This window comes from Rhizobium sp. SVR5-9E, assembly GCF_056755095.1.
In genome coordinates this window covers 1-57413 of sequence record NZ_JBNDHS010000028.1, presented here as the reverse complement: position 1 = coordinate 57413, position 57413 = coordinate 1, and the positions used below count along the sequence as shown (strand labels likewise).

The window sequence follows — 57413 nt, the reverse complement described above, 5'->3', positions numbered from 1 at the left end:
CCTCTGCCAGCGAACCGCAAGCCTTAGCCGCAGGCTCAAAGGGAACCGCGGGGGCCGACGCCTGGGCATCCGCGTCCGCTCTCAGATGGACAAGCTATAGAAGCGCTTGCGACAGGCCGGACGTCGCTCGGAAAGCCTTGAAGGCGGCGAGTGCGCGTAGCGAGCGGCCATCGTCGATCGCGGCGAGATCGAGAATCACGGCATTTGCAATCGTCATGGGCACGACGAGTGATTGAGACTCCCCGGCTTCGCCGCGCGAAACCGAAATCTGACGATAAGGCGCGGGATCGATGCGCGCGCCGCGCAAGTCTGTCAGCGCCAGCGTTTTCGTGCCTCGCCGGGCGGCAATTTCCCGGACCTGGTGAATGAGCGGCGACGCTCTGCGGAAGGCGAGCAGCCACAGCACGTCGTCCGCCGAAAGCGCCGTCAGCGCCTCGGGAAATTGATGCATCTGGCTGCCGACGTCGACGGCGTCATATCCGGAGCGGTTGAGCCGCAGCGCGATAAGCGAGGATAGGGCCGCGGAATGGCCGCGCCCGAACACGTAAACCCGGCGGCAATCGCGCAGGCTTTCCGAGAATGCACGAATGTCGGTGTCGGAGACGCTGTTGCGGACCTGTTGAAGCGCCGCGATCTCGCTGTCGAGCACCGAAGCTAAAACCCCGCCTTCCTCCGCCCGGACGAGGCGGGCTGCCATGCGGGCTGCCGGACTTTCAAAGTCGCCTCCTCCTTCCATGAGATTGGCCTGAAGGAAGCTTCTGAATTCGGGATAGCCCTTGAACCCGAGTCGTCGCGCTAGGCGCACGGCTGAGGCCGGGTGCACGCCCGCGCGGAAGGAAACCGCCTTGCCGTTCTCCATCGCTGCACGCAGCGGATCTTGCATCAGCACATCCAGGAGACGTGTATCTGCCTCCGTGAGCCTTGCTGAATTGCGGCTGATGAGATCGACGAGAAGTTGCGGAATTTCGTTCTGCGTGCCCATCGATTCCCTGCCGATTGTTGCCGCTAAGGCTTTAGCGCCCCGCTGCCGCTATTTCAATTCGCCGGTCTTGGGGCGCAAGATCGACGCGGCTCCCGTTCTGGTTATCGAAAAACACCGCCCGGTTCAGGTTGTAGGTCACCCAGAGGTCGCTGGCATTGCGCGGCACATCCTCACGTGCGCTTGTCAGCGTGAGGCGGCCGGCCGGGCTGTCACAATGCAGGATGATGTCGGAGCCGGTCATTTCCGACAGCATAATCCGCACGGGAAGGGCGGGTTCATGCGGCTTTTCGGCCCGAATGGACATCGATTCAGGCCGCAAGCCGATGGCCAGTCCTTGTCTGCCCTGCCAGCCGGGCAATTGTTCGACAGGAATGAAATTCATGGCGGGAACACCGAGAAAACCGGCGACGAACCGATTTTGCGGCTGGTCGTAGATTGCTTCCGGGGTGTCGAACTGCAGCAGATCGCCGTCTTTCATGACGGCGATCCGGTCGGCAAGAGACAGCGCCTCGGTTTGGTCATGGGTGACGTAGACGATCGTGGCGCCGAGCTGCCGGTGCAGTTCCTTGATCTCCGTGCGCATGGCGACGCGCAGCGCGTTGTCGAGGTTCGACAGCGGCTCATCCATCAGGAAGGTCGAGCTGTTCCGCGCCATGGCTCGCCCCATTGCCACGCGTTGGCGCTGGCCGCCGGAAAGCGCTCCCGGCTTGCGGTCGAGATAGGATTCGAGCTGCAAGGTCTTCGCCACGCTTTCGGCGCGCGCGTTGCGCTCAGCCTTCGGCATGCCACGCAACTCCAGGCCAAAGGCAATGTTCTGGCGCACCGTCATGTGCGGATAGAGGGCGTAGTTCTGGAAGATCATCGCGATGTCGCGATCCTGGGGAGCAAGATCGTTGGCCCGTCTGCCGCCGATCTCGATATCGCCCTGTTCGCAGCGCTCGAGGCCGGCAATCAGCCGCAGCAGGGTGGATTTGCCGCAGCCGGAGGGGCCGACGATGACGATGAATTCGCCGGGCCTGATATCCATCGAGACGCCGTGCAGGATTTCAGGACCGCCGGGATAGGACTTGCGGATGTCGCGCAGGATGATTCCGCTCATCGATTGTCTTCTCCCCGTTGGCGGCCACGCAGGGTGATCGCAAGGCTCGGCCGGTCCGTTGTGAAGACTTTCACGCCAAGGGCCAGCACCTTTTCGATCTGTTCGGTGGTATGCGCGGCCCAGCAGCCAAAATCGAGACCCGCCCCGCGGACCATCGCCATCAGAGCCGCATCGGCCGTATCCACATGCACGCCGATTTCCGGAATGTTGTGGGTACGCGCCACCTCGATCACGGCGGCCGGTCCGAGTTGGCGCAGCACCGGCGGGCTGACGAGCCAGAGTATCGGCCGGTCGCTCGCCGCGGCGAGCGCATCCAGAGAGTCGACCAGGAAAGAGGAGAAGGTCGTCCTTTCCAGCATGCCGTGACGCGCGAGCAGTTCGACTACATGCGGCACGAAATCGGGGTAAGGCCGGCCATCGATGCCGGGCTTGATCTCGCAGCGGAAGTCGACCTTGCTGTCGGCGTAGATGGCGCAGAGTTCCGACAGCGATATCGGGTGGCCGCCGGCACCGTAGTTGATGACCGCAGCGCGGACCTCGGCCTCGCTCATCGCAGCAATCGCGCCGCTGCGGTCGGTGGTACCGTCGAGCGTGGCGTCGTGATGCACCATGATCGCGCCGTCGGCTGTCGGGTGAACATCGAATTCCACTTCTTCCAGCGCCATTTTCGCCGTGGCGCCGAAGCCCTGCGGCGTGCTGTCGCCGAATTCCAGAGTGCCGCCGCGATGTGAAGCGATGCGTGTCATATGCTTGTCCCTTTTCATGAATTACTTGACCGCGCCCATCGTGATGCCGCGTACGAGATGGCGCTCGACCAGCAAGAAGCCGAGGAGCACGGGCAGGATCGTGATCGTCGAGGCAGCCATCACGAGCGGCCAGTCGACCAGCCCTTCGCCGGAATTGATGTGGTAAAGCCGGGCGAGACCGATCTGCAGTGTGTAAAGGTCGTCCTTGCCGACAGCGACCAGCGGCCAGATGTAGTTGTTCCATTCGGTGATGAAGATGTAGAGACCCATCGAGAAGATCGCCGGCCGCGCGATCGGCACGATCACCCGCCAGAGCACCTGCAAGGGCGTTGCCCCATCCATATAAGCGGCCTCGTCCAGCGCCTTCGGGATGCCCTTGATGTATTGACGCAGGAAAAAGGCGGCAAAGCCGTTCGATATCGCCGGCAGGATGAGACCGGCATAAGTATCGAGCAGGCCGGCCTTTGCCAGCGTCAGGTAGTTGGGGATCAGGCTGATGTGGCTCGGGATCATTAGCGTTGCGACGGTCGCGCCAAACAGCAGGTTGCCGCCGCGGAACCGGTAGCGTGCGAAAGCGAAGGCGGCCATGGTCGCGACCGTGATGCCGAGCAGCGTCACGAGACCCGAGACGATGATGCTGTTCAGAAGATAGCGGGCGAAATTATATTCCGCGATCGCGCGGACATAGTTGTCGAGCGTGAATTCGTAGTTGCCGGTATAATAGGCCTGCGCGGTCTCGAAGGACATCCAGATGGAGTAAAGCACGGGCGACAGGAAGAGGAGCCCGGCAAGGAGCGCCAGGCCCGTCACGATTGGGCTTTCAAGCTTCATAATGCACCCTCCGGCCGATAACGACGGACTTGATCAGTGCCAGCACGATCAGGAAGATGAAGAGCAGGACCGCAAGCGCCGAGCCCCTGCCGATATCGAAGAGGGTGAAACCCACGCGGTAGAGGAGGTTGACGAGCATGTCGGTTGCGCCAGCCGGGCCGCCATGGGTCATGATGTCGACGATGGTGAAGACCTGGAAGGCCTCGATCACCGAAATCACCAGCAGGAAGTAGGTGGTCGGCATGACGAGCGGCACGGTCACCCGCCGGAAGACGTGGAAGCGCCGGCCGCCATCGACGGCGGCGGCATCGTAGAGCTCCTGCGGCACCGCCTGCAGGCCGGCGACATAGATGACGATGTCGTAGCCGAGCTGCTTCCAGGTATTGACGACGATCAGCACCCATAGGGCGAGGTGTGGATCCTGCAGCCACTGCACCTTGCCGAGGCCGAGTGAGGTGAGGGCGGCGTTCACCATGCCGTAATCGGTCGCGAAGAGCCAGGAGAAGACGACGGCGATCGAGACGGTGGAGGTGACCGACGGAAGGAACAGGGCCCCGCGCAACAACCGCACCGGCAATGTTTCGCGGACGAGATAGCTTGCGATCATAAGTGCCAGCCCGAGCCTGATAGGCACGGAAATCAGCGCGAAGAGTGCCGTGACCTTCAGCGAGTTCCAGAAGTCGCGGGAATCCAGCAGCAGGCGGTAGTTCTCGAAGCCGACGAAAGGCATGGTCGGGGAGAGGAAATCCCAGTGGCGGAAGCTGAGGTTCACGCTCGTGATCACCGGGACATAGGTGAAGACCGTGATGAAGATTATCAACGGTGCGACGAGCAGATAGGGTGTGAGGGTGCGGATCATGGGACCAGATCGGTTGCGACGACGGGCCGTCCAAGGCCCGCCGTCTTGCCGGGAGAGGCTTAGTTGCTGGAACGCTTGGCTTCCTCGCGGGTCTGCGCGGCGAAGTCCTTCATCGTTTCCGTGACGTCGCGCTGGCCTAGTGCCATTGCTTCCCACATCTTGTACTCGGTCGAGCGCATCCAGGTGACGACCGGCGGACGGGCGCGGCCATGAGCAAAATCGAGCTGCTTGACGGCAACGTCGATACCCGGCTGGGTGGCAAGCGCTTGAGCGGCAACCGGCTGCGCTGCGCTCTTCTTGTTGATCGGCAGGTAGCCGGTGGCGGCGAACCAGATGGCATTGGCTTCCGGCGAAGCGGCGTAGCTGATGAACTTGTAGGCGGCGTCCTGGACCTCCTTCGGGGAGGACGACAGGATGCCGATGCCGGCGCCGCCGATCGGAACGGAGCAGACCTTGTTGCAGGGCATTGGGCGGACTTCGAGCTTGTCGCCGAGCGCCTTCTTCGCGCCGCCGTAATCGCCGGTCGAGTTCAGCAACATGCCGACCTTGCCGGCATAGAAAGCGTCACGGCCGACATCTTCGTCGGTAACGCCATCAGGAGAGGCGACCTTCTGCTCGTGGACCAGCGAAGCCATCCACTGATAGGCCTCGATCGTGTTAGGAGAGTCGAGAAGGATGTCATTGGTCTTGGAGTCGATCAGCTCGCTGTCGTTAGACATCACGAGGCCCCAGCGGGCGAACTGGCCCGGAGCGGCGATGCCGGTGATGCCTTCGGAGCCGAGCTTTTCGGTGATCGTCTTGGAAACGGCGAGGATATCGTCGAAGGTCTTGAGCGGCGGCTCCTGGGTAAAGCCGGCGCGGTCGAGGATATCCTTGTTGTAGTACAGGACGGGCGTCGAGGAGTTGAACGGCACAATGTAGTTCTTGCCATTATAGACGCCGACTTCGCGGGCGTAGTCATATAGGTCGCCCTTCAGCGGGTCTGCGTCGAAATAGGGCGTGAGGTCGGTCAGTGCGCCGCGGTCGGCGAAGAGCCCGTAGCGGGTGACTTCCATGATCACGGCATCGGGGGCGCGGTTGGCCGGAATGGCCGCCTGCAGCTTGGCAACGATATCGTTGTAATCGCCGACATATTCGGTTTCGACATGGATATCGGGATTGGCCGCTTCGAAATTGGTAATGATCTTGTTCAGCGCCTCGCCGGAGGATTTGCTGAAGCTGTGCCAAAACTTGACCGTCGTCTCGGCATGAGCCGAGCCGCCCATGGCAAAAAGGGAAAGGACGCTCGCCGCGACCGCACGTTGCAATTTCCGTGACATTAATCTCTCCTTTGCAAAAAAAATTGCATTCGTTTCCGCGACGTTTAGCGAGAGGTCGAGACAGTTTCTTGAAGGCTGTGCGAAGTTTTGATGACGCGGAGTGCGTCCAACATATCGAGCGGTCCGGAATTAAGGCCGCGGCCGGGGATCGATGAGGCTTGTCTGGCGCAATACGGCCGGAATCATGGAGGATGGCATCGGCTCAGGCGGCTTCCGATTCAGGAATATCGACGAGCAGCTTTTGTACGGCGTGGGTGGTGCCCCACCGTCCGTGGTCCTGCTGCTCTCGAAATATCCTCCTTGGCGCCGCCGGCGGAATAACTTTGGCGATGTCAGCGCCGGGCGGTTTCCCGGTAAGGAGCATGCATTCCAGGGCAGGGGCCAGGGCAGCCGATCAGGCCGCTATCCCTGCCGCAAACATCGGACCGCCCTTATGGGCCGGAAAGCCGTATCCGTTGATCATCACGAGATCGATGTCGCTTGCGCGTATTGCAATGCCTTCCGCTAGAAGAGCCTGGCCCTCGTCGGCCATCGCCCTCAGAAGCCTTGTCATAATCTCGTCCGCTGTGAGCGAACGTGGCTTGATTCCTTTCCTCGTCCGCTCTGCCACGACGAGGGCGGTTACGTCAGGATCGACTGTCCGTTTTCCATCGGGATAGGCATACCAGCCGCGGCCACACTTCTGTCCGAAGCGTCCGGCCTCGCAGAGGCGGTCGGCGATATCGACATAGCGGGTGGCCGGATCACGGGTGGCGGCCTGGCGCTTGCGCCGCGCCCAGGCGATCTCCAGCCCCGCCATGTCGTAGACGGCAAAGAGACCCATTGGGAACCCATAGGCTTCCATCGCCTGGTCGATCTCGTGCGGCAAGGCGCCGTCCTCAACCATGAATTCTGCCTCGCGCCGATAGGCGGAAAAGACCCGGTTGCCGATAAAGCCTTCCGTTACGCCGCAGACGATGGCGAGCTTTCCGAGACGTTTTGCAAAGGCCATCGCCGTCACAAGGACCTCGCTCTCGGTGCGTGCGCAATTGATCACTTCGACCAGTCGCATGATGTTTGCGGGCGAGAAGAAATGCAGCCCGACGACACGCTCGGGATGGCGCGTCGCGGCGGCGATGGCGTCAGGATCGAGATAGCTCGTGTTTGTGGCGAGGATCGCGTCGGTCCGCACGACGTCGTCGAGACGGCGGAAAAGGTCGGTCTTGACGTCGAAATCATCGAACACCGCCTCGATGACGAGATCGGCATCCCGAAGCGCGTCGAGGTCCGAAGCGACGGTAAGCCGGCGCAGCCGCTCCTCCCGGCCAGCGGCGTCGAGCCGACCGGTTTGTACCGCCTTGTCAAGAAGCCCCGCTATGCGCTCGTGCCCCTTGGCGGCGCCTTCCTCACTCTGTTCCACGCCAATGACCTGGTAGCCGGCATTCAGCGCCGAGACGGCGATACCGGAACCCATCAGCCCAGTGCCGACCACGCCGACGCATCGAATGTCTCGCGGCGTAACCTTTTCCAGCCCCTCGACTTTTCCGGCGGCCCGCTCGGCAAAGAAGACGTGCCGTAGCGCTGCCGCCTCCTGTGAATCACGCAGGCGAAGGAACGTCCTCCGCTCTTCGGCAAGACCGTCCGCGAATGGCAGCGTCATGGCGGCCTTCACTAGCCGCAAGGCCTCGACGGGTGCGGCCTGACCGCGCGCCTTGGCAAGAATTTTCGCACAAGCAGCATCGATGTCGGCATCGCTGATCGTCTTGATAACAAGCGCACCGGTTCTGCGAAGCTCGCCGCCTGCCATGGCGTCAACGAGGGCGCTCGCGTCTGCAACCAGAGCCTCGGCAGCGATGCGGTCGATCAAGCCGATGCCGAGCGCTTCGCTCGCCTTCAGCGAACGACCGGTACCGATCATCTCGACAGCGGCGACAAAGCCAACGAGCCGCGGCAGGCGTTGCGTGCCGCCGGCACCTGGGACAATGCCGAGCTTGACCTCTGGCAGGCCGAAGCTCGCGGCGGACGCGGCAACACGACCATGGCAGGCTAGCGTCAGCTCGCAGCCGCCCCCGAGCGCGGCGCCGTTGACCGCCGCCACCACTGGCTTGCCGAACTGCTCGATGCGCAGATAGACATCCGGCAGAAACGGAGCTTCGGGGGGCTTGCCGAATTCCTTGATATCGGCCCCGCCGATGAACACCTTGCCGGTGCCGGAAATGACGATGCCGCGAACGGCGTCCTCAGCCGCCGCATAATCCAGCGCCGCCATCAGACCGGAGCGGACGCTGGGAGATGTCGCGTTGACCGGCGGATTGTCGATCAGCACCAGCAGAACGCCATCCCTCATCGTCGCCGAGATGGTGTCAGAGAAGATCAGCGTGCCCATGGCAAGATCCTATTCCGGGATGATGGCAGTAGCCTGGATCTCGACCTTGGCGCGATCCTCGACGAGCGCGACCACTTGGACGGCGGCCATGGCTGGGAAATGCCTGCCGATCGTTTCCCGATAAGCCTGACCGATACCCTTCAGGTTGCCGAGATACTCCGCCTTGTCGGTGAAGTACCAGGTCATCGAAGTGATATGCTGCGGCTTGGCGCCGCCCTCGGCGAGCACGGCTACGACGTTCTTCAGTGTCTGGCGCACCTGCTCGACGAAGTCGTCCGTTTCGAACTCGCAGCGCTCGTTCCAGCCGATCTGCCCGCCGACGAAAACCATGCGGCCCGTCGCTGCCATGCCGTTGGCGTATCCAATCGGCTTCACCCAGCCTTCAGGCTGCAGGATCGTGTGCATCAGTCGTCTCCAGATGATGTGTCAATGCGGCGCGGATGTCGACCGGCCATGCGAGTGATTGGTGGGTATCGAGCGAAGTGGCGACGACGCGCTGGCGCGCGGTCCAAAGCACTCTGCCGTTTGCTGATATCGTATGCTCGAGATCGAGCGAGGAGCGGCCGATACCGCGAACCGCAACGTCGAATTCGAGTTTATCGCCCTGGAAGCCAGGATATGAGAAGGTCGCGTCCAGCCGCACGGTGGGGACACCGATCCGGCGGTCCTCGATCAGGGTCTTCCAGGGAAAGCCGAGCGATGCGAAGTAGTCCTCCAGAACACCGACGAGGATGTTGAGGTAGGATGGGAAATAGGCGATCCCCGAGGGATCGCAGTCTCCGAAGCGCAGCGGCTTTGTCGTTCGAAACCCCACAGCTTGCCTCAATTCGCGAATGCGGCGATGCCGGTAATGGCGCGGCCGAGAATGAGAGCGTGGATGTCGTGGGTGCCCTCGTAGGTGTTGACCACTTCGAGGTTGACGAGGTGGCGGGCAACGCCGAACTCGTCGGAGATGCCGTTGCCGCCGAGCATGTCGCGGGCGGCGCGGGCGATCTCGAGCGCCTTGCCGCAGGAGTTGCGCTTGAGGATCGAGGTCAGCTCCACCGGTGGATGGCCTTCTTCCTTCATGCGGCCGAGCCTCAGGCAGCCCTGCAGGCCGAGCGTAATCTCGGTTGCCATGTCGGCAAGCTTCTTCTGGATCAGCTGGTTGGCGGCCAGCGGCCGGTTGAACTGCTTGCGGTCGAGCACATATTGCCGCGCCGTCGCATAGCATGCTTCGGCCGCCCCCAGCGCCCCCCAGGCAATGCCGAAGCGGGCAGAGTTGAGGCAGGTGAACGGGCCCTTGAGGCCGCTGACGTTGGGCAGCAGGTTCTCTTCCGGCACGAAAACATTATCCATCACCACTTCGCCGGTGATTGAGGCGCGCAGCCCCACCTTGCCGTGGATGGCGGGGGCCGACAGTCCCTTCCAGCCCTTTTCCAGGATGAAGCCGCGGATCACGCCGTCCTCGGTCTTGGCCCAGACGACGAAGACGTCGGCGATCGGCGCGTTGGAAATCCAGGTCTTGACGCCGGTGAGGCTGTAGCCGCCGTCGGCCTTCCGTGCCCGCGTCGCCATCGAGCCCGGATCGGAGCCGTGGTCCGGCTCGGTGAGGCCGAAGCAGCCGATCCATTCGCCGGTGGCGAGCTTGGGCAGGTATTTCTGCTTCTGCGCCTCCGAACCGAAGGCGTCAATCGGCACCATGACGAGGGAGGATTGCACGCTCATCATCGAGCGGTAGCCGCTATCGACGCGCTCCACTTCGCGGGCGATCAGGCCGTAGGCGACATAGCCGAGACCCGCGCCGCCATATTCCGGGTCAATCGTCGGGCCGAGCAACCCGAGCTCGCCCATTTCGCGGAAGATATCAGGGTCGGTCTTCTCGTGGCGGAAGGCTTCGAGAACACGGGGTGCGAGCTTTTCCTGCGCATAGGCGTGTGCCGTATTCTGCACCATGCGCTCCTCGTCGGTCAGCTGCTCGACCAGCCGGAACGGGTCGGCCCAGTCGAAGATCTCGCGGGTATTAGACATCAATAGCTCCCATTATTTGGCTTTCAGGAGTTCGCGCGCGATGATGAGTTTCTGCACCTCAGTCGCGCCCTCATAAATGCGCAGCGCGCGTATCTCCCGGTAGAGTTTCTCGGTGATTTCGCCCGACCGCACGCCGCGACCGCCGAACAGCTGGACGGCACGGTCGATGACAACCTGTGCCGTTTCCGTCGCGGTCATCTTTGCCATGGCCGCTTCCTGCGTTGTCGGCAATTGCTGGACGTCCCGCCGCCATGCCGCCCTGTAGGTTAGCAGCGCCGCCGCATCGATCCCCGTCGCCATGTCGCCGAGGGCCGCCTGTGTCAGCTGGAGATCGGCCAATTTTGCACCGAACATCGGTCGCGCCCTTGCATGCGCAAGCGCCTCGTCAAGGGCACGCCGGGCAAAGCCCAAGGCGGCGGCTGCGACCGAAGCCCGGAAGATATCAAGGGTACGCATGGCGATCTTGAAGCCTTCGCCCGGATTGCCAAGCCGCCGCGATGCGGGGATGCGGCAGTTCTCGAAGCAGATCGTTGCCAGCGGATGCGGCGCAATCACGTCGATGCGTTCGGCGATCGAGAAGCCGGGGTCATCGGCAAAGACGACGAAGGCTGAAATGCCGCGCGTGCCCGGCGCCTCGCCTGTTCGAGCGAAGACGGTATAGACATCGGCGATACCACCGTTGGAGATCCAGGTCTTTTCGCCGTCGAGAATGTAATGGTCGCCGTCTGCGCGAGCCGCGCAGGCCATGGCCGCGACATCCGATCCGGCGTCTTTTTCAGACAGTGCAAAGGCAGCGAGCCATTCGCCGCTGCGCACTTTCGGCATGACGGCGGCGCGAAGCGCGGCCGAGCCGCTGAGGCCGATCGCACCGGTCCCGAGCCCCTGCATCGCAAAGGCGAAGTCGGCCAGCCCGTCGTGCCAGGCAAGGGTTTCGCGCGTCAGGCATACCAGCCGAGAATCGATCAACGGCTCGGTCTCGGAAACGCCCGTTGCTACGCTCAGGACCCCTGCATCGCCCAATGCCCGGGCGAGCTTGCGGCATGCGGCATCGACATCGGCGTGATCGATCGCCGGCATCACATCCGACCCAGCGAATGCGTCCAGCCGGGCTAGGAATTCGCGATGCCTGCCTTCGAAGAAAGGCCAGTCGAGATGATCCCGGGATGGACCGGTCAATGTCGCGGCGGTGCTCATCGCCTAGTTTCCCTGGAACTCTGGCTTGCGCTTGGCGGCGAAGGCTTCAAAGGCGCGGCGAAAATCCTGCGTCGCCATGCAGATGGCCTGTGCCTGCGCCTCGGACTCGATCATCTCGTCGATGCCCATGGCCCATTCCTGGTTCAGCATGGTCTTGGTCATGCCATGAGCAAACCACGGGCCATCGGCCAGCGAGAGGGCGAGTTTGTGCGCCTCGCCGTCCAGATCGCTGCTCTGATGAAGCGCATTGTAGAAGCCCCAGGCGTTGCCTTCGGCGGCCGTCATGGAGCGGCCGGTGTACAGCAATTCGGCGGCGCGTCCCTGGCCGATGATACGCGGGAGAATCCCGCAGGCGCCCATGTCTGCCCCCGCAAGCCCCACGCGCGTGAAGAGGAACGCGGTCTTGGCTTCAGGGGTCGCTAGCCTGAGATCGGATGCCATGGCGAGAATTGCGCCAGCCCCGGCGCAGATGCCGTCGACCGCGGCGACGATCGGCTGCGGGCATTTCCGCATCGCCTTGACGAGATCGCCTGTCATGCGCGTGAAGGCAAGGAGTTCAGGCATTGCCATGCGCGTCAGCGGCTCGATGATCTCGAACACGTCACCGCCAGATGAGAAATTGCCGCCGGCCCCGGAAAGCACGATCGCCCGCACGTCCGACGCATAGGCGAGATCGCGGAACAGGTCGCGCAACTCGGCATAGCTGTCGAAGGTCAGCGGATTTTTTCGCTCGGGCCGATTCAGCGTAATCGTCGCAACGCGGCCGTTCTCACTCACCTCCCAGAGGAAATACCGGGCCTGATAATCCTTGAAGGAGCGCAGATGTCCCTGCATCGTCATGTCCTTGTCGTTCATCCCGCCAAAACCTCCCCGCCGGCCACCGCAATGGCCTGCCCGTTGATCGATGCGCTGCCGGGTGCCGCCAGCCATAGCACTGCATCCGCAACCTCTTCGGGCTTGACGAGCCTGCCTTGCGGATTGGATTTCGTGAATTCAGCGAGCGCCTGTTCGGCGCTGCGTCCCGTCTTTGCGACGATCGTCTCGATCGATCGCGCGATGATCGGCGTGTCGGTGAAGCCCGGGCAGACCGCATTGACGGTAATCCCGGTCCTTGCCAGTTCCAGCGCCAGCGACCGGGTCAAGCCAACGACGCCGTGCTTGGCCGCGACATAAGCGGAGACATATCCGTATCCTGTCAGCCCCGCGGTCGAAGCGATATTGATGATGCGCGCACCAGTGCCCCGCGCCTTGAGATCCGGCAGAACTGCTTGGGTCACGAGGAAGACGCCGGTCAGATCGACGGCGAGAACCTGGTTCCACATGTCGAGGCTGGTCTTTTCGAAGGCTGCGCTCGGTGCTTCGCCGGCATTGTTGACCAAGATGTCGACAGGGCCGAATGTTGTCCGCGCGCTCGCCAAACCTTTCGCGATCGCTTCTGCACTTGTCACATCGAAAGCATCGACGAGATGAACGCCCTTGGTCCCGATCTCTTCGGCGAGAGCCTGCAGCGGCTCGCGCCTTCGACCGGCGAGCGTCACACGTGCCCCCTCCAAAACCAGGGCACGGGCGATCTCCGCTCCGATACCGGAACCGGCGCCGGTGACGAGGGCATGACGGCCCGAAAGTTTTCCGGAAGTGGTCATCATGCCTTGCCTATTTGCCGGGCGCTGCGGTTGCGGCGCGGGCGAGGTTGGCCTCGTATTGATACTTGCCGGACTGATATTGCTTCGGCCACGGTATCGCGGTCAGGCCGATCTTCGCCGCTTCATGCAACGACCATGCGGGGTCGGCAAGATGCGGGCGGGCAACGGCGCACAGGTCGGCGCGACCGGCGGCGATGATGGAGTTGGCGTGATCGGCCTCCGAGATTGCGCCGACGGCGATCGTCGGGATGCCGATCTCATTGCGAATCTTGTCGGAGAACGGGGTCTGGAAGAGGCGGCCGTAGACCGGCTGCTCTTCCTTGGACACCTGACCCGACGAACAATCGATCAGATCGGCGCCCGCATCCTTGAACATCTGCGCGAAGATCGCCGCATCCTCCGGCGTGTTGCCGCCGTCCGTCCAGTCATGACAGGAAAGGCGCACCGACATCGGCTTGTCCTCGGGCCAGACGAGGCGCATTGCGCGAAAGACCTCCAGCGGGTAGCGAGCGCGATTTTCGTGGCTGCCGCCATACTCGTCGTCGCGCAGGTTGGTGACCGGCGAGAGGAAGCTCGACAACAGATAGCCGTGGGCGCAATGCAGCTCGAGCCAGTCGGCGCCCGTCGTAGCCGCGAGTTCCGCCGCACGGACATGATCTGCCTTGACGCGATCCATATCGGCGCGATCCATCGCCTTCGGGACTTGGCTGTTCTTGAGATAAGGCACGGCGGAGGCCGAGATCAGCGGCCAGCCGCCGTCGCTGACGGGCTGGTCGATGCCGTCCCAGGCAAGCTTGGTCGAACCCTTGCGACCGGCGTGGCCGATCTGGATTCCGACCTTGGCGGGGCTGTTGGTGTGTATGAAATCGACCAGCCGGCACCATTGCGCGGCCTGCTCTTCGTTCCAGAGGCCGAGGCAACCGGGCGTGATGCGGGCGTCGGGTGAGACGCAGGTCATTTCCGCGAACACCAGGCCGGCACCGCCTAGCGCCCGAGAGCCGAGATGGACGATATGAAAGTCGTTCAGCAACCCATCCTGTGCCGAGTACATGGCCATCGGCGAGACAACGATGCGATTGACCAGCGTGGTTCCTCGCAGCTGATAGGGCGTGAACATGGGCGGCAGGCACCTGTCATTTCCGACAGCGATGCCCGATTTCTTCGCAAACCAGCGCTCGTAGCCTTCGAGCCAGGTCTTGTCGCGGAGGCGCAGGTTCTCGTGGCTGATGCGCTGCGAGCGGGTCAGCATGGAATACATGAACTGCTCCGGCTCAAGCGTATCGGCGTAGCGGCGCCCCACGACCTCGAACCACTCCATGGCGTTGCGCGCCGCATTCTGGATGCGCGCCACGTCGACGCGGCGGATCTCCTCGTAGGTTTCGAGGACCGCCGGGATCTGCTCGTTGCTGTGACCGTGAATCTGGAACTGTCTCGTCAGCTCGATCGCGTCGTCGATCGCAAGCTTGGTGCCGGAGCCGATAGCGAAATGCGCGGTATGGGCCGCATCGCCCATCAGCACGACATGCGAGTTGCCGTTGAAATGGCTCCACTTGTCGCAGATCAGGCGGTTGAAGTTCAGCCAGGCAGAGCCCCGCAGATGGCGCGAATTCGTCATTAGCGAAGCGCCTTCCAGCACCTCGGAGAACAGGTTCTCGCAAAACGCGATGGAGCTGTCCTGATCCATCTTGTCGAGACCGTGCGCCAGATAGGCCTCTTCGGTCGTCTCGATGATGAAGGTCGAGGTCTTGTCGTCGAACTTGTAGATATGCGCCTGGAACCAGCCGTGGTCCGTCTTGCGGAAGTCGAAGGTGAAGGCGTCGTAGAGCTTGTCGGTGCCGAGCCAGATGTAGCGGTTCGGCCGCGTGATCATGTCGGGCTGGAACACTTCCGGATAGTGATTGCGGACTTTCGAATTCAGCCCGTCGGAACCGATCACCAGATCGGCATCCGGGAAGTCGAGATCGGAGCTGACGTCGGTTTCGAAGATCAGCTCGACGCCGAGTTCCTCGCAGCGCTTCTGGAGGATGTTGAGCAGCTTCTTGCGGCCGATGCCGACGAAGCCGTGGCCCGACGTGCGCTGGCGGGTGTTCTTGAACCAGACCTCGATATCGTCCCAGTGATTGAAGGCGTCCTGGATTTCAGCCGCGCTTTCCGGATCCCATTCCTGCATCGCAGCCATGGTCGCATCGGAGAAGACGACGCCCCAGCCGAAGGTGTCGTAGGGGCGGTTGCGCTCGACGACGCGGATGGAATGCTCCGGATGAAGCTTCTTCATCAAAAGCCCGAAATAGAGCCCCGCGGGGCCTCCCCCGATACAGACGATGCGCATCTTCATTCCTTCCCACTCACGCCGTGTCGTGTGAGTTATTTGAAGTTTAAAATATATCGACGCAGAGCGAGGCGTCAAGCTTTAAATCCACGAAGTTCCTGCAGGCTGTGGGCTCGTGCCTACTGTTGCAGGGCAAGAGACATCCGCGTCGCTGCTGATTGCCGCCACCCACCGCCGCTCGAATCCCTGACTTGCCGAACCGTTACACCTCGGCGACCCGGTCCAGCCAGCCGGGCTCGATGCGCGGCAGAGGAATGGCGTCCAGCAAGGCGCGGGTGTAGGCGTTCTCCGGTGCCGAGAAGACGCGATCGCAGGATCCTTGCTCGACCACGCGACCGTCGCGCATCACATAGACCCTGTCACAGACCGCGCGGATCACCGACAGATCGTGGCTGATGAAGGCCATGGACAGGCCGAGATCCCGCGAGAGCTCCTTCATCAGGTTGAGGACCTGTGCCTGCGTCGAGACATCAAGCCCCGAAACGATTTCGTCGGCCAGCACGAAGTCCGGTTCAAGCAGTGCAGCGCGGGCAATGCCGACGCGCTGGCGCTGGCCGCCCGACAGCTCATGCGGATTGCGATCAAGGCAGGCGGTCGGCAACATGAAGCGCTCGAAGATCGTGGCGACCCGCCGTTCGGCGGCTTTCGCGTCGTCTGCCAGACGGTGCAGCAGCAGTGGCTCGACGAGAATGCGCCGGATCGTGTGGCGCGGATTGAGTGATGCCATCGGATCCTGAAAGATCATCTGCATGCGGCTGCGCAGCGGCCGAAGCGCAGCATCGGGCATCCGGGTGATGTCGATCCCGTCGAAATGTATGGTGCCGGCCGAGACATCGATGAGCCGGAGCATGGCACGTCCGAGCGTCGTCTTGCCTGAGCCGGATTCACCAACGATGCCGATCGTTTCACCGCGCCGGACGGCGATGTCTACGCCATGCAGCACCTTGTGGCCCCCGCCGGGTTTGCCCAGAAGCCCGCGGGTCGCGCCATAGGTGACTTCGATATCGGATGCCGTCAGCAGCTCGTCAGACATGGGGCCTCGCCTCTGTTCCGATTTCCCGCCGCAGCTGGTCGAATACAGCCTGCGGAACAGGCGTCAGCCCGGCGTCCGGCCGATCGTAGCGCGGGCTCGCCGCAAGAAGAGCCTTCGTATAGGCATGAACCGGGCGGTCGAGCACATCGGCCGTCGACCCTGCCTCGATGACCTTGCCAGCATAAAGCAGGGTCACATGATCGCAGATTTGCGCGACGACGCCGAGGTCGTGGGTCACGAAGATGACAGCCGTCCCGTGCTTGTCCTGCATTCCGCGGATCAGACGCAGGATCTGCTTCTGCACGGTCACATCGAGTGCCGTCGTCGGTTCGTCGGCAACGACGAGCTTAGGTTCGAGCGCAAAGGCGGCGGCAATCAGCACGCGCTGGCGCATGCCACCGGAAAGCTCATGCGGATAGGCCTTGAGTACACGCTCGGGATCGCTGATATGCACCTCCTCCAGGAGCGCAATCGCGCGTTCATGCGCTTGCCGCCCAGACATCCCCCGCGCCATTCTGAGGCCGTCGGTCAGCTGCGCCTCAATACGCCGGCCCGGATTGAGCGCTGTTTGCGGATCCTGCGGAATGAGCGCGATCTCGCTTCCCATGATCCGCCGCAAGGCCTTTGGAGTAAGGGTCAACAGATCGCGACCCTCGAACAGAACGGAGCCGCCAGTGACACGAACGGTGCGCGGCAGGATGCCGAGCAAGGCCTTTGCAATGGTGGATTTGCCGGCGCCGCTTTCGCCGACGAGACCCAGCACTTCGCCGCGCGTCAGAGCCAGGGATACGTCCCTGAGGATGGGAGCACCATCGTCGCGATCGGAAACAGCCGTCAGCCCGGTTATGGAGAGGAGAGGACCGGTGCTCATCGGCGCATCACCGGATCGAGGGCTCGGCGCAGGCCGTCGCCCAATTGATTGAACGCAAGGACCGTGGCGAACAATGCGATCAGAGGCGCGACCATGACCCACCAGCCCTGATAGATCATCTGCCGGCCGGCTGCGATCATGCCACCCCAGGTCGGTGTGTCCGAAGAGACGGAAAGACCGACGAAGGACAGGATTGCCTCGACGATCACCGCAATGCCCATTTCCAGGCTGACGAGCGCGATAAGGACAGGCGCGACATTGGGCAATATCTCGGAGAAGAGGATGCGAGCACGCGGAAAGCCGATGGTTTGCGCGGCGGTCACATAGTCCATCTGCGCCTGAGCTTTCGTCTCGGATCGGACAACGCGACAGAACCGCGTCCAATCGATGATGACGATGGCGGCAATGACCGAGTGAACGCCGGCGCCGAAAACAGCGACGAGAAGGATTGACAGCAGGACCGGCGGGAACGCCATCCATATGTCGACGAGGCGCGAAATGACCCGGTCCGCCCAGCCGCCGTACCAGCCGGCGACAAGGCCGAGAAAGGTACCGATCAGGGCGGCGAGCGTTGCTGCGACGAAGGCAACGAGCAGCGCGATGCGGGTGCCGAAGATCAGGCGCGAGAGCACGTCGCGGCCGAGATCGTCGGTGCCGAGATAATAACCGGGCTCGGCCCCGTCGACCCAGGCGGGCGGCAAAGTGCCGAGCATCAGATCCTGTTCGAGCGGATCTTTTGGCGCGATCCAGGGCGAGAAGATTGCAAGGGTGATGAGAATGAGGATGAAGGCGCCGCCAAGGACAACTTTTGGCTGAGCCAGAAGAGCGCGGAGCCGCCGCTGGGCTGCCGTCGGATGGACAGGGTGGGACACGATATCAACCATGGCGCAGCCTCGGATTGAACGCGGCGACGAGCAGATCGACAAGCAGGTTGACCAGAATGAACAGCACCCCGAACACCAGCACCAGCCCTTGGATCAAGGGCAGGTCGCGGTTGATGACGGCGTCAATCGCCATGTTGCCGATGCCGGGATAGGAGAAGATGCGCTCGACGATGACGGTGCCGCCGATGAGAAAGGTGAATTGGACGCCGGTCAATGCAATGGTCGGGCCGATTGCATTGCGCAGCGCCTCCTGCAGCACAAGACGAAGCTCCGATATGCCTTTCAGCCGTGCGAGCAGGATGTAGTCCTGGACCATCGCTTCAGACAATGCCGCCTTGAGGACGCGAGCGATGATCGCGGCAAGCGGCAGCCCAAGCGCCAGAACCGGCATCACCATGTGCGCGACGACATCGCCGAACACGGCAAACCGCAGCCGGACCAGGCTTTCTATGAGATAGAACGGTGTCGCGAACTGCATGTCGATCGTCGGGTCGATGCGGCCGGAAAGCGGAAACAGCGGATAGAAGACGCCGAGCACCAGGACGAGTGCCAAGGCCCAGACGAAGTCCGGAACGGCCAGAAAGAGACTGTTCAGAGCGTCGATGATTGGTTCAAGTGGGCTGTGCCGCAGCAAGGTGCCGACGACCGCTATCGCTACCCCCAATCCGACCGCCACGAAGAGGGCCGCAATGGCGAGCTCAACCGTTGCCGGCAGGCGCTCGCCAAGCAGGTCGAGAACGCTGCGTTTGAGGGATATCGAGGTGCCGAAGTCACCAGCCAGCATGGCCTTCAGCCACAGGCCGAACTGTACCGGCAGACTCGCATCCAGGCCGTAATGTGCGCGTAAGGCGGCAACATCCGCGTCGCTCGCACCCGGCGAAATCATCATGGCGATCGGATCCCCAGGGACGACACGCAACAGGACGAACACGATCAGGGCGACGCCGAACAAAGTGACGGCGGCCATGACGACGCGATTGAAGATAGAAAGCGCTATCATCAGCTCATATTTCTCGCAGGACGTCGAGTTGCCGCCAAGTTGCGGCAGCAGCGCCTGCAAAGGATGCCATTTCGGAATGCGGACGGGCTTTTCAACCCGCCCGGAGCCGGATTCATCATCCGGTTGGAAGCAGGTTTACGCCTTGGCGACCAGTATCGGCTGCAAGGCGCCCGAAACGTTCGGGGTCACCTTGAGGCTCGACTTGTAAACGATCGGCTGGGCGTATTGCAGAAGCGGGATCACGTAGCCCTCTTCGGCAATATACTTGCTGACGGCCTTCCACCCCGCAATTCGCTTTGCCTCGTCCTTTTCGCCCCAGAGCGGTCCGATCATGTTGTCTAGATCGTCGGTGTTCCAGACCGAGTGCGGCGAGGGGCCAAACATTGCAAAGCCCGTCGATGTGGTCGGATCGCCGATCGCGTTGCCCCAGTTGTAGAAGGCGGCCGGCGCCAGAGTGTCGGCAGCGCGCAGCTCGTAGTGCTTGGCGATTTCGTAAACCTCGATATCCGCCTCGATGCCGACCTTGCGCCACATGCCGACGATCGCCTGGATCATCTCGTAATCCTTGGGCTTGAAGCCTCGCGTCGTCTGGATCTTGAACTTGGCCGGCTTTGCCGACGAGTAACCGGACGCGGCGAGCAGCTTCTTCGCCTTCTCAGCATCGAAGCCGACGACGATCGACGGATCAAAGGCGTCGTACTCCGGTGCCTCCAGCGTGTCGATCGGCACGCCGTAGCCGCGCAGCAGGCGGCCAACGATCGCCTTCTTGTCGATCGCGTGATGAGCGGCCAGACGCACGTTCTTATCCAGCATCACGTCGATATTGTTGATGAAGATCATGCCGATATCGGAGATCGGTGCTGCGACGCCGGCAAGTCCAGACTTCTTCTTCAGGCGATCGAAATCCTCGTAGGGAATTTCGAGCGTGAGGTCGGAAGATCCGGATTCGATTTCAGCAACGCGGCTTGTCGTATCGGGCACGAACTTGAAGACGACCGTGTCGAAGGCCGGCTTGTCGCCGAAGTAGTTCGGGTTTGCCTTGAGGCGCAGGAAGGCGTTGCCCTCATAGGCATCGACCATGTAGGGGCCGGTGCCGATCGGCTTCTTCTCGAAGCCTTCGGCCCCGACCTTCTCATAATAGGCTTTGGGCAGGACGTAGCCGGTAAGAAACGCCATCCACTTGAAGTAGGTCGGCTCGAAGCGCAGCACATCACCGGTGATGCGCTTGCCGTCAATCTTGTAGTTGCCGGCCGTCGACCAGATGAAGGAGATCGGATTGCCACCTTTTTGGTCAGCCGCACGCGTCAGCGACCAGACGATGTCTTCCGGCGTAAACGGCGAGCCGTCGTGCCAGGTAACGCCTTCGCGGACATCCATCCAGACCTTGGTCTTGTCCTCGTTCCAGCCCCAGTCCGTCAGCAGGCCAGGTTGAAACTTCAGGTCCGGCCCTTGGCCGATATATTGGTCGAAGACCGACCGATAAATGGCCTGGATGCTCGGATTGACCGCCGATGGGCCGGTCGTGGGATCGAAGGATGGCAGATTGACGTTGAAGGCTATCGTCAGCGTGCCGTTTTCGGCAGCAGAGACGATATTTCGACCTGCGAGAATCCCAGTAATGAAAGTTGCTGCGCCGAGGCTCAATGCCTCGCGCCGAGTAAGTGTCGTCATAGTTTTCCGTTCCCCTGTTAGCGGAAGGAGGCTTTGCACCGGCCTCGGCTGCCGCTGGCAATTTATTATCGGAATGTTTCAACCTTAAAATAAGTAACGCGAACCGGCAAGCACTTTGCTGAAGCTTGAACAACCTCCCAATCATATGCCGCAGCATATATTTACGAGCGCTACTCATTGGGCGCGTCGGCGCGATCCTACAAAGGTATCAGCTAGGCAAGCATTTGCTGATTGACAGTGTTGCGTCAGCCGAAATATGCTTTTGCAAATGAATATAAAAGTAGTCCGCATGGACGAAGGGGAATGCCATGGCCGAACGCTCGTTTGCGCGTGAAGTCGAGGATCTGAAGCGGGGGGAAGGCGAAATCTTCCGCGGCGAAGGTATCCTCGCAATTACCAAAGCCCTCCTGCAATCCGGTGTATCCTATGTCGGCGGCTATCAGGGATCGCCCATCTCGCATTTGATGGACGTGCTTGCCGATGCCAAGGACGTGATGGAGGATCTGGGCGTTCATTTTGAGACCTCGGCGTCTGAAGCGGCCGCCGCCGCCATGCTTTCCGCTTCGGTGATGTATCCCCTGCGCGGAGCGGTCACCTGGAAGTCGACGGCCGGAACGAACGTCGCCTCGGATGCGCTTTCCAACCTCTCCTCCGGCGGCGTGACGGGCGGCGCTCTCATCATCATCGGCGAGGACTATGGCGAAGGCTCCTCGATCATGCAGGAGCGCAGCCATGCATATGCGATGAAGTCGCAGCTGTGGCTCCTCAATCCGCGGCCGAATCTGCCCTCGATCGTGGACGCCGTGGAAACCGGCTTCGAGCTGTCGGAAGCCTCCAATACGCCCGTCATGCTGCAGGTCGGCATTCGCAGCTGTCACATGCATGGGCAGTTCGAGGCGAAGAACAACAAGCGCCCCGAATTCACGCTGAAGCAGGCGCTCGAAAATCCGGTGCGCGACGTCAACCGCATCGTTCTGCCGCCGGCCTCCTTCCTGCACGAGAAGGAGAAGCTGGAGAAGCGCTGGCCTGCCGCCGTCGAGTTCATCAAGAGCCGTAAGCTCAATGAATATTTCGGCCCGTCGGAAGGCGAGGTCGGTATCATCCTGCTTGGCGGCGCGTACAATGGCGTCATGCGCGCGCTACAGCAGCTCGGCCTTGCCGACGTCTACGGCAATTCCTCCATCCCGCTCTATGTCCTGAACGTCGCCTATCCGCTGATCGACGACCAGGTGGCCGAGTTCTGCGCGGGCAAGAAGGCGGTGCTGATGGTCGAGGAGGGGGCGCCCGAATATATCGAGCAGTCGCTCAACACCATCCTGCGCCGCCGCGACATCCAGACCAAGGTCTCGGGCAAGGACGTGCTGCCGATGGGCGGCGAGTATACGGCGCCGGTGCTGGTCAAGGGCATTAAGACGTTTATCGAGATGCACCAGCGCCTCCTGCTCGGCAACCAGCCGCCGATACCCGATCCGACGCCTGTTCTCAACGATCCGAAGGTCAAGGCGCTTGCCGAAGTCGTGCCGCCGCGGCCGGCGGGCTTTTGCACCGGCTGTCCGGAGCGGCCGATCTTCGCGGCCATGAAGCTGGTCGAAAAGGAGCTGGGCGAACACCACGTTTCGGCCGACATCGGCTGTCATCTGTTCTCGATCCTGCCTCCCTTTAATATCGGCGGTACGACGATGGGCTATGGGCTCGGTCCAGCTTCCGCTTCCGCCTTCAATGTGGAATCGGACAAGCGCTCCATTTCGGTCATGGGCGACGGCGGCTTCTGGCACAATGGTCTGGCGACGTCGGTCGGCAACGCCGTCTTCAACAAGCAGGACGGCGTCATCCTCGTCGTCGACAATTACTATTCCGCGGCGACCGGCGGGCAGGACATCATGTCGTCGCGTGCGCTGAACCCGCGGCGCAAGACCAGCAATTCCATCGTCAACGCGGTGAAGGGGATTGGTGCGACCTGGGTGCGCCAGATTGATCGTACCTATGACGTTGCGAAGATGCGGGACACGCTGCGCGAGGCGCTGACGACGAAGGAGCCGGGCCCGAAGATCATCGTCGCTTCGTCGGAATGCATGCTCAACAAGCAGCGCCGCGTGAAGCCGCAATTCGCCAAGGCGGTGAAGGACGGCAAGCGCATGGTCAAGGAGCGCTTCGGCGTCGACGAGGATGTGTGTACCGGCGATCACGCCTGTATCCGGCTTTCCGGTTGTCCGTCGCTGTCGGTCAAGCATACCGACGATCCGCTGAAGGACGATCCGGTCGCGGCGGTCGACAACACATGCGTCGGCTGCGGCAATTGCGGTGAGGTGGCGGAAGCGGCCGTCCTCTGTCCGTCGTTCTATCGCGCCGACGTCATTCATAACCCGACGGGCTGGGATCGTTTCGTTGCCCGCATGCGCAGCCGCGCCATCGGCTGGCTGCAGGCGCGCCGCCAGGCAAGCCGCATCGTCTTTGCCGATTGAGGAGCGCGACCATGAACGAGCAAGCGAGCCTCAACGAGCGCCTTTCAACCGACAAGCCGATTTCCGTCGCTATCCTCGCCATGGGCGGGCAGGGCGGCGGCGTGCTTGCCGACTGGATCGTGGCGCTTGCGGAAGAGCAGGGTTGGATGGCGCAGACGACGTCAGTCCCCGGCGTGGCTCAGCGCACCGGCGCCACCATCTACTATCTGGAAATGCTGCCGGCCCGCGACGGGCACGCACCGATCTTCTCGCTGATGCCGACGCCTGGTGATGTCGACATCGTGCTTGCCGCCGAACTGATGGAAGCCGGCCGTTCGGTGCTGCGCGGGCTCGTCACTCCGGACAAGACGACGTTGATCGCCTCCACCCATAGATCGTTTGCGGTCGGCGAGAAGGAAAAGCCCGGCGATGGCACGGCCAATCCTGTTGTCGTCACCGATGCCACCGATTTCGCCGCCAAGCGCATCATCGCCTTCGATATGGAGACGCTGGCGACCAGCAACGGCAGCGTGATTTCGGCCTCGATGTTCGGTGCGCTCGCCGGGTCCGGCGCATTGCCCTTCGGCAAGGAAGCCTTCGAGGCGACCATCCGCGCCGGCGGCAAGGGCATCGAGGCCAGCCTGAAGGCCTTCAACGCGGCCCTCGAACGCGCCTCCGGCAAGCCCAACGATTCCGTCTCCGCAACGCCGCACAAGCGTCTGGACGCACTGCCGGAAACGGCGGGGCATCCGGATCTCGACCGGCTGGTCAACCGCATTCGCGCCGAGTTTCCTGAACAGGCAAGGCCGCTGCTCTTTGCCGGCGTCAAGAAGCTCACCGATTTCCAGGATCCTGCCTATGCCGGCGAATATCTGGATCGCGTTGCTGTATTGCGCGCGCTCGACCGTAAGGCAGGCGGCGAGGCAAAGGGTTTCGCCTTTACCACGCAGGCGGCGAAATACGTGGCTGTTGCCATGGCCTATGACGACGTCATCCGCGTTGCCGACCTCAAGGTGCGTGGTTCGCGTTTCGAGCGCGTGCGCAAGGAAGTGGGCGTCAGATCGGACCAGATCCTTTATATGACGGAATACATGCATCCGCGCATGGAGGAAATCTGCGGTACGCTGCCGAAGGCGTGGGGCCTGTGGATCGAAAAGCGGCCGTCGCTGTTCAACCGGCTCGACCGCATCGTCAACAAGGGGCGGCGCGTGAAGACCGGCACGCTCTTCTGGTTCCTCGGCCTCTACGCCGTCTCCGCGCTTCGCGGCACGCGGCGTGGCACGCTCAGGCACATGCGCGAGACGGAGCACCGCGAAGCCTGGCTCGCGGCCGCAACCGGTCTCCTCGCCACCAACTACGCTCTCGCCGTCGAGGTGCTGAACAATCGCCGGCTGGTGAAGGGGTATTCCGATACCCATGCTCGCGGGCTGTCGAAATTCGACCGCGTCATGTCGGCGCTCACGATGCTGCGCGACCGCGAAGACGGCGAAGCCTGGATGCGGCGGTTGCGGCAGGCAGCACTGCTCGATGAGAGCGGCATTGCGCTCGACGGTGCGTTGAAGACGGTGGCGACGCTCTGAACCCTTTCTGCCTCGGTCTCACGCGGGTTTCACCACCGGGGTCGCGCCTGTGAGCTGCGCCCGGCGCCGGTTCATGCATGGGAGCGGAATCGGTTTTTTCAAAGGGGGAGGTTGTATGGATAGTCTCAAGGGGGTAGGCGCAGGAGCGAAAGCCCACGGCGCAAAAGAGATTTCTCCTGGCAAAAGTCTGCTTGTGGTCCTGCTCTGCTGGGTCGCGATCTTTGCAGAAGGGTATGACGTCGGCGTTCTCGGCGCCATTCTGCCGTCGCTGGCGGCCGACACCGCCTGGAATCTGACGCCGCTACAGCTCGGCGCGATGGGCAGCTACACGCTGTTCGGCATGCTGATCGGCGGGATCGTCATTTCAACTCTCAGCGACGTTTATGGCCGCAAGCCGATGTTCCTGATGTGCCTGACACTGTTTGCCGCTTGCATGATGGTGACCGCCTTGTCGCCGACGCCAGCTTGGTTCGCGGTCAGCCGCTTCGTCGCCGGTCTCGGGCTGGCGGCATCATTCCGGTGGCGGCCGCACTCACCATCGAATACTCGCCGTCGAGCCGAAAGAGCCTCAACTACGGCATCATGTATTCCGGCTATTCGCTGGGTATCCTCGCAGCTGCTCTCGTCGGCCGCGAGCTGGTGGCCGATCACGGCTGGCGCGCCGTCGTGCTGGTCGGTGCCGCGCCGCTCGTCTTCGTGCCGCTTCTCGCCTGGATGCTGCCGGAATCCCTGGAATACCTCGTCGGTCAGAAGCGCAATGAAGCCGCGCGCAAGCTTGCTGCCCGCCTGGGCGTCGAAGTACCGGCGGCAGTACAGAGGCCGGGTGCCAAGACCGGCTGGCGGGAAGTTCTCGGCGAGATCTTCGCGCCGCGCAACGCCTTCATGACCATCTGCTTCTGGGTGGCGCTGTTCTCCGGTCTTCTCTTGGTCTACGGCCTTGCGCAGTGGCTGCCGCAAATCATGCGCAAGAGCGGTTACGATCTCGGTGATGCCTTGCTGTTTCTGGCCGTTTTCAGCTTTACGTCGGCGATCGGCGGCATCGTGCTCGGAAAGTGGGCTGACCGCTTCGGTCCGCGGCGTACCGTCGCGCTGGCCTACATTGCCGGGGCTTTCGGTATCGCCGCCATGGCCTTCCAGAGCTCGATCTGGCTGAACTATACCTTTGTTGCCATCGCCGGTTTCGGCACGGTGTCGGCATCGCTCGTTCTGACCGGCTATCTCGCCTCGCATCTGAAGCCGTTCGTCCGCGCGGCGGGCACGGGCTGGGCCTTGAGCTTTGCCCGTATCGGCGCGCTCAGCGGACCGTTGCTCGGCGGCTATATCGCCAGCCTCAACGTCGGGCCTCAGTGGAACTTCTATGTCTTTGCGGGCGTAGCACTGGTGGCGGCACTGGCTACGCTCCTCATTCCTGCCAAAAGGGCGGACTGACCGAAAAACGAGCTCGGCTCGCCCGATAGGTCGCGCATTTGGAAAGCCGCGCGTCGAAAGATGCGCGGTTTTCACTTTGAGCCGGCTGCCGCATCCGGCCCGTTACGGTTGCAGCGCCTGCCGGCGGGACGGCCATCAGATCTCGTGCTTGCGGATATTGTGTAGCACCTTGTGCAGCGTCGAGATGAACACGCGATATTCACTTTCGTCGACGCCATCGAACATCTGCAGGAAGAGGTCGTACATGGTCGGCCAGATCTTCTCAAAGACGGCACGGCCTTCCTCGGTGATGGACACGTCGCGGACGCGCATGTCCTCGGGCCGTGGCTGGCGGCGGATGTAGCCCTGCTCTTCGAGTGAATCCAGGGTGCGGCTCATCGTCGACTGTTCTGTAACGGCAAAGACGGAGAGTTCGTTGATGGTGACGGAGGTGGACACGGCCAAGACCGCCAGCGCCCTCATCTTGGCGGTGGTGATGTCATGCTGCTTGAGCTCCTCGGCCATGTTGGCATTCCAGCGAGCCATGATCCGGTTCATGAGGTAGGGCGCGAAATGGTTGAGCCCGATTTCGCCCATGGCCGGCCGTGTTTCGTAGCCGTCCTGCTTGCGTCTCAGTACCGTGCCCGAAAAGCGCTCCGCCATGGATTCTCCTAGGTTTTCCTTATGTCAGGGAGGATGCGAGAAGGAACCCTGATCCGCCGCTAAGTCCCGGGCCGGGATGGGTCGAGGCGCCGATGTGGTACAGTCCCGAAATGTGGGTGCGGTGGTTAACAGAAGACTTGAAGGGGCGCCACAGGAAAAACTGGTCGACCCCGCAGAAGCCGCCATACGGGTCGCCGCCGACGAGGTTCATGTTCATCGCCTCGAGGTCGGCCGGCGAATACGCGCGGCGCTTGATCTTGATGCTATCGAAATTCTCGATATGGCGCGACAGCAGCGCCTCCACGCGGTCGGCGTAGCGCTCGCGCACCGTCTCGTTCCAGCGTCCGTCGGCGGGCGTTTCGATTTCGCCGGCGGCATCTCCCTTGAGAAACCGCGGCGCTTCGGGAAGCTGCAACCACAGGATCGATTTGCCCGCAGGCGCGCGGCTCGGATCGAAGGAGGCCGGCTGTCCGACGCAGACGGAAGGTTCGGCCGGCAGCAGGCTGCGCTCGCATTCGTTGCTGGCGCGCGACACGCCGTCGAGGCCGGGCGTCAGATGCAGAAGGGCAACCTTGTCAAGCTCGGGATTGGCCTTCCAGCGCGGCGGCTCGGAAAGCGCATAGTGGATCTGCATGTTGCCCTTGCCGTAACGATAGCGGGCAACGCCTTCGTTGACGGTTTCAGGCAAGGGGGTGGGCCAACCTTGCGTCAAACGTCCGTAAAGCTGGTTCGGCGTCGTCGAGCAGATGACGCCGCTCCTGGCACGCCATGTCTCGCCGTTCGCGAGACGGACACCGCCTGCGCGATTTCCGGGGCCTGGAATGACGCGCTCGACCTCGGCGCCGGTGCGGATCTCGCCGCCCTGATCGGCGATCAGCCGCTCGAAGGCGGCGGTCAGCGACGCGGCCCCGCGCTTGGCGACCGGGCAGCCGGCCAGTTCGATGGCAAAGCCGATGACCTTCAGCATTTCCGCCGAGTAGGCGCTCTCCGGGCCAAGGCCGCAGTGCAGCACCCAAGGCGCCCAGAGCGCATGGATGTCTTCCGATTTATAGTTGGTTTCGAGATAGCCGCGGGCCGGCGCCAGCGCCTCGCCGAACCAGGCCGCAAGGTCGCGCAGGCCGCGGCCCCAGCCCTGTTTTGCAACGGTCTTCAGCGTCGTCCCGGACCAGAGCGCGCCACCGAGCAGCGCAAACAGGAACGGCGCATCCACGCCGAGCCTGTCCATGTCGCGCGCATAAGCCTTTCCGTCTCCGGGCGAAAGGGCTTCGAAGGTTGCGATGTTGCGGTTGCGGTCCTTTGAAAAGATGACGTGCGCGCCATCCGGCCTGAGCACGCCAGTCGGCAGGTCGGCATGCGCGAACTCAAGCCCACGTGCCTCCAGATCCTTGCCGAGCGCGCCGTAGGCGGGCGAAGTCAGGAACAGCACCATGGTCGTCGCCATGACGTCGTGGAGGAAGCCGGGCGCGGTGATCTCTTCCGTGCGCAGGCACCCGCCGACGTGGTCGTTGCGCTCCAGGACAAGGACCTTGCGGCCCTTCTTGCCGAGCATGGCGGCGGCGACCAGCGCGTTGATGCCGCTGCCTACGATAATATAGTCATAGTCGCTCATCGGCCGTGCGGTTCCAGTAGCGAATAACCCTTGAGATCGGGAGCGATTGAAGGGACATGCCTAGTCGCGCCAAAAGAAAGGGCCGGGGCGCTGCAGCGCCCCGGCCAAGCAAGATTACTTCGCGATCAGCGCCAGCGCACGCACCGGCGAGCCGGTGCCCTTGACGAACTTCAGCGGCGCAGCGATCAGCACGGCGCCCTTGGCAGGCAACTGGTCGAGATTGCTGAGGCTGGCAAGGCCGTAGCGATTATTCTTGTGCATCAGGTTGTGTGCCGGGAAGGGCGGGTTCATGCCCCCGGCCGAACCGGCGTCGGTGCCGATGGTTTCCTGGCCCCAGCCGATGACGCCCTTGTCGACCAAATACTGGATCGCCTCGGCGGTTGGGCCGGGCGAGTGCGGCCCGTTTTCGTCGGCGTTGAGGAAGGCTTCGGTCGAGCCGTTGCGCTTGTACCAGTCGGTGCGCAGCAGAACCCAGGTGCCAGCCTCGATCTCGCCGTGCTCGGCCTCCCACTGCTTGATGCTGTCAACAGTCAGGAGATAGTCGGCATCGGCCGCGGCTTCCTTGGAGCGGTCGATGACGTTGACCGGCGCCACGAAATTCTGCGGCGGGATGGTGTCTGTGGTGTTGTTCGGGTTGTCCTTGCCAGTGACCCAGTGGCAGGGCGCATCGAAATGCGTGCCGGTGTGCTCGCCCAGTTCCAGCCAGTTCCAGGCCCAGAACGGACCGTCCTGATCGTAGTGCGAAATGGTGTGCACCTTGACGGAAGGGGTGTTCTTGCCGAACTGCGGCGGCAGGTAGAGCACCGGCGTGTCGGGGCCGAGTGGCGCGGTAAGATCGACGACCTTCACGGCGCCGGAGATGAGTGCGGTTGCGAGGTTGGAAAGAGCGGTAGAAGACATTTTCAGGGTTCCCCTTGGCGAGATGCCAGCGCGACAGTGCAAAGGGCTTTTGAGGCTTCTTGTCTATTGCCCGCAGCGGCTGGATGAAGGGAGCCTATGTTACGAAATATGATATTGCAAGTATTTGGAGCCAGCGAAAGCGATATGCCCGGTGCATGCTCAGACGCGGCAAAGAACAAGGCAATTCTGCCTGAGGCTAGGCATCTTAGGACGTTCGACCAGATCGCCACGCCGCGACTGCTTACATCCTGGCCCGCAAACCCTTGAACAGGCTCTTCGAAGATGTATGCATGTGCGAATAAAAAAGTGCATTAAACAAGGGGTTCAAGCATGAGCTACGATGCAGTGGTGGTCGGCGCCGGTCACAATGGACTTGCAGCGGCGGTCCACCTGGCGGCGAAGGGATGGAAGGTTGCGGTGGTCGAGGCCAAGGCGGAGGCGGGCGGCGCCGTCAAGACGCGCGAGCTGACCGTTCCTGGTTTCCGCCACGATGTTGCCGCCATGAACCTCTCCATGTTTGCCGGCTCGGCCTTCTTTGCCGAACATAAGGACGCGCTGACGGCACACGGCCTTGCCTTCGTGCCGGCTGCCGATTGTTTTGCAACCGTGTTTCGCGACGATACCTTCCTTGGCGTCAGTTCCGATCTCGAAAAGACCAGTGCGGGCATTGCGGCACTTTCGCCGACGGATGCTATCGCCTGGCAGGCGATGCTTACGGAATTCGGCTCCGACGCGCCCCATATCTTCGGTCTTCTCGGGGCACCTATGCCGTCCCTGGCGGCCGCAAAGATTGTCTGGAAGGCATGGCGGCAAAAGGGAACCGGCTGGCTCTATGATACGCTGCGGCTTCTCTTTGCCTCGCCGCGCGATTTTCTCGATGCGCGGTTCAAGCACGCGAAGCTCAAGACGATGATGGCCGCCTGGGGGCTGCATCTCGACTTTCCCCCCGACGTCGCCGGTGGCGCCTTGTTTCCATACCTTGAATCGATGGCAAGCCAGGCGTTCGGCATGGTGATCGGCAAGGGCGGTGCCGACACGATCATCACAGCAATGACAAGTCTTCTCGAGGCAAAAGGCGGGGAGTTGATCCTCAACGCTCCGGTCGAAAGCATCAGAGTGTCCGGGGGGCGAGCGACCGGCGTTGTGCTGGCGGACGGGCGAACCCTGGAAGCTCAGAAGGCCGTGATCGCCAACATTCATCCCAAGATCCTGTTTGGTCGCCTCGTTGCGGCCGACGAGGCGAGCGCCGACTTTGATCGCAAGGTCGGTCAATTCCGCGCCGGGCCGGGAACGATGATGATCCACCTTGCACTCGAGGATTTGCCTGACTGGCGTGCGGGCGAGGGGCTCAAGCGCTTCGCCTATGTTCACGTTGCGCCGGACCTCGAAATGATGTCGCGCGTCTATGCCGAGGCCGCCGCCGGGCTGCTCCCGACCGAGCCCGCGCTCGTCGTCGGTCAGCCAACCGCGATCGATCCGGCCCGCGCTCCGGAGGGCAAGCATGTCCTCTGGGTGCAGGTGCGTGTTCTGCCGGCAGAATTCCACGGCGACGCCGCGGGAAGAATCACCGCCCGGAATTGGGATGATGCGAAGGAAGCCTATGCCGAGCGCGTCCTCGACATTATCGAGCGCTATGCGCCGGGGCTCCGGTCGAAGGTGCTTGGACGTGCAATATTCTCGCCAACAGACCTTGAGCGTGAGAACCCGAACCTGATCGGCGGCGACAATTTGTCGGGAAGCCATCACCTCGACCAGAACTTCATCTTCCGTCCGGTTGCCGGCTACTCGCGCTATGCCACGCCGGTGAAGTCGCTCTATATGTGCGGCGCCTCGACTTGGCCGGGCGCCGGCACGGGAGCCGGTTCCGGTTTCATGCTTGCGAAGATGCTTTCCCGGCAATAGCGGCGTTTGCCGAAAGCTATTCCTTTGACATTTCAAATATTGATGCATAGACCATCGAGACTTGTTTAGAACGGTTCGAGCGGAGTGAAATGGCAGAGGCGGACGTCGATACCGTCGACCTGGAGACGATCGTTCAGGGAGCCCATGAAAAGCAGGAGCTTCGGCTCTGGCTGCGCATGCTTTCCACGACAAAACTCATCTCGCAGGAGGTTCGCCGGCGCCTGCGAAACGAGTTCGGCGCAACCCTGCCGCAGTTCGATCTGATGGCCCAGCTTTACCGCGAGCATGGCGGGCTTCGCCTTGGCGAATTGTCCAAGCGCACGATGGTGACCAACGGCAATGTAACCGGGTTGGTGGAGCGGCTTGAGGCAGATGGCCTCGTCGTTCGCGAGACCCCGGATGACGATCGCCGCGTGACCGTGGCCAAGCTGACAGCCAAGGGGGATGACCTTTTCGCCACCATGGCCGCCGCTCACGAGAGCTGGGTGCGTGATATGATGGCCGATCTCGACCCGGCGGACGTCGCAGCCCTCTGGTCCCGGATCGGAGCTGTCAAGACTTCCGTCAGCAACCATCTTTCGGGCGCGGACTTCGACTAGCCGATACGCCGTGGCTGTTCAGCGGGTCTTTTCAGCCTGGAAGCGCTTCTCCAGCAGGCTGACCAGCCGAACCATCGGCCACAGGAATATGATATAGACCAGTGCCGCGCCGATCAGCGGCGTCGGGTTGGCATAAAGCGCCTGCGCGTCGGTTGCTTCTTTGAGCAGTTCCGGCAGCGCCACCGTCGAGGCGAGTGACGTATCCTTGAACATCGAAACGCAATTGCTGGTGGTCGGCGGAATGACGATGCGCAGCGCTTGTGGCAGAATGACCTTGCGCAGCGTTACCAGGAAGGGAATGCCGAGAGCGGCTGCCGCTTCGAACTGGCCGCGCGGGACGCTTTCGATGCCGGAGCGGAAGATTTCGGCCGAATAGGCGGCCATGACGATCGAGAAGGCAAGAACCGCGGAAGCCCAGGACGAGAGGCGGATGCCGAGGAACGGCAGCGCATAGTAGATCAGGATCAGAACCACAAGCACGGGAACCGCGCGGAAGACGTCGATGTAGATCGTCGTCAGCAGGCGCAGCGGTTTTGGCGCGTAAAGCCGGATTAGGCTCACGATCAGCCCGGCGGGAACGCCGACGGCGATGGCCAGAAGTCCGAGCAGGAGCGTGTTCCCCAGACCGCGAAGGAGTGCCGGCAGGCTGGACAGCAGGACATCGGCGTTGAAGAAGGTCTCGACCAGCGACATGAGCATTCCTTGCAAGTACAGAGTAAGGCATCACGCCGGCCAGAGGCCGGCATGACGAATTCAAACTCGGTTGCGAGCTTATGCCTTCGGGATCGGCAGTTCGGTGACTGTTGACGAACCGGCCGGTGCATCGCTGCCGAACCACTTCTTGTGGATCTTGGCGAGCGTGCCATCCTTCTTCATTTCGGTGATGGCGCCGTTGATCTTCTCGAGCAACGGGTGATCCTTGGACATCATCAGGCCGTACTGTTCGCCGGTCTTGATGCGATCCTTGACGGTAAAGCCCTTCATCTTGACGAAGAGGTACTCCATGCCCGGGATGTCGCTGATGACGGCATCGACGCGGCCAGCGCCGAGATCGAGGAACATTTCCTGCTGGGCGTTGTAGCCCTTGACGTCCCCAAAACCGTTGGCTGCGGCATTGTCCTTGACCCACTTGTCGCCAGTCGAGCCGGAGAGCACGCCGATCGTCTTGCCCTTGAGGTCGCCAAGTCCCTTGATGGTGCTATCAGCCTTGGTGGCGACACCCATGTCGGAGTCGTAGTAAGGCTGCGTGAACGACTGAGACTTCAGGCGATCCGGCGTAATGGTGATCGAGGAAATCGCTACGTCGATCCGCTTCGAAGTCGTGCCTGCAAAGAGGGCTTGGAAGCCGTAGTCGGCGATTTCCGGCTTCAGGCCGACGCGCTTGGCAGCTTCGGTGACAATATCGACCTCAAAGCCTTCGAAGGCACCGCTGTCGTTCTTGTATTCGAAAGGGGGGTTGCTCGGATAGGAACCGACGTTCAGGACATCGGCAGCATAGGCAGTGGATACTCCACCGGCAAGGCCGATGGCGGCCGCAAGGGCCAACAGGTTTCGACGGGTCAGGCTCATTTTTTATCTCCCTCTGGTTTATCGGCCTGCGCCGGGTTTTGCCGGCGCCGGTATTTCCCGTTCCGCCCTGCGGCGGAGCGTCATTTCATCGCGTCGACCATGCGATCAAGCGCAATTCTTATCTGTTCGATGTCGCGGAATACGCACATGCGCAGGAACGCTGCGGAAGAATTGCCGAAGAGATAGCCCGGCGCCAAACCGACGCGGGCCTTTTCAAGAATATCCGCACAGGCTTCGCGCGCGTCGGCGCGACCCTCAAGGGCAAAGAACGCATACATGCCACCCCGCGGCTTGTCGGGCAGGATCATGCCAGGGATTTGGCCAAGGCGCTCGTAGGCGAGATCGAGACCAGCCTTCGCCCTGCCACGGATTTCCTGCACAAGCGGTTCACCTTCGGTCAGGGCGGCAACGGCGCCAGCCTGGATCATCCCTGCCGTGCCGCTGTTCATATACTGCGTCATCGCCGCAAGCTGATCGGCAATGCCAGACGGGTGAGACAGCCAGCCGATCCGCCAGCCGGTCATCGCCCAGGCCTTGGAGAAGCTGTTGATCGAAATTACACGATCGGTATCGTCGGCGATCTGCAGGATCGAGGGCGCGACATTGCCCTCGAAATAGAGGCGGCCGTAGACTTCGTCCGATATGATCCAGATTCCGGTGCGTCGGCTGAACTCTAGGAGCGCCTGCATCTCATCCGCACTGGCCGTCCAGCCCGTGGGATTGGCCGGGGTCGACAAAAAGATTGCCCGCGTGCGGGCATCGCAGGCGGCAAAGAGCTTGTCGAGATCGAGGCGCCAATCGGTATCGAAGTCGAGCGAAACAGGGCGTGGCTCGCCGCCAATCAGATGGATCGCATTGTGGATGTTCGGCCATTGCGGCGCGACATAGACGACGTTCGTGCCGATATCGACGAGAAGCTGCAGGGCAATATAGAGCGCCTGCATGCCGCTCGGTGCCACGGTCGTCCGTTCGACAGGAATCGGTCGGCCGTGCAGGTCCGACTGATATCGGCTGAGAGCCTGGTTCAACGCCTCAAGGCCACGCATGTTCGGAATGTAAAAGGTCAAACCGTCATCCAGCGCCGCCTTGGCAGCCTCGCGGATGAAGGCCGGCGTCACCATATCGCCTTCGCCGTACCAAAGCGGGATGACATCCCCAAGTTCGCGGGCGCGCATCGCCAGCGCTGCGATGTTCTCCGTTCGGAGGTCGCGAATCTGTGCGCGGATACCCTCGAAGGCGTGGCGGGCCTTCGCTGTTTCCGCGGAAAGTGGTGACGCCAAAAAAGACAAGGATCAGTCCTTACATTTCTGGCCGAACGCCTGCTGCTCGGAAGCAAGGATCGACGTTCGGCGGGGAAACGTTATTCGAACTCGGGCGCAATTCAAGAGAAATTTTAAGTTTCAAAGGTCTCGCAGGCGCCCGAGACGGTTTTGTCGTCAGCGGCTTCCCGCTAGACTTTCCGCTTTGTAAGAACCTCGCCCAGCACTTTATCGAAGCGGGCGATTTCCTCCATCTTGTTGTAGTGAACGAGCGAGACACGAATAGCGCCGTGCTCCATCGACAGACCAAGCCGCTTCATCAAACGCGGCGCAAACATATGACCGTCGCGCAAGCCGATGCCGGCCTCTCCCATATCCGCTGCGATCTGCTGCGGCGTGACGCCGGGAATGTTGAAGCAAATGGTCGGAACGCGCTGGGAAAGCCGCTCTTCGTCGGAGATCCCGTAGATCACGGCGCCGTGCTTCTTCAGGACGGCGATCATTTCGCGAGACAGCGTCAATTCGTACTCACGGATCGCGCCCATCGCGGCCGCCAGCGCCTCGCGGCGCGAATGACCGGTGCCGGACAGGAAACGGCGACCGAGGGCTTCGAGGTACTTCACGGCAGCATTCATGCCTGCGACGTTCTCGTAGGTGAACGTCCCGACTTCGATCTTGTAGGGCGGCACATCAGGGATGAAGTCCTCCTTGAACGTCGGAAGCTTGCAGAGCGCGTCGTAGCGTCCCCAAAGGAAACCCATGTGCGGGGAAAAATTCTTGTATCCGGAGCAGACCAGATAGTCGCAATCCCATGCCTGAACATCGATCAGGCCATGCGGACCATAGTGGACGCAATCGAGAAACACCTCTGCGCCGGCGGCATGCGCGAGCTTGCCCACGGCTTCCACGTCGACAATGGTGCCGATTGAATGCGCCGTGACCGTGCAAGCGACGAGACGGGTCTTGTCGTTCAGGAGCGGCTTCAGATCCTCGACGTGCAACGTGCCGTCTTCGCGCATGCGCCACCAGACGACCTTGGCTCCGTCCGCTTCAAGCGCAAGCCAGGTGGCGATATTGGCGTCGTGGTCCATGTCTGTGACGACGATCTCGTTGCGCTCCTGCAGCATCTTGGCGATACCGAGGCTGACGAGCCTGATGAAAGACGTCGCGTTGAGGCCGAAGGAGATTTCTTCCGGGCGAGAAGCGTTGACGAGGAGCGCGACAGTTTCGCGGGCCTCATCGAGATTGCGGTCCACGCCTTGGCTGTGCTGGTATTTTGCCATCCGCTGGACGTTGAAGTCGACGAGATGGGTCGCAACGGCGTCCACGACGGCCTGGGGAACCTGCGCGCCACCGGCATTGTCGAGGAAAATGAAGTCACCCGCCTTCTGTATGGCAGGGAACATGGCGCGGACTTCGTCGACGGGGAAGCTGTTCTGGCCCGTAAAGCCCTTCGTGGAAACCGATACACTCATAATCGCTCCTGCAATGCCGATGATATGGAACTGTCGCGGATGCTAATGTCCTGGCGTCAGTGTTTGATCATTTGATCACAAAATATTTGATGGTTCAACTAATTTTGGAAAGCAAACCACGCGCGGTTCGGATCTCTGGGCTAGGGAAGGGCTAGTCGCGACTTCTGCTGCAGAAATTTCTAAGAATCTCATGTGTGTGTCGGATGTCGTCTACGACGGCTTGGCGAGCAGCGGCAAAATCCCCGGCTTTCAGAGCCTCGATGATAACGCCGTGGAACCCGGCCGGATCGAGCTCTCCCTTGCGGATCAGCGGACCGACGGAGCCCGCGAGCAAGCGCATATAGGGACCGAGCCGAAGCCAAAGCGTGTCGATCAGCTGCAACAGAACCTCGGATCCCGACGCACGATAGATAGTGAAGTGGAAGCGTTGATTCATTTCGATGAGTTCGTAGACGTTCTCTCGCGCTGTGGCATGCTGCTGGTCGGTAATGGATTCGAGCAGCGCGATGTCGACGGGCGTCAGCCGCGGGCCACCGAGCTCGGTGGCAAGGCCCTCAACCGCTATTCGAGCGCGCGCAAGATCGTCCAACCGCGCAGCGGTCACCGGCGGGATGCGCGCCGAGCCGTTCGGAGCAACCTCGAGCGCATTTTCCGCTGCCAGGCGACGCAGCGCTTCACGAACCGGCATGTTGCTGGTGCCGAATGTTTCCGCGAGCGAGGCTATCGTCAACGTCTGCCCGGGATCAAACCTACCGGTCATGAGGGCATTGCGCAGTTGCTGGTAAACTGCCTCCTGGATCGTCGTCCGCGATGAAACAGGGCCAAGGGCCATCCGCACTATCCTATTCTTCTTGCAATGGAGTTTTGATCCGAGGCGCCGATCCTATCCGCGCTTGAAACCCTTCTTCAAGCATCCTCCGATCGTTCACTGTCTGTAGCCGGCCTGCATAAGCAGCGGCAGGACACGATCGCAGAAGAAGGGCAGCTCCTGCGTATAATTGACGAAGGAAAGCGCGATGCCGGCGTAGCCCTGCTGTGAGATGGCGATCATCTCCTCGGTGATGCGCTCCGGTGTTCCAACGAGCGGATAGCTGCCGGCACCGCCGGCAAAGCGCTGACGGTAGCGATCGTAAGCCTCGCGGTCATGTGATTGCGAGAACTCCTTCTTGCTGGCCATATGGACATCGACCGCCTCGTGATCGGCCAGCGTAACGGCGTAGCGATGATAGTAGTCGTCTGCCTCGGCCTGCGTCTCCCGGCAGACGACGTGGCACACCGTATATACGCCGACCTCGCGTTTATTGGCTTCGGCGCGGGCGCGGATGTCGGCTACAGGTTTTCCTGCTTCGCGGATCTCCGAGAAGGTCGTGAACAGGTAGTCGCAGCTCCTGGCTGCAAAATCCCGCCCCGGTCCGCCGAAGGCCGCGTTCATCGTGACCGGACGGGGGCTTTGCAGGCTCGCGGGCCGGCTGATGGCCTGCGTCAGCTTGTAATAGGTCCCGTTGTAGTCGAACGGCGCATCTGCCGCATAAGCATGCTCCAGCACCTGAAGCCATTCGTCAGCCTGATCATATCCTTTTTCGACCAGCGACGTGCCGAACATGGCAAACTCCTTAGGATTCCATCCGCAGACGATATTCAACCCAGCACGTCCGCCGCTGACATGATCGACGGTCGCCAGTGCCTTGGCGGCATAGAGCGGGTGGACAAGGGGCACATGGACGGTCATGAACAATCCGATCCGCTCGGTGGAAGCCGCAAGGGCGGCTGCCCAGGTGAATGTCTCAAAGGACCACTCGCGCACGCGGTTCTTGCCCCCGAAACCCCGCCAGCGGGCGATTGGAAGCAAGAACTCCAAACCGGCGCGATCGGCGATCTGCGCGGCCGTCAGATTGTCGGCCCAGCCCGCGGTCCAGCGCTCGGGGACGTCCGTGATCGCAAGGCCGCCATCGGCGTTCGCGGAGAAAACGCCGAGTTTCAGGCGATTTGCGCCTTTGAGCGGATGCTGCTTCACGGTACTGCTTCCTCTGTGTCGAGCAGCTTCGCGCGCTGCCTATGCCTTAGCTTGACCATGTTTTCGGCTTGAGCGCAAATTGCTTTATGTTTAAACCTTCTCGATCGTGGACCACGGAAGCCGACCGGAGATGCTGACATGAATGATTTTCGTACGCAGTGCCTCAATCGGGCGTTGCTCGTCGGCACCTTTTCGGCGATCCCGCATCCGGTGGCCGTCGAGGTGATGGCGCAGTCCGGGCCTGATTTCATCTGCATTGATTGGGAGCACGCCCAGATCGGCCGCGAGCGTATCGAGGATCTGGTGCGTGCGGCGGATGTCCATTCGGTCACGGCGATGGTGCGCGTTCCCGGTCATGCTCCGGAAGCGATTGCGGCCGTCCTCGATGCCGGCGCCGGGGGTGTCCTCGTCCCCAGGGTTTCGACCGCCGAACAGGCCAAGGCCGCCGTGTCTGCCACTCGCTACCCACCGATCGGCAGCCGCGGCGTTGGCCCCGGACGAGCGGCGGGCTACGGCTACCGCATCCCGGACTATCTGGCGAAGGCCAACGAGACGCTGGTGCTGGCGATACAGGTCGAGACGGCCGAGGGGCTGGCCAACATCGAGCAGATTGCCGCCGTTGAAGGCGTGGATCTGATTTTCATCGGTCCCGGCGATTTGTCGGTTTCTATCGATGCCATGGGACCGGCCGGCCAGGAAAAGCTGGACCGCGCGATCGGCACGATCACGTCCGCGGCCTTACAAGCGGGTCGCGCCGTCGGCATCTTCCGGCCGTCGCCCGCCGATGTCGGCAGATGGCGGCAGGCAGGGATCAGCTTCTTTGTTCTTGCCAGCGACACCATGTTTCTCGGTGCGGCTGTTTTCGATAATCTCGCCGCAGCACGCAAGGCAGGCTCGGCCTGATACCTGCGCGCCTCGATCCGTCCATTCATGGTGGTTGATTGTCGCCTAGACGTAGTTGCTCGCGATCGGCGCGATTAGAGGTGAATTCCGGCATGCGGGCATGCAAAAAGCAGGATAATGGAACTATATAAACGAGCGTACTTCGATCGACAGCCGCACGATTCCTCTACGCGGCCGGCGCGCCCAACCGTAACCACGCAATGTATTAATTCATAAAGCGATATTTGACCCGCCATGAGCAACAGCAGCTACACCCCGCCTCAGCAAGCAGCCTCCAATATCTCGCAGACCGGCCGCGCGCTTTCCTGGAACATTTTCTTATCGACCTACCTGCCGGCGCTGATCTTCGCCCTTGGCGCCGGGATCGCTGTGCCTGCCGTTCCCACCTTGGCGAAATCCTTCGACGTAGACTTCAGCGTGGCCAGCGGCGTCGTGACCGCTTTCTTGCTGGGCAACCTTTTCGGGACTATTCCTTCCGGATGGTTGATTGATCGTCTCGGGCGTCGTCCTGTCATGATCGCAGGGCCTCTGCTGACGTCGCTTATGGCGTTTCTGGCGGCCTTCGCATTTTCGTTTCCGGAACTACTGATCCTTCGGTTCCTTGATGGAGTTGCGGCGCAGATGTGGTTGATGGCGCGGTTGGCGGGGATTTCTCATCACGCGCCAGCCCAGCAGCGCGGCAAGCAGGTGAGCTGGATGTTCGGAATGAACAACACCGGGGCGCTGGCCGGGCCGGTCCTCGGCGGGTTCATAGCAGGCACTTGGGGCCCGAGTGCTCCTTTCCTCGCCTATGGACTTCTTGCATTGATCGCTTTCGTGCCTGCGTTTTTGTTCGCCGCCGATACGCCGCGCAACAATCCAGACGTCGGATCGAATAGCAAAGACAGCAAAGCACCTCCGTTAACGGCATGGGAGATCATCCGGCCACGTCTTCCCTACTTCGGTGTAGCTCTCTTTGCCGGGCTTACCCGTGGCCCGATCATGGCCGACCTTCTGCATCTCTATGCTGCCTTCACCTATCATCTCGGCCCCCAGCAAATCGGCTATCTGGCAACCGGTGCTGCACTTCTCTCTTTGCCGATCGGCTTTCTGGCAGGCTGGATGATGGATCAGTTCGGCCGCAAGCGCACAATGGTGCCGGGCTTCAGCGGTGTCGCGGTCGCGATGGCAGCGCTCGGCCTGTCGACACTGATAGGCCTTGGCTTCGTCTGGTACACGGTTCTGTTTTTTATCGCTGTAGCGTTACAGGCGCTGACCGGCGGATCCATTCAAACGGTTGGGGCCGATGTCGCTCCGCCGCAGGCGCGCGGACGTTTCCTCGGCTTGTGGCGCTTCACCGGCCAGGGCGGAACGACGCTGAGCCCGATCATGTTCGTCGCCATGTCCGAATACTTCGGCTATCCAGCCTCATTTTTCTTTACGGCATTATCGGCGGCGGCTGTGGCCACCTTGCTCATCCGCTATGTCCCGGAAACAGGTGTTGCAAAAGCACGTCAGTGATGTGGCGTATCGTGAAGCGGCATCGAAGCGATGTAAGCTCTAGAAGCCTAAGACATTGTTGCGACAATTGAGCGCGCATGATGTAACACGATCTGCGCCAGCGGCTAACCCGCCAGTCAGATGCCCGCAGTGCCTCCTCCGAATATCCCAAAATCGATTCAGGAAAAGCGGGGCGTGCAACGCTTTGTATCGGTCTTTTCGGCGGTCAGAAATTCCCTTCGTCGCACCGCAGCAAAAACGCTCAGCTCTCGCCACCAGTGTCGCGCGCAGGCTCCGCAGAGCCTGCGCAAGCGGTCCAGCGTCGTTTCTCAACCCACGAACTCACATAGTAAAGAGAGCGGCCCCACCGCTCAGTCCCGCGCCTGCGGCGGTCATCAACAGGTGCTCTCCGGACTTCAGTGGCTTGTGTCGATGTTGGATGGAGAGGGACAAAGGAATGGTCGCGGCCGACGAGTTGCCGAATTCCGCGATCGTGCTGACGACCTTGCGCTCCTCCAGAGCCAGATTGTGGCGAACCGCCTCGCAAAGGCGGACATTGGCCTGGTGCGGAATGAAGCGGTCAACGGTAGAGACTGTTACAGACGCATCGGTCATCGCCTGGCGCGAGGTCTGCGTCATGAGATCGACAGCCCGGGAAAAAACCTCTCGCCCATCGCGCATTGACATCAGGGCCTGATCCGCCGGGATCTCCGGAGAGAAAGGCCTGTTGCTGCCGCCCGAGGGAATGCCAATCAGATCGTAGCCACTTCCATCAGACGCGAGGACGGCTGCCCTGAGGCCGCTTTGCCCGTTGCTGCAGGGGGCAAGCACCACCGCACCAGCGCCGTCCGCGAACAGGGCGGCGCTGGCACGTTCCGCAGGGTTGATGCGGCGGCTTAAAATGTTGGCTGCGACGATCAGCACTGCGCGACCGTGCGCACGCACGAAGCCGTCAGCGAGCGTCAGCGCGTAGAGGAAGCCCGAACACGCTCCGGCAAGATCGATGGCGCCGGATTTCTCCAGTCCGAACTTATAGGCCAGAAGCGGTGCAGACGGCGGCAGCAGATGATCCGGCGTCGAGGTCGCAAGCAGGGTCATCGCGATCTCGTCCGGCGCAACGCCGGCATCCTCAAGGGCCATTTTCCCGGCTTCGGCCGCAAGACCGCTCAACGTGTCTCCCTCTTTTGCCCAGCGGCGGGATCGGATGCCGGTGCGTCTTTCGATCCAGCCCTCTTCGAGACCAAGGCGGGCTTCGATTTCCGCATTGTGCACGATGCGGGATGGAACGGCATGACCGAATCCGGCGAAGCGGGAAGACAGCGGTGTCAAGATACCGTCTCCTCCAGAACGAGCGAGACGACCTCGTCGATCGCCTCATAGGCCGCCGCGATATCCCCGGCGCTCGCGCAATAAGGCGGCATCAGGTAGATGACGTTTCCGAGCGGGCGCAAAAGCATTCCGCGCTCGCGGAACATCCTGCGCATACGGGGTCCCACTTCCGCCAGGTAACCGCCGGAGGGTACTGCGAGATCGAGGGCGGCGATCGTCCCGCACTGTCTGACGTTTGCAAATCGCTTGTCGTTCTCGAAGCGTTGCAAATGCTGCGTGTGCTGCGCTGCAAGCTCGGCGATCCGGGTTTCTACCGGCTCGTCGCGCCAGACTTGCAGATTGGCGACAGCCGCCGCGCAGGCGATTGGGTTGCCCGTGTAGGAACTCGAATGGAAAAACGTCTTTCGGCGGTCGTAGGACAGATGGGCTTCGAATATCTCTCCGGTGCACAGAGTTGCCGCGAGGGGAAGCGCACCCCCGGTCAGCCCCTTCGACGTACACAGGATATCCGGCGTCACACCTGCCTGTTCGCAGGCAAAGCGCGTTCCGGTGCGACCCCAACCAGTCATCACTTCGTCGGCAATGAATAGGCAACCGTATCGGCCGGCGATGTCCTTCAAGGCGGAGAGGATGGCACTGCCATAGATCTTCATGCCGCCCGCGCCGAGCACCAGCGGTTCGACCAGAATTGCGGCGACCCTGCCTGAGCGGCAGATGGTCTCGAACGCATCAAGGGTTTCCTGTTCGCGACCTGGTTCGGGAAAGGGAAGGCGGTCCACGCCGAACAGCAGCGGCTCGAAGGGCGCATTGAACACGCCACGCTCTCCCGCGGACATAGTACCGATCGTGTCGCCATGATAGCCGTGTTCCATCACGACAATACGGTCACGCGCGACAGAGCGATTGTAGAAGGTGCCGAGCGCCATCTTGATCGCCACCTCGACCGCCGTCGATCCGCTGTCCGAGTAGAAGACGTGCTGCAGTCCTCGAGGGGCGAAGTCGAGCAGACCTGCCGCGAGGGCTTCTGCGGGCTCGTGGGTGAACTCCGCGAAGATGATCTGGTCGTAGGCCTCCGTCGTTTCGCGGATTGCAGCCATGATGCCGGGATGGCGATGGCCATGCGTAATCACCCACCACGACGAGATTGCGTCGAGGAAGCGATTGCCATCCTCATCGAACAAATATGCGCCTTCTGTCGCGACGATGCGCTTCATCGGCGCTTCGAGGGCATGCTGTGTAAAGGGGTGCCAGACGGGTGAGGGGATCACGCGCGTGCCTCCATCAGGGATGCAGTATCGAAATTCTCGCGGAAGGCGCGGCTTAGGTTTTCCCGCGTCAGCCTTTCCACGAACGGCAACCGGCCCAAGACTTTCACCCGCCCGATGGCAGCGATGGTGGCCTGGGTATCGGCATTTTCCGCGCCAATGAACGCCACGCCGCAGATAGGGATGTCGCGGTTGCGCAGCGCCTCGATGGACAGCAGCGAGTGATTGATGGTGCCGAGCGATGTTCGGGCGCAGAGGATGACGGGAATGCGCCAGCGCGCGAAAACATCGGCAAAGACGGTCTTTTCGGTGAGCGGAACCAGCAGGCCACCAGCCCCCTCGATGACCAGCGGATCGGCACAGGTCGGCGGCTCAAGCTTGGCCATGTCGATTTCCACGCCGTCGAGACGCGCCGAAAGGTGCGGCGAGGCTGGAACGGTCAGGCGATAGGCTTCCGGCAGGATGTGTTCAGCGGGCAAACCGCTTAGCCTGGAGACTACGTCACTGTCCGTCTCGCCCTCCAGACCAGATTGCACCGGTTTCCAGTATCGGGCGTTGAGCGCACCGGCCAGCGCTGCGGCGAAGACGGTCTTGCCGATGCCGGTATCGGTACCGGATACCACGAAACGGGCGGTCATCTCCTGTGTTCCTCCATGGCGGCGGCGAGGCAATCCAGCATGGACGCAATCTGCTGCGGATCGACGTTGAGGGTGATTGACAGCCTGAGACGCGCAGTGCCCTCAGGTACGGTCGGCGGTCGGATTGCGCGGATGTCAAAGCCTTCGGCCTGAAGGATCTCGGCAATTCGTACGGCCCGAGCGTTATCGCCAATCAGGACCGGCTGGATCTGCGACCGGCTCGGCTCCATGCCGAACCGTCTTGCCAATCCTTCGCCGACAAGTGCGACGAGGCGTTCCAGAGCTTCGCGGCGGTCAGGTTCTTCCTCCACCATCTGTAGGGCCTCTCGCACACCTGCCGCCATGAGAGGCGAGGGCGCGGTGGAATAGATGAAGGCGCGGGCACGGTTGACAAGATAGTCCGCAAGGACGCCCGGTACTGCGAGCAAGGCCCCCGATACGCCGAGCGCCTTGCCGCAGGTATGCAGGGCAAGCACGTTCTCCCGGCCCTCCAACCCTGCCGCAAGCCCCTTGCCGCCCGCGCCGAATACGCCGGTCGCATGGGCTTCGTCGATCACCAGAAACCCTTCGTGACGGTCGGCGACGTCGACAAGTTCGGCGAGCGGGGCCTTGTCTCCATCCATGGAGTAGAGGCTCTCGACCGCAATCCAGGGCCGGCCCCTGCCGCCGTCCTTGCGCCAGTTTCGGATTGCCTCATCGAAGGCGTTCGCATCGTTATGCGAAACACTGACACCCGCCGCCTTGCTGGCCGAAATGCCCTCATGGGCGCTGGCATGGATCAGCGTGTCGTACACGATCAGATCGTCGCGTTGGGGCAAGGTCGAAAACAGCGCGGAATTGGCGGCGTAGCCGCTGCCGAAATAGAGCACGCGATCAGCGCCGAAAAAAACGGCGGCTTCCGTCTCCAGCGCTTCGTGTTCCGGGTGGTTGCCGCGCAGCAGGCGGGAACCGCCTGCACCCGCCGGAACGCCTCTCTCCATTGCGGCCATGATCGCCTCTTTCAGGCGGGGCGCGCCTGCAAGAGCAAGGAAATCGTTGGAGGTGAAGTCCACGCCTCGTTGCGGCGAAAGACTGCGTAGCCTCGCCTTGCGCTGCAGGCCCTCAAGTGTGGCTGCATATCCGGACAGCATTGGCCCAGTCACTCAGCCGGCTCCAGCGTCATCGGAGCGAGCCCGAGGCGGCGGAAGAGTGCTGCGTCGTGGTCCTCGCCGGGGTTGTCTGCCGTCAGAAGCGTGTCGCCGACGAAGATGGAGTTGGCACCGGCGAAGAAGCAGAGCGCCTGCATCTCGTCGCTCATCTCGGTGCGTCCAGCCGAAAGGCGCAGATGCGACGTCGGCATCAGGATGCGCGCCAGCGCGATCGTGCGCACGAAATCGATCGAATCGACAGGCGCTGCATTGGCCAGCTTGGAGCCAGGAATGGGGATAAGCTGGTTGATCGGCACGCTTTCCGGCGGAACGGGCAAATTTGCCAGCGTTAGCAGCATCGAGATCCGGTCCTCAGCGGTCTCGCCCATCCCCAGGATACCGCCTGCGCAGACCTTGATCCCGGCTGCTCGTACGGTTTCCAACGTGTCGAGCCGGTCCTCGAAGCTTCGTGTGGTGATGATTTCGGGATAGAAGCGCTCGGACGTGTCTATGTTGTGGTTGTAGTAATCAAGGCCGGCCTCTGCGAGCTTGTCCGCTTGAGCCTCTGTCAACATGCCGAGCGTCATGCAGGTTTCCATGCCGAGCGCTCTCACGCCTTCAACCATTGCGACCAGCGAGTCCATGTCCCGGTCTTTTGGACTGCGCCAAGCCGCACCCATGCAATACCGTGTTGCGCCTGCATCCTTGGCCTTGTGGGCCTCGGTGAGAACCCGTTCCACCTCCATCAGCTTCGACGCCTTCAGGCCGGTCGGATAGTGGGCGGACTGGCTACAGTACCCACAGTCCTCCGCACATCCGCCGGTCTTGATCGATAGGAGTCGGCTCATCTGCACGGTGTTTGGGTCGAAGTGCATGCGATGAACGCTTTGCGCGCGGAAGAGTAGATCGTTGAAAGGTAAATTATAGATAATATGAGCCTCATCTAGCGAGGTGTGAGGCGATCGATTGTTGCTTTCACGAGCGCTCTGCGCGGTTGCGCCTAATTTCTTCATGTCGACAATGCTCCAAGTCACAAATTATCGATAAAACTGCATGTTATCGATAATTATGCAAGGCGAAAATCGTCCAATTCCATCTGACTAGCGCCAGCGTGGCAGCTTGGACGTTTGGCCGATGCCCGGATTGAAGCAGTTGCATGGATCGAGGTCGCGATAGTGGGCGGCGGCGACCTCGTCGGCACGGTGGAGGCGGCGGACATTGTGCTCCGCCGGATAACGGGCGTTACGCTTGTCGAGCAGCTCAAGGATCTTGTGTTCAGTCTCCAGCCAGTCGACGCCCTGGCGGATTACGTAGTCCTGATGAAACACGTGGCGTAGCGCTCGGCGAATCAAAGGCGTTCCGGTGGATATACTCGGCCGCGATCGGAAGCGACGCGAAGGACGCGAGCATCGTGCGGCGGATATGGGCAAGTTCATTGAGATCGTTGGTCCCGACATAGAACACTTTCGCATCCTTCGTCGCCTCGAATGTATCGAGCCGTACCGCAAAAACGATGACCTTGCCGGAAGATCCGGAAGCCTCGAAGAGCCGGCGGGGATCGGCATGGAAGCGCGCCGGGCTCGGCGCGTCGACGTCACGCACGTGCTTTGCATAGTCCTGATCGGATGCTACCCGTTTGCCGGTCCAATCGATGCCGTGGGGGCAATAGCGCTGCGGGTCCAGGGCCGGCCAGCCGGCCCCGTGGCAAAATACTACGAAGTGTGTGTGTAGAGCACTTCGCCTTTGTAGCTGATTGTGAGATTGGGAAGCGAGTAGGTGCCGTCGTCATTGGCGACGATCAGCGGGGCACTCATGTCCGTTTCTCTCTTCAGGTATCCGTAATCATTGGTGATAATTCGCTTGAACATTGCGGTGCGTGTATCAACGCTTTGCCGGTAATCGTCGTTTTCCTTATAACGCTCTGAATGAGATGCTTTGATCATCTCATTGAGCATACTTACCATCTTGACCATGTCATCTGCGCGTTCAGGCGCGGTGCCCCTGACAACACCATCTTTGAGCGCCTGTTTTTCCGGCGTCATGATCGCGGCATTTCGGAGCGCTTCCTGCACTTCAGGCGAGGCGACCTTTTGCCTAAGGTAGCTGTGGAGCGCGGTCTTGAAGTGGTCGACTGACGAGAAGGTCTGGGTCCATGGGGTCGCGACTGGAGCAGTTCCGATGACGTCTCCCGTTTCATCGGTGGAGGTCGGCGCCTCCCAGAAATTCACCGGATCCTCGGGATCGCCCTTAGAAAGTTTTCCGGTAGAATCGTAGATGAAATCGTCAACATTGTCGTCCGATCCCTCGATCACGAGGTCGCTAAGCCAACTACGATCCGTTTGCGAATGCTCAGATCGTACTTTCACCGCTTCCGCGGCTACGGGCTGCAGTGAGGTAAGCACCGACGCCTGGTTATTTGTGTTGGCAGAAGAGCTTATAGCAACCATCCTATCCTCCTTGATGTTTCAAATATTGTGTATTTAAAGCCAACCTTTATTGCGCCTTGAACGTGGTTTGATACCGTCGCGCCTTGTCCTGCATGGTTTAAAAACAGGAGCTAACCGCGGTTCCCGCGGCCTTGAAATTGCGGTTTCCTAGGAGGCGCACATCTGCAGGGTGTATAGGTAGGACGGCTTGCACGTAGCTGGAGCGGGGTCCACACGATGGAGTGGCGCAGTCATGCACTGGGCAATCCGCCAACGGGAAATGCGGATAAGGCACGTCGCCATCGCGTCCGATCGTGAATCCCAGGGCGGAGACTTCAATGTGCACGATCTCGGCATCCTCCGGCGGGGCGGATGCCGGATCCGAGCAGTCCGGACTTGGCCAGTCTCAACTAAACGCCAGAAACGAACCCACCGTTGGATAACAACGACGCTGGGTGATGATAGGCAGCGGCTGGGAAAAACGGCTCGATATCTTACGCAATCCGGGCGGACAACGTGGTCTCGGAAAATTAAAAACGGGCCGTCGTCCGGCCCGTGATATCGTCCTGAACGCAGGCTGTCAGCCGTCAGTCCTTGCCATGCGTAGCATACTTGTCCCACATATCGAGTAGGCGCTTGCCGAGCGCTGGGTCGGAGGAGTCCGAGATGACGATCTTGGCGTCGGCCGGCATATACGGATGCGGAATGGTTACCGGGCCACGATATCGCTCGGCGGTATATTTCTGGCTTTCGTCGGAAAGCACCCAGTCGCACCAGAGGGCCGCGGCATAGGGATGCGGCGCGTTCTTGTTGATGATCATCACGCCGGCGGTCGCCTGGACGGGAGCCGACCAGACCGGCTGGAACGGCGTGGAGGGGTTCTCCTTCTTCATCAGAAGGCCTTGGTAGAGATAGTTGTCGCCCTGGATCGCGTGGTCGCCGGCGGCCATCAGCTGGACGCGCTGGGTATGGCCGCGCTGGATGATCGGATCATTCTCGCCGATGCATTTCATCCAGTTCTCGATCTTGTCAGGGCCAAGAATGGCGTACATGCCGAGCAGGAAGCGCACTTCCGGTGGATCAAAGGAAACCTGGCCCTTATATTCCGGCTTGCAGAGATCCTCCCACGACTTAGGCGCCTGTTCGGGTGTCAGCATGTTGCTGTTGTAGGAGATGCCGTGTTCGCTCCAGTAAAAGGGAACCCAACGGTTATCCGGATCGAGGAAGCCGTTGTATTGCGGCAGGATGGCCTTGGTGGCAGGTGTTGGATAATGAGCAAAGAGCTGCCGCACGCCACTACTGTCGCCCAGTGACATGTTGATCGCATCCGTTAGATGGCGGCCCGCGGTCTCTTCGGCGAGCAGCCGGTCGGCGGCATCCTGCGAACCGATATCGATGAGCTCGACCTTGAGGAAGGGATATCTCTTCTGAAAAAGCTTCAGATGATCGCGGGACAGTTCGCCACGCCAGGTATGAATGAGGGAAAGTTCGCCCTCGGCCTTGGCGCCTTCCTCGATCTTTTTCTGGCGCTCCGCCGGATCGAGCTTGGCTAGATCGGCATAGATCTTTTCGTCCGCGGTTAATTCCTGCGCGAATGTGCGGCTTGCAGCACCTGCCGTCAGCCCCACGGTGACAGCCAGCAAAATTCCCATGCTCTGCACGCGCTTTATGATCTTCATTGGGTTCCCCTTATTGTCAAGTTCGTGGTGTTTCGACGCATAAGGTTGTCAAATGTATTAAGGGCATTGTCAAATATTTTATGACGTGCTAGCCCTTCGAATGTCAAACAACAAATATCAGCAGGGGAACTGCTATCATGCATTATGGCGTTCAGTGGCCGCAGCCGAAGCTGCGTTGGCCAGAGGATAAACTCGTTTGTTGCACATTCCGCGTTGCCTACGAGGCCTTTCAGAAAAGTGGGCGTTTCAAGAAGTCGCCAAAGATACCGGTCAACGTCTCGTCGCTCTCGCACGCCAATTATGGTGGCGCGGTCGGCATCTGGCGGTTGATGGATATATTTGACAGACACGATGTCCATGCTTCGATCGGCGTCAACGGTTACGCCGTCGAGAAGTGGCCGGACACCGTCAAGGCGCTTTATGCCGCCGGTCATGAGATCTGCAGCCATGGCATGACCAACGATCACCACATGACGGATCTGACGCCGGAGGAGCAGCGCGAGGAAGTACGCGGCTGCACCCGCATCATCACCGAGTGCACCGGCGAACGCCCGGTCGGTTGGGCCGGTCCAGGCAATCTGGTGACGGCCGAAACGCTCGGCATCGTGGCCGACGAGGGCTATACTTGGTTCGGCGATGCGTTCGACGACGACGTGCCCTATATCGCCGAGGTCTCCGGCAGGCAAATTGCAGTGATCCCGAAACTCAACTACGCCAATGACTGGCGCGCCTGGTCAAACGGGCTCGGCAATGCAACCACCTATTTCGAAGGCTTCAAGACCTCCTTTGACTATATCTATCAGGAAGCATTGCGTGGACGGCCCGGCGCCGTCGACGTCATCGTCCACGCCGAACTGGGCGGCCGGCCGAATATCGCCACCGCGCTCGAAGCGATGATCCGCTACGTCAAGCAGTATCAGGGCGAGGTGTGGATCCCCCGGCGCGCCGAAATGGCGGACTACATTCTGAAGTCGTCTGGTCTGAAGCCCGAAGCCTACCGGCCGCTGGATTAAGGTTCTCCATTATGCACGTAGCAATGATTACGGGCGGCGGGAGCCTGATCGGCGAAGCTATAGCCCAATGTCTGAATGAAGCCGGATGGCATGTCGCCATCACCGACATCAACGTCGACAATGCCAACCAGGTGGCCGCGGGCCTTCCCGAACCGGCCCGGTCGGAAGTTCATCGCATGGACGTGACGAAGCCGGACGAAATCGCTGGCGTTATCGAGGCCGTCAAGGCGCGCCATGGCGGTGTCGATGCGCTCGTCAACGTCGCCGGCGGCGGACGCGGCATCGGCATCCCGAAGAAGGACTTCATCGATTTCACGATCGAGGAGCAGGACCGCATGCTGGAGATCAATCTCAAGGGCGTGTTGAACTGCTGCCGCTCGGTGCTGCCCGACATGATCGCCCGCAAGCGCGGCGGCATTGTCAGCATCACGGCGGCCCGCGGCCTTCGTGGCGGACCGCAGGCCTCGATCTATTCTGCATCCAAGGCGGCGATCATCGCCTTCACCCAGTCGCTGTCTCAGGAGGTGGGGCGGCACGGCATCCGCGTGAACACGGTGGCGCCCGGCAATACGGCGGCACGCTGGAAGAAGGATATCGACAGCGAGACGCGCTCGCCGCTCGGCACGCCGACAAGCCCGCGCGATGTCGGCAATGCCGTCGCCTTCCTGCTCTCGGAACAGGCAAGCCACATCACGGGCAGTTGCCTCGATGTCTCCGGCGGCACGGCGCTGCACTAGCAACCTGGATAGTGGATCAATGACTGCAGTCGAAAAAATGGCGCCTTCCGATCAGGTGTCGCGCAGACCGACGATGGGCAACCCGGCCATAAGCTGGCGTGGCGTCGTCTTCGTTCTGGTCATGCTGGTGCTCGTCTATCAGGTCGTGCTGCCATTCATCATGATCGTCTGGACAAGCTTCAAGACGATGCGGCCGGGGGAAGAGGGCTTCCTCAGCCTCACCACCTTCAGCTTCGATAATTACGTCAAGGCCTTCGGCACCTCGGAATTCTGGGGCGCGACCTACGAGACGCTGACTTTCTCACTCGCTTCGACGCTGCTTGCCTTTGTCTTCGGCGCCTTCATCGCCTGGGTGGTGGAGCGGACGAACACGCCCTGCGCCAAGCTGATCGGCACGATCATGTTGGCACGCATCGTCATTCCGAGCATTCTGATCACCATCGTCTGGATCCTGCTCGCAAGCCCGAACATCGGCATCCTCAATGCGCTGATCAAGAATGCCACGGGCATCCGCAATTTCCTCAATGTCTACAGCTTCGGCGGCATGGTCTGGATCCATGCGATCGAGATGGTGCCGCTCGCCTATCTGCTGCTGTCCTCGGCCTTTCAGGCAATGGACCCGCGCCTCGAGGAAGCCTCGACCATGACGGGGGCGGGGACTTTCCGTACCCTCTTCCGCATCTCGCTGCCGCTTGCGCTGCCTGCCGTCGGCGCCGCCCTGCTGCTGCTCTTCATCACCACGGTCGAGACCTTTGAGGTGCCGCTGCTGATCGGCGGGCGCGCCGATATCAAGGTCTATTCGACGGAGATCTTCTTCAACACCTCGCAGACACCAGTCGATTGGGGCCTTTCCGGCGCCTATTCGATGGCGATGCTGGTGCTGGCGATCGTGTTGCTCGCCTTCTATTTCAGGCTCGTGCGCCATGGCGAGCGCTACCAGACCATCACGGGCAAGGACTTCAAACCGCGCAAGACCGATCTCGGCAAATGGCGATACGTGACCTTCGCCGTCTCGTTCCTGCTGGTCTTCATGATCACCATCCTGCCGTTCCTGATGATGGTCTATGTCTCGCTGCTGCCCTTCTACCAGCCGCCGAGCGCGATCGCCTTCGAGACGATGACACTGAAGAACTATGCCGATCTCTTCAAGGACGACTATCTCATCAATCCGATGATCAACAGCACGATCCTCGGCGTTGTCACCGCGACCTTCGTTGTACTCTTCGTGACGCTGATTGCCTATTTCGCCCACAAGAGCCGCATGCCGGGCCGCAGGGTCCTGGATTTCCTGGCCTTCGGCTCGATCGCCATCCCGAGCGTCGTACTCGGCGCCGCCTTCATGTGGTTCTACCTGCTGGTACCGCTTCCCGTTATCGGAACGCTGACCATCATCTTCCTCGCCTATGTCACGAAATTCATGCCCGTCTCGCTGCGTTTCGTGTCGACGTCGATGGGCCAGATCCACAGCGAGCTCGAGGAAGCGGCCCAGGTGGCCGGCGTCTCCTGGGTGCGCAACTTCTTCAAGATCATGCTGCCGCTGCTGAAGCCCGGCCTGCTCGGCGCCTGGTTCTGGGTGATGGTGCATGCCTATCGCGAACTGACGCTGGCCCTCATGCTTGCCCGCGCCGACAACCGCACCGCGGCGGTCGTCATCTACGATCTTTGGGAACAGGGCTCCTTCATGAGCGTCAGCGCCTTCGGTGTGCTGATGTTCCTGGTGCTGATGATCCTGGTTTCGATCTCGAACGCCATCGGCCGACGCTACGGCGTCAAGGAGCAGCTCTAATGTCGGCCGCTCCCACTTCTCATTCCGAATATCCATCACCGCGTCAGATCAGGCGAGGAGCAAAATGATTACCATCGAACAGCTCAAGAAGGGCTTCCCGACCGGTTCCGAAAGTATCTTTGCGGTCAGCGGCGTCAGCCTGAATGTCGACCGCGGCGAGATGGTGACGCTGCTTGGCCCCTCCGGCTGCGGCAAGACGACGACGCTGCGCTGCATCGCCGGTCTCGAACGCGCCAGCAGCGGCCGCATCGTCATCGACGGCCAGACGGTCGCCGATCCGCAAGCCGGCATCTTCGTGCCGCCGAATCGGCGCTCTCTCGGCATGGTCTTCCAGTCCTATGCCATCTGGCCGCATATGACGGCGCTCGAAAACGTCGCCTATGCCCTGGAAGGGCGGGGCATACCGAAGGCGGAACGCCGCAAGGTTGCCATGGAAGCGCTGGAGGTCGTGCGCCTGGCGCATCTCGCCGACCGGCCGGCACCGCGCCTTTCCGGCGGGCAGCAGCAGCGCGTCGCCATAGCCCGCGCGCTGGTCGGCAAGCCGAAGGCGCTGCTATTCGACGAACCGCTCAGCAACCTCGACGCCCAGCTGCGCGGCGAGATGCGCGCGGAACTCAGCCGGCTGCAGCGCCAGATCGGGCTGACGTCCATCTATGTCACGCACGACCAGGCGGAAGCGCTGGCGATGTCCGACTGGATCGTCGTCATGAAGGACGGCAAGGTGGTCGAACATGGTCGCCCGACACAGATCTACCGCAAGCCGCGCAATACCTTCACCGCGAGCTTTATCGGCACGACCAATTTCGTCTCCGGCCGGATCCTTGAAGTCGATTCCGCCTCGCATGTCGTGCTGGTCGACACGCCGCTCGGCAAGTTCCGCGGCACCGATCCGACCGAAAGCCTGAAGATTGGCGACGAGGCCCAGCTCAGCCTGCGTCCCGAGGACCTGCGTGTCGCATCGGCGATCAACACATCGGGGATCAACCACTTCTCCGGAACGATCGATTTTGCCCTCTTCGTCGGCGCCGTGATGGAGGTCGACGTCCAGGCGAACGGCATAAAGGTGCGGTGCCTGCTCGGCCGCGGCGCCGATCCCGCCATCGGTGATCCGATCACGCTCGAAATCGCGCCGGAGGCCTGCATCGTTCTGCCGGCCAATGACCGGCTTTCCTAAGATTATTGGAGGATAGAATGGAAACCTCGCTCAAGAACCAGGAATGGCGGCCGCCGACCGATGTCAGCCGCGAAGAACTCCTGAAGCTGTCGGACGAAGTGCTGGCAAAGCCCGATCTCCCGCTCCGGCAGACGGAAGACATCTTCCGCATCAGCGCCCTCGGCCTCCACTGGGACATGGGCGTGACGGTCTACGAGCCGGAAGATGAAGCCCAGGCGGCGCGCGGCGCCGACGGCAGGAAAATCGGCATTTTCCTTCTCCATGGAGGTTCCGGCGATTACAAGTCGATGGAGCCGATGGCGAAGACCTATGCCGCCAAGTTCGGACACAAGGCGGTCGCCATGACTTTCCCCGGCCGTCTCTATTTCGACGATCCAAACCACGACTGGCCGGGCGACACGATCATGGCCGACGGCACCGTGCGCACACCGATGTGGCTGCGCGGCGAACATATCACGCCGGACCAGTATGAAGTGATCCGCGACACGTCGATGCGCATGCGCTACGGCACGCGCACCGTCGCCCGCGCAAAGCCCGGCTCGCGCTTCTATGACCGTATGGCGGCATGGCCCGTCGCCTTCGAGGAAGGCATGAAGGAGGCTATGCGCCGGCACTTCCCGGAAGCCGACTATTCGATCTATGTCACCGGCCATTCGACCGGCGGGCCGATGGTCTTCATGATCTCCCAGCGCGTGCCGAATATCGCCGGTGTTATCGCCGTCGAGAATTCGCCCTTCGGCTTCATCCAGGAGCAGCAGCATCACTGGTCGGGTGCGCTTGGCAAGATCTCCGGCTACGAGCGTGTCACCAAGAAGGCCGCACCACGCAGCGACCCCTTCAACGAACTCTATATCCGCACCTGGCGCGACCGTGCCCGCTATGCCGGCCCGGAAGCGCTTGGCCAGGAAGGGCCGAATGCGCTGATGCGGCTGCCGTGGCTGATCGAGGACATCCTCGACTGGTGGGACCGCACCAAGGCGCGGCCGCAGTTCAAGGCGGAATATACGATCACCCACAATATCGCCACCTCGCTGACGGCCGCCGCCGAGGCGGTCGCCGACCGGCTGAAGCTGTCGGACGAGGAACGCGCCAAGCTGATCGAGCACTATCGCGGCTTCCCCTATCCGCAGACCGGCCCGGGCGCAAAGCCCGTTCCGCCCGTGCTCTTCATCATCGCCAAGGACAGCCGCGACCACAATCCCGAGGTCTACGAGGAGGTGGTGATGCCGATGTTCGCCAAGATCGAGCCGGCACCGAGGGTCAAGCTCATCCGCTTCGGCGCGGGTGTCCATACCTACAACAAAGCAGAGCCGGGCCTGCCGCTCGGCATCGTTCCGCCGGCCGCCGCCGTCTATCACGCGGCGATCACTCACGGCTACTTCCTTTAAATGTCTGAAATTGTCGAGGTAATATCATGAGTGCAATTGCGGAAGATAAGAAGACAGCCGGCGACGTGCCCGAAACGGTATCGAGGGCGGATGTCATCGCCTCCTCGAATGCCGTGCTGGCAATGCCCAACGTGCCGCTGGACGAGCGCGAGGATATCTTCCGCGTCGAGACCGTCGGCATGGAATGGGATATCGGCGTGCGCGTCTACGAACCGCAGCCGGCGGATTCGATCAAGCGCGGCGCCGACGGCAAGAAGGTCGGCATCTTCCTGCTGCATGGTGGCTCGGGCGACTACAAGTCGGTCGAGAAATTCGCGCTGCTCTTCGCGCAGAAATTCGCCTTCAAGGTTGTTACCATGACCTTCCCCGGCCGTCTCTACCTCGACGATGAAAGCCGCGACTGGCCAGCCGACACGATCAATGCCGACGGCACGGTGCGCACGCCGATCTGGCAGGCGGGTGAATATGTAACCCCCGACCAATACGAGCTGATCCGCGATCGCTCCAAGCATATCAAATACGGCACGCGCACATTGGCGCGCGCCAAGCCCGGCAGCCGCTTCTACGACCGCATGGCCGGTTGGCCGATGGCCTTCGAACTCGGCATGAAGACAGCCTGCGCCCGCCATTTCCCCGAAGGCGAGTTCTCGATCTATGTGCACGGTCACTCGACCGGCGGCCCCTACGTCTCGATGCTGTCGCAGCGCGTGCCCAATATCGCCGGCGTCATCGCCATCGAGAACTCGACTTTCGGCTATATCAACGAGCGCAAGCACCTCTGGAGCGGTCATGTCGGCAAGATCGAGGGCTTCAAGCGGGTTTCCGAGAAAGGCGATCCGTGGAAGGACCCGTTCAACGACCTCTATATCCGCACCTGGCGCGACCTTGCCCGTTATCGTGGCCCGGAAGCACTCGGTCAGGAAGGGCCGAATGTGATGATGCGCCTGCCCTCGCTGATGGAGGAGATCCTGGAGGCCTGGGAGGTTGCGCGCAAGCGGCCGCAGTTCAAGGCCGAATACATGATCACTCACAATATCGTCGGCGCGCTCGAAGAGGCGGCCCGGGTGACCGCCAAGCGCCTCGGCATGAACGAAACGGCGACGCAGGGACTGGTCGATCACTATACCGGCCTGACGCATGAACTGACCGGTTCCGATGTCAAGCCGGTGCCGCCCTTCCTCTTCGTCATCACCAAGGACAGCCGCGACCACAGCCCCGAGGTGTACCGGGAGGTGATCATCCCGATGTTCCGCGAGATGAAGCCTGCGCCGCGCACCGCCGTCTGCCGCTTGGGGGCTGGCGTCCACACCTACACCAAGCCCGAGGCCGATCTGCCGATCGGCGTCGCACCCTGTGCCGCCAAGCTTTACCACGACGCCATCGTCAACGGCTTCTTCGTGGTCTGAGACTTTCCAAGGAGCGAATTCATGCGAACCAAGATTCAATGGCCGGGCAACAAGCTGGTCTGCGCCACCGCAACGGTTGCCTTCGAAGCTTTCGTACGAGGAGGGCATTTCAAGAAGGCCAAGGGGCTGGAGATCAACCTCGTTTCGGTCTCCCATTCCAACTACGGCGGCAATGCCGGCATCTGGCGCATCCTCGAAGTGCTGGAGCGCACTGGTTTCCGCGCGACGATCGATGTGAACGGGCTTGCAGTCAAACGCTGGCCGGAAGCCATCCGCGCCCTGCATGATGCCGGTCATGAGATCGCCGGGCATGGCACGACGAACGACATCAAGATGATCGATCTCAATCCGGATGAGCAGCGGGCGGAGATCCGGGAGGTGACGAAGATCATCTCGGATGTGACAGGCACGCGCCCCGTCGGCTGGGTCAGCCCCGGCGGCTACCACACCCGCGAAACGCTCGGCATCCTTGCCGAGGAAGGCTATACTTGGTGCGGCGACCAGTGCGACGACGACCTGCCATACCTCGTCGAGGTCGACGGCAAGGTCATCACCATCATTCCAAAGCACTGGTTCTTCAACGATTTCCGTGCCTGGAATGGTGGGGCGAGCAGCGGTCGCATGGCGCTCGAAGGCTTCAGCGACGCCTTCGACTTCGTCCTGGAAGAGGCAAAACGCGGAAAGCCCGGCCGTATCGACGCGCTTGTCCATGCAGAGCTCGGCGGCCGCCCCTACATGGCCTATGCATTCGAAAAGATGCTGCGCCTGATGGCGGAACGCGAAGAGGTATGGCGCCCGACCCGCGCCGA

At 61.6% G+C, this 57413-nt stretch carries 50 protein-coding genes and 1 pseudogene; 15 read left to right on the top strand and 36 right to left on the bottom strand.

All coding sequences use genetic code 11. The features are described from left to right. Positions 1–94: 94 nt before the first annotated feature. The 19 genes from ACPYOJ_RS15230 to ACPYOJ_RS15140 all read right to left on the bottom strand — a co-directional run bounded on the left by ACPYOJ_RS15230 (position 95) and on the right by ACPYOJ_RS15140 (position 20836). Positions 95–982 carry a MurR/RpiR family transcriptional regulator gene (locus ACPYOJ_RS15230; protein ID WP_481417003.1) on the bottom strand — a complete coding sequence of 296 codons (888 nt, stop codon included), beginning with the start codon at positions 980–982 and terminating at the stop codon, positions 95–97. A 31-nt stretch (positions 983–1013) separates the two neighbouring features. Further along, complete coding sequence (locus ACPYOJ_RS15225) at positions 1014–2081, bottom strand: ABC transporter ATP-binding protein (protein ID WP_481417002.1); 1068 nt, start codon at positions 2079–2081, stop codon at positions 1014–1016. Continuing rightward, entirely contained in the window at positions 2078–2827 is a 750-nt protein-coding gene (locus tag ACPYOJ_RS15220) for a glycerophosphodiester phosphodiesterase family protein (RefSeq protein ID WP_481417001.1), read from the bottom strand. Before ACPYOJ_RS15220 ends, ACPYOJ_RS15225 begins: the two co-directional genes overlap by 4 nt. 21 nt (positions 2828–2848) lie before the next feature. Beyond that, the gene (locus tag ACPYOJ_RS15215) at positions 2849–3658 is read right to left on the bottom strand and encodes a carbohydrate ABC transporter permease (protein ID WP_481417000.1); all 810 of its coding nucleotides are present in this window, start codon (positions 3656–3658) and stop codon (positions 2849–2851) included. After that, the gene (locus tag ACPYOJ_RS15210) at positions 3648–4517 is read right to left on the bottom strand and encodes a carbohydrate ABC transporter permease (protein WP_481416999.1); all 870 of its coding nucleotides are present in this window, start codon (positions 4515–4517) and stop codon (positions 3648–3650) included. Before ACPYOJ_RS15210 ends, ACPYOJ_RS15215 begins: the two co-directional genes overlap by 11 nt. 59 nt (positions 4518–4576) lie before the next feature. Then, positions 4577–5836, bottom strand: a complete 1260-nt coding sequence (locus ACPYOJ_RS15205) for an ABC transporter substrate-binding protein (RefSeq protein ID WP_481416998.1) — start codon at positions 5834–5836, stop codon at positions 4577–4579. Between the two features lie 394 nt (positions 5837–6230). Continuing rightward, the gene (locus ACPYOJ_RS15200; protein WP_481416997.1) at positions 6231–8201 is read right to left on the bottom strand and encodes a 3-hydroxyacyl-CoA dehydrogenase NAD-binding domain-containing protein; all 1971 of its coding nucleotides are present in this window, start codon (positions 8199–8201) and stop codon (positions 6231–6233) included. Positions 8202–8210: 9 nt separating this feature from the next. Continuing rightward, positions 8211–8606 carry a RidA family protein gene (locus ACPYOJ_RS15195; protein WP_481416996.1) on the bottom strand — a complete coding sequence of 132 codons (396 nt, stop codon included), beginning with the start codon at positions 8604–8606 and terminating at the stop codon, positions 8211–8213. Further along, the gene (locus ACPYOJ_RS15190; protein WP_481416995.1) at positions 8584–9015 is read right to left on the bottom strand and encodes an acyl-CoA thioesterase; all 432 of its coding nucleotides are present in this window, start codon (positions 9013–9015) and stop codon (positions 8584–8586) included. The genes ACPYOJ_RS15195 and ACPYOJ_RS15190 overlap by 23 nt, the downstream gene beginning before the upstream one ends. An 8-nt stretch (positions 9016–9023) precedes the next feature. After that, positions 9024–10211 carry an acyl-CoA dehydrogenase gene (locus ACPYOJ_RS15185; protein WP_481416994.1) on the bottom strand — a complete coding sequence of 396 codons (1188 nt, stop codon included), beginning with the start codon at positions 10209–10211 and terminating at the stop codon, positions 9024–9026. Positions 10212–10223: 12 nt separating this feature from the next. Further along, a complete protein-coding gene (locus tag ACPYOJ_RS15180; protein WP_481416993.1) occupies positions 10224–11405 on the bottom strand; it encodes an acyl-CoA dehydrogenase family protein in 1182 nt (393 codons plus the stop codon). Between the two features lie 3 nt (positions 11406–11408). Next, on the bottom strand, positions 11409–12260 hold the full coding sequence (locus ACPYOJ_RS15175) for an enoyl-CoA hydratase family protein (protein ID WP_481416992.1): 852 nt from the start codon (positions 12258–12260) through the stop codon (positions 11409–11411). Beyond that, positions 12257–13051: an SDR family NAD(P)-dependent oxidoreductase gene (locus ACPYOJ_RS15170; protein WP_481416991.1), complete on the bottom strand. Its 795-nt coding sequence runs from the start codon at positions 13049–13051 to the stop codon at positions 12257–12259. The genes ACPYOJ_RS15175 and ACPYOJ_RS15170 overlap by 4 nt, the downstream gene beginning before the upstream one ends. Before the next feature lie 7 nt (positions 13052–13058). Then, positions 13059–15377, bottom strand: coding sequence for a bifunctional salicylyl-CoA 5-hydroxylase/oxidoreductase (locus ACPYOJ_RS15165; protein WP_481416990.1), 2319 nt, complete (start codon positions 15375–15377; stop codon positions 13059–13061). A 202-nt stretch (positions 15378–15579) separates the two neighbouring features. Beyond that, positions 15580–16410 (bottom strand): ATP-binding cassette domain-containing protein, encoded by an 831-nt coding sequence (locus ACPYOJ_RS15160; RefSeq protein WP_481416989.1) that lies wholly within the window; start codon positions 16408–16410, stop codon positions 15580–15582. Further along, positions 16403–17281: an ABC transporter ATP-binding protein gene (locus ACPYOJ_RS15155; protein ID WP_481416988.1), complete on the bottom strand. Its 879-nt coding sequence runs from the start codon at positions 17279–17281 to the stop codon at positions 16403–16405. Before ACPYOJ_RS15155 ends, ACPYOJ_RS15160 begins: the two co-directional genes overlap by 8 nt. Next, entirely contained in the window at positions 17278–18165 is an 888-nt protein-coding gene (locus ACPYOJ_RS15150) for an ABC transporter permease (RefSeq protein ID WP_481416987.1), read from the bottom strand. Before ACPYOJ_RS15150 ends, ACPYOJ_RS15155 begins: the two co-directional genes overlap by 4 nt. Continuing rightward, positions 18158–19165, bottom strand: coding sequence for an ABC transporter permease (locus tag ACPYOJ_RS15145; RefSeq protein WP_481416986.1), 1008 nt, complete (start codon positions 19163–19165; stop codon positions 18158–18160). The genes ACPYOJ_RS15150 and ACPYOJ_RS15145 overlap by 8 nt, the downstream gene beginning before the upstream one ends. Positions 19166–19300: 135 nt before the next feature. Then, positions 19301–20836, bottom strand: coding sequence for an ABC transporter substrate-binding protein (locus ACPYOJ_RS15140; RefSeq protein WP_481416985.1), 1536 nt, complete (start codon positions 20834–20836; stop codon positions 19301–19303). A gap of 308 nt (positions 20837–21144) precedes the next feature. Between ACPYOJ_RS15140 and ACPYOJ_RS15135 the strand changes: the two genes are divergently transcribed. From ACPYOJ_RS15135 to ACPYOJ_RS15120, 4 genes and pseudogenes are all read left to right on the top strand, one after another. Next, positions 21145–23298: a thiamine pyrophosphate-dependent enzyme gene (locus tag ACPYOJ_RS15135; protein ID WP_481416984.1), complete on the top strand. Its 2154-nt coding sequence runs from the start codon at positions 21145–21147 to the stop codon at positions 23296–23298. A gap of 11 nt (positions 23299–23309) precedes the next feature. Further along, positions 23310–24857, top strand: a complete 1548-nt coding sequence (locus ACPYOJ_RS15130) for an indolepyruvate oxidoreductase subunit beta family protein (protein ID WP_481416983.1) — start codon at positions 23310–23312, stop codon at positions 24855–24857. Positions 24858–24930: 73 nt separating this feature from the next. Then, positions 24931–25802: pseudogene (locus ACPYOJ_RS15125) on the top strand (MFS transporter); the annotation flags it as partial. Between the two features lie 15 nt (positions 25803–25817). Then, on the top strand, positions 25818–26285 hold the full coding sequence (locus ACPYOJ_RS15120) for an MFS transporter (RefSeq protein WP_481417006.1): 468 nt from the start codon (positions 25818–25820) through the stop codon (positions 26283–26285). A 135-nt stretch (positions 26286–26420) separates the two neighbouring features. Here ACPYOJ_RS15120 and ACPYOJ_RS15115 read toward each other — a convergent pair whose 3' ends face one another. The 3 genes from ACPYOJ_RS15115 to ACPYOJ_RS15105 all read right to left on the bottom strand — a co-directional run bounded on the left by ACPYOJ_RS15115 (position 26421) and on the right by ACPYOJ_RS15105 (position 29436). Then, positions 26421–26927, bottom strand: a complete 507-nt coding sequence (locus tag ACPYOJ_RS15115) for a MarR family winged helix-turn-helix transcriptional regulator (RefSeq protein WP_481416982.1) — start codon at positions 26925–26927, stop codon at positions 26421–26423. A gap of 19 nt (positions 26928–26946) precedes the next feature. Then, positions 26947–28536: a phytoene desaturase family protein gene (locus tag ACPYOJ_RS15110; RefSeq protein WP_481416981.1), complete on the bottom strand. Its 1590-nt coding sequence runs from the start codon at positions 28534–28536 to the stop codon at positions 26947–26949. A gap of 114 nt (positions 28537–28650) precedes the next feature. Beyond that, positions 28651–29436, bottom strand: a complete 786-nt coding sequence (locus ACPYOJ_RS15105) for a cyclase family protein (RefSeq protein ID WP_481416980.1) — start codon at positions 29434–29436, stop codon at positions 28651–28653. 330 nt (positions 29437–29766) lie between these two features. Between ACPYOJ_RS15105 and ACPYOJ_RS15100 the strand changes: the two genes are divergently transcribed. Both ACPYOJ_RS15100 and ACPYOJ_RS15095 read left to right on the top strand, forming a co-directional pair. Further along, positions 29767–31338 carry a phytoene desaturase family protein gene (locus ACPYOJ_RS15100; RefSeq protein ID WP_481416979.1) on the top strand — a complete coding sequence of 524 codons (1572 nt, stop codon included), beginning with the start codon at positions 29767–29769 and terminating at the stop codon, positions 31336–31338. A gap of 89 nt (positions 31339–31427) precedes the next feature. Then, positions 31428–31937: a MarR family winged helix-turn-helix transcriptional regulator gene (locus tag ACPYOJ_RS15095; RefSeq protein ID WP_481416978.1), complete on the top strand. Its 510-nt coding sequence runs from the start codon at positions 31428–31430 to the stop codon at positions 31935–31937. A gap of 18 nt (positions 31938–31955) precedes the next feature. Here the strand turns inward: ACPYOJ_RS15095 and ACPYOJ_RS15090 are convergent, their stop codons facing one another. The 6 genes from ACPYOJ_RS15090 to ACPYOJ_RS15065 form a co-directional block, all read right to left on the bottom strand. After that, positions 31956–32630 (bottom strand): amino acid ABC transporter permease, encoded by a 675-nt coding sequence (locus tag ACPYOJ_RS15090; RefSeq protein WP_481416977.1) that lies wholly within the window; start codon positions 32628–32630, stop codon positions 31956–31958. Between the two features lie 78 nt (positions 32631–32708). Continuing rightward, positions 32709–33506, bottom strand: a complete 798-nt coding sequence (locus ACPYOJ_RS15085; RefSeq protein ID WP_481416976.1) for an ABC transporter substrate-binding protein — start codon at positions 33504–33506, stop codon at positions 32709–32711. A gap of 80 nt (positions 33507–33586) precedes the next feature. Beyond that, complete coding sequence (locus ACPYOJ_RS15080) at positions 33587–34795, bottom strand: pyridoxal phosphate-dependent aminotransferase (RefSeq protein ID WP_481416975.1); 1209 nt, start codon at positions 34793–34795, stop codon at positions 33587–33589. Positions 34796–34956: 161 nt separating this feature from the next. After that, a complete protein-coding gene (locus tag ACPYOJ_RS15075; RefSeq protein ID WP_481416974.1) occupies positions 34957–36240 on the bottom strand; it encodes a cysteine desulfurase-like protein in 1284 nt (427 codons plus the stop codon). A 151-nt stretch (positions 36241–36391) separates the two neighbouring features. After that, entirely contained in the window at positions 36392–37072 is a 681-nt protein-coding gene (locus ACPYOJ_RS15070) for a GntR family transcriptional regulator (protein WP_481416973.1), read from the bottom strand. 93 nt (positions 37073–37165) lie between these two features. Then, positions 37166–38254, bottom strand: coding sequence for an LLM class flavin-dependent oxidoreductase (locus ACPYOJ_RS15065; RefSeq protein WP_481416972.1), 1089 nt, complete (start codon positions 38252–38254; stop codon positions 37166–37168). A gap of 138 nt (positions 38255–38392) precedes the next feature. On the opposite strand from ACPYOJ_RS15065, the gene ACPYOJ_RS15060 reads away from it, so the two are divergent. Together ACPYOJ_RS15060 and ACPYOJ_RS15055 are read left to right on the top strand one after the other, a co-directional pair. After that, entirely contained in the window at positions 38393–39157 is a 765-nt protein-coding gene (locus tag ACPYOJ_RS15060) for an HpcH/HpaI aldolase family protein (protein ID WP_481416971.1), read from the top strand. 234 nt (positions 39158–39391) lie between these two features. Further along, positions 39392–40657: an MFS transporter gene (locus ACPYOJ_RS15055; RefSeq protein ID WP_481416970.1), complete on the top strand. Its 1266-nt coding sequence runs from the start codon at positions 39392–39394 to the stop codon at positions 40655–40657. Between the two features lie 321 nt (positions 40658–40978). Here ACPYOJ_RS15055 and ACPYOJ_RS15050 read toward each other — a convergent pair whose 3' ends face one another. The 8 genes from ACPYOJ_RS15050 to ACPYOJ_RS15015 all read right to left on the bottom strand — a co-directional run bounded on the left by ACPYOJ_RS15050 (position 40979) and on the right by ACPYOJ_RS15015 (position 49100). Continuing rightward, positions 40979–41965, bottom strand: a complete 987-nt coding sequence (locus ACPYOJ_RS15050; protein WP_481416969.1) for a beta-ketoacyl-ACP synthase III — start codon at positions 41963–41965, stop codon at positions 40979–40981. Beyond that, positions 41962–43233 carry an adenosylmethionine--8-amino-7-oxononanoate transaminase gene (locus ACPYOJ_RS15045; protein ID WP_481416968.1) on the bottom strand — a complete coding sequence of 424 codons (1272 nt, stop codon included), beginning with the start codon at positions 43231–43233 and terminating at the stop codon, positions 41962–41964. Before ACPYOJ_RS15045 ends, ACPYOJ_RS15050 begins: the two co-directional genes overlap by 4 nt. Continuing rightward, positions 43230–43868, bottom strand: a complete 639-nt coding sequence (bioD, locus tag ACPYOJ_RS15040) for a dethiobiotin synthase (protein ID WP_481416967.1) — start codon at positions 43866–43868, stop codon at positions 43230–43232. The genes ACPYOJ_RS15045 and bioD overlap by 4 nt, the downstream gene beginning before the upstream one ends. After that, positions 43865–44998, bottom strand: coding sequence for an 8-amino-7-oxononanoate synthase (locus tag ACPYOJ_RS15035; RefSeq protein WP_481417005.1), 1134 nt, complete (start codon positions 44996–44998; stop codon positions 43865–43867). Before ACPYOJ_RS15035 ends, bioD begins: the two co-directional genes overlap by 4 nt. Before the next feature lie 8 nt (positions 44999–45006). Then, positions 45007–46008, bottom strand: a complete 1002-nt coding sequence (gene bioB, locus ACPYOJ_RS15030) for a biotin synthase BioB (RefSeq protein WP_481416966.1) — start codon at positions 46006–46008, stop codon at positions 45007–45009. Positions 46009–46095: 87 nt separating this feature from the next. Continuing rightward, entirely contained in the window at positions 46096–46347 is a 252-nt protein-coding gene (locus ACPYOJ_RS15025; RefSeq protein ID WP_481416965.1) for a hypothetical protein, read from the bottom strand. Between the two features lie 360 nt (positions 46348–46707). Next, positions 46708–47442: a hypothetical protein gene (locus tag ACPYOJ_RS15020; RefSeq protein WP_481416964.1), complete on the bottom strand. Its 735-nt coding sequence runs from the start codon at positions 47440–47442 to the stop codon at positions 46708–46710. A 566-nt stretch (positions 47443–48008) separates the two neighbouring features. After that, on the bottom strand, positions 48009–49100 hold the full coding sequence (locus tag ACPYOJ_RS15015; protein WP_481416963.1) for an ABC transporter substrate-binding protein: 1092 nt from the start codon (positions 49098–49100) through the stop codon (positions 48009–48011). Between the two features lie 137 nt (positions 49101–49237). On the opposite strand from ACPYOJ_RS15015, the gene ACPYOJ_RS15010 reads away from it, so the two are divergent. The 7 genes from ACPYOJ_RS15010 to ACPYOJ_RS14980 form a co-directional block, all read left to right on the top strand. Continuing rightward, complete coding sequence (locus ACPYOJ_RS15010) at positions 49238–50113, top strand: polysaccharide deacetylase family protein (protein ID WP_481416962.1); 876 nt, start codon at positions 49238–49240, stop codon at positions 50111–50113. 11 nt (positions 50114–50124) lie between these two features. Further along, positions 50125–50850, top strand: a complete 726-nt coding sequence (locus tag ACPYOJ_RS15005; protein ID WP_481416961.1) for an SDR family NAD(P)-dependent oxidoreductase — start codon at positions 50125–50127, stop codon at positions 50848–50850. Positions 50851–50869: 19 nt separating this feature from the next. After that, positions 50870–52636 carry an ABC transporter permease gene (locus ACPYOJ_RS15000; protein ID WP_481416960.1) on the top strand — a complete coding sequence of 589 codons (1767 nt, stop codon included), beginning with the start codon at positions 50870–50872 and terminating at the stop codon, positions 52634–52636. A 64-nt stretch (positions 52637–52700) separates the two neighbouring features. Then, positions 52701–53810: an ABC transporter ATP-binding protein gene (locus tag ACPYOJ_RS14995; protein WP_481416959.1), complete on the top strand. Its 1110-nt coding sequence runs from the start codon at positions 52701–52703 to the stop codon at positions 53808–53810. A gap of 17 nt (positions 53811–53827) precedes the next feature. After that, the gene (locus ACPYOJ_RS14990) at positions 53828–55198 is read left to right on the top strand and encodes a hypothetical protein (RefSeq protein WP_481416958.1); all 1371 of its coding nucleotides are present in this window, start codon (positions 53828–53830) and stop codon (positions 55196–55198) included. A gap of 26 nt (positions 55199–55224) precedes the next feature. Continuing rightward, complete coding sequence (locus ACPYOJ_RS14985) at positions 55225–56604, top strand: hypothetical protein (protein ID WP_481416957.1); 1380 nt, start codon at positions 55225–55227, stop codon at positions 56602–56604. Positions 56605–56625: 21 nt separating this feature from the next. Continuing rightward, a partial coding sequence (locus tag ACPYOJ_RS14980) for a polysaccharide deacetylase family protein (RefSeq protein ID WP_481416956.1) occupies positions 56626–57413 on the top strand: 788 nt, incomplete at its 3' end.

Bases quoted from the DNA above. Each gene is read 5' to 3' on its own strand.
- ACPYOJ_RS15230 (WP_481417003.1), bottom strand. From the start codon at position 982: ATGGGCACGCAGAACGAAATTCCGCAACTTCTCGTCGATCTCATCAGC.
- ACPYOJ_RS15225 (WP_481417002.1), bottom strand. From the start codon at position 2,081: ATGAGCGGAATCATCCTGCGCGACATCCGCAAGTCCTATCCCGGCGGT.
- ACPYOJ_RS15220 (WP_481417001.1), bottom strand. From the start codon at position 2,827: ATGACACGCATCGCTTCACATCGCGGCGGCACTCTGGAATTCGGCGAC.
- ACPYOJ_RS15215 (WP_481417000.1), bottom strand. From the start codon at position 3,658: ATGAAGCTTGAAAGCCCAATCGTGACGGGCCTGGCGCTCCTTGCCGGG.
- ACPYOJ_RS15210 (WP_481416999.1), bottom strand. From the start codon at position 4,517: ATGATCCGCACCCTCACACCCTATCTGCTCGTCGCACCGTTGATAATC.
- ACPYOJ_RS15205 (WP_481416998.1), bottom strand. From the start codon at position 5,836: ATGTCACGGAAATTGCAACGTGCGGTCGCGGCGAGCGTCCTTTCCCTT.
- ACPYOJ_RS15200 (WP_481416997.1), bottom strand. From the start codon at position 8,201: ATGGGCACGCTGATCTTCTCTGACACCATCTCGGCGACGATGAGGGAT.
- ACPYOJ_RS15195 (WP_481416996.1), bottom strand. From the start codon at position 8,606: ATGCACACGATCCTGCAGCCTGAAGGCTGGGTGAAGCCGATTGGATAC.
- ACPYOJ_RS15185 (WP_481416994.1), bottom strand. From the start codon at position 10,211: ATGTCTAATACCCGCGAGATCTTCGACTGGGCCGACCCGTTCCGGCTG.
- ACPYOJ_RS15180 (WP_481416993.1), bottom strand. From the start codon at position 11,405: ATGAGCACCGCCGCGACATTGACCGGTCCATCCCGGGATCATCTCGAC.
- ACPYOJ_RS15175 (WP_481416992.1), bottom strand. From the start codon at position 12,260: ATGAACGACAAGGACATGACGATGCAGGGACATCTGCGCTCCTTCAAG.
- ACPYOJ_RS15170 (WP_481416991.1), bottom strand. From the start codon at position 13,051: ATGATGACCACTTCCGGAAAACTTTCGGGCCGTCATGCCCTCGTCACC.
- ACPYOJ_RS15165 (WP_481416990.1), bottom strand. From the start codon at position 15,377: ATGCGCATCGTCTGTATCGGGGGAGGCCCCGCGGGGCTCTATTTCGGG.
- ACPYOJ_RS15160 (WP_481416989.1), bottom strand. From the start codon at position 16,410: ATGTCTGACGAGCTGCTGACGGCATCCGATATCGAAGTCACCTATGGC.
- ACPYOJ_RS15155 (WP_481416988.1), bottom strand. From the start codon at position 17,281: ATGAGCACCGGTCCTCTCCTCTCCATAACCGGGCTGACGGCTGTTTCC.
- ACPYOJ_RS15150 (WP_481416987.1), bottom strand. From the start codon at position 18,165: ATGGTTGATATCGTGTCCCACCCTGTCCATCCGACGGCAGCCCAGCGG.
- ACPYOJ_RS15145 (WP_481416986.1), bottom strand. From the start codon at position 19,165: ATGATAGCGCTTTCTATCTTCAATCGCGTCGTCATGGCCGCCGTCACT.
- ACPYOJ_RS15140 (WP_481416985.1), bottom strand. From the start codon at position 20,836: ATGACGACACTTACTCGGCGCGAGGCATTGAGCCTCGGCGCAGCAACT.
- ACPYOJ_RS15135 (WP_481416984.1), top strand. From the start codon at position 21,145: ATGGCCGAACGCTCGTTTGCGCGTGAAGTCGAGGATCTGAAGCGGGGG.
- ACPYOJ_RS15130 (WP_481416983.1), top strand. From the start codon at position 23,310: ATGAACGAGCAAGCGAGCCTCAACGAGCGCCTTTCAACCGACAAGCCG.
- ACPYOJ_RS15120 (WP_481417006.1), top strand. From the start codon at position 25,818: ATGCGCAAGAGCGGTTACGATCTCGGTGATGCCTTGCTGTTTCTGGCC.
- ACPYOJ_RS15115 (WP_481416982.1), bottom strand. From the start codon at position 26,927: ATGGCGGAGCGCTTTTCGGGCACGGTACTGAGACGCAAGCAGGACGGC.
- ACPYOJ_RS15110 (WP_481416981.1), bottom strand. From the start codon at position 28,536: ATGAGCGACTATGACTATATTATCGTAGGCAGCGGCATCAACGCGCTG.
- ACPYOJ_RS15105 (WP_481416980.1), bottom strand. From the start codon at position 29,436: ATGTCTTCTACCGCTCTTTCCAACCTCGCAACCGCACTCATCTCCGGC.
- ACPYOJ_RS15100 (WP_481416979.1), top strand. From the start codon at position 29,767: ATGAGCTACGATGCAGTGGTGGTCGGCGCCGGTCACAATGGACTTGCA.
- ACPYOJ_RS15095 (WP_481416978.1), top strand. From the start codon at position 31,428: ATGGCAGAGGCGGACGTCGATACCGTCGACCTGGAGACGATCGTTCAG.
- ACPYOJ_RS15090 (WP_481416977.1), bottom strand. From the start codon at position 32,630: ATGTCGCTGGTCGAGACCTTCTTCAACGCCGATGTCCTGCTGTCCAGC.
- ACPYOJ_RS15085 (WP_481416976.1), bottom strand. From the start codon at position 33,506: ATGAGCCTGACCCGTCGAAACCTGTTGGCCCTTGCGGCCGCCATCGGC.
- ACPYOJ_RS15075 (WP_481416974.1), bottom strand. From the start codon at position 36,240: ATGAGTGTATCGGTTTCCACGAAGGGCTTTACGGGCCAGAACAGCTTC.
- ACPYOJ_RS15070 (WP_481416973.1), bottom strand. From the start codon at position 37,072: ATGGCCCTTGGCCCTGTTTCATCGCGGACGACGATCCAGGAGGCAGTT.
- ACPYOJ_RS15060 (WP_481416971.1), top strand. From the start codon at position 38,393: ATGAATGATTTTCGTACGCAGTGCCTCAATCGGGCGTTGCTCGTCGGC.
- ACPYOJ_RS15055 (WP_481416970.1), top strand. From the start codon at position 39,392: ATGAGCAACAGCAGCTACACCCCGCCTCAGCAAGCAGCCTCCAATATC.
- bioD (WP_481416967.1), bottom strand. From the start codon at position 43,868: ATGACCGCCCGTTTCGTGGTATCCGGTACCGATACCGGCATCGGCAAG.
- ACPYOJ_RS15035 (WP_481417005.1), bottom strand. From the start codon at position 44,998: ATGCTGTCCGGATATGCAGCCACACTTGAGGGCCTGCAGCGCAAGGCG.
- bioB (WP_481416966.1), bottom strand. From the start codon at position 46,008: ATGAAGAAATTAGGCGCAACCGCGCAGAGCGCTCGTGAAAGCAACAAT.
- ACPYOJ_RS15020 (WP_481416964.1), bottom strand. From the start codon at position 47,442: ATGGTTGCTATAAGCTCTTCTGCCAACACAAATAACCAGGCGTCGGTG.
- ACPYOJ_RS15015 (WP_481416963.1), bottom strand. From the start codon at position 49,100: ATGAAGATCATAAAGCGCGTGCAGAGCATGGGAATTTTGCTGGCTGTC.
- ACPYOJ_RS15010 (WP_481416962.1), top strand. From the start codon at position 49,238: ATGCATTATGGCGTTCAGTGGCCGCAGCCGAAGCTGCGTTGGCCAGAG.
- ACPYOJ_RS15005 (WP_481416961.1), top strand. From the start codon at position 50,125: ATGCACGTAGCAATGATTACGGGCGGCGGGAGCCTGATCGGCGAAGCT.
- ACPYOJ_RS15000 (WP_481416960.1), top strand. From the start codon at position 50,870: ATGACTGCAGTCGAAAAAATGGCGCCTTCCGATCAGGTGTCGCGCAGA.
- ACPYOJ_RS14995 (WP_481416959.1), top strand. From the start codon at position 52,701: ATGATTACCATCGAACAGCTCAAGAAGGGCTTCCCGACCGGTTCCGAA.
- ACPYOJ_RS14990 (WP_481416958.1), top strand. From the start codon at position 53,828: ATGGAAACCTCGCTCAAGAACCAGGAATGGCGGCCGCCGACCGATGTC.
- ACPYOJ_RS14985 (WP_481416957.1), top strand. From the start codon at position 55,225: ATGAGTGCAATTGCGGAAGATAAGAAGACAGCCGGCGACGTGCCCGAA.